Source organism: Streptomyces phaeofaciens (genome assembly GCF_014648915.1).
Lineage (GTDB): Bacteria > Actinomycetota > Actinomycetes > Streptomycetales > Streptomycetaceae > Streptomyces > Streptomyces phaeofaciens.
The window spans coordinates 342335-400005 of sequence record NZ_BMSA01000003.1; the positions used below are offsets into that span (position 1 = coordinate 342335).

46 protein-coding genes (2 of these 46 running past the window's edge) are annotated in these 57671 nt (G+C 72.5%); 23 read left to right on the top strand and 23 right to left on the bottom strand.

Features of this window, described 5'->3' with window-relative positions; all coding sequences use genetic code 11:
* Positions 1 to 325 carry the start of an MMPL family transporter gene (locus IE275_RS08440; RefSeq protein ID WP_189709314.1) on the bottom strand. It extends 1970 nt beyond the left edge of the window, so the window shows 325 of its 2295 coding nt (coding positions 1-325); the start codon lies at positions 323 to 325; the stop codon falls past the left edge of the window.
* A gap of 211 nt (positions 326 to 536) precedes the next feature.
* Between IE275_RS08440 and IE275_RS08445 the strand changes: the two genes are divergently transcribed.
* The 3 genes from IE275_RS08445 to IE275_RS08455 all read left to right on the top strand — a co-directional run bounded on the left by IE275_RS08445 (position 537) and on the right by IE275_RS08455 (position 3877).
* Positions 537 to 1223 carry a TetR family transcriptional regulator gene (locus IE275_RS08445; RefSeq protein WP_189709856.1) on the top strand — a complete coding sequence of 229 codons (687 nt, stop codon included), beginning with the start codon at positions 537 to 539 and terminating at the stop codon, positions 1221 to 1223.
* Positions 1224 to 1296: 73 nt separating this feature from the next.
* Complete coding sequence (locus IE275_RS08450; protein WP_189709316.1) at positions 1297 to 1536, top strand: heavy-metal-associated domain-containing protein; 240 nt, start codon at positions 1297 to 1299, stop codon at positions 1534 to 1536.
* Between the two features lie 91 nt (positions 1537 to 1627).
* Positions 1628 to 3877 carry a heavy metal translocating P-type ATPase gene (locus IE275_RS08455; RefSeq protein ID WP_189709318.1) on the top strand — a complete coding sequence of 750 codons (2250 nt, stop codon included), beginning with the start codon at positions 1628 to 1630 and terminating at the stop codon, positions 3875 to 3877.
* Between the two features lie 725 nt (positions 3878 to 4602).
* Here the strand turns inward: IE275_RS08455 and IE275_RS08460 are convergent.
* The 3 genes from IE275_RS08460 to IE275_RS08470 form a co-directional block, all read right to left on the bottom strand.
* Positions 4603 to 5901 (bottom strand): citrate synthase, encoded by a 1299-nt coding sequence (locus IE275_RS08460; RefSeq protein WP_020131734.1) that lies wholly within the window; start codon positions 5899 to 5901, stop codon positions 4603 to 4605.
* A 242-nt stretch (positions 5902 to 6143) separates the two neighbouring features.
* The gene (recD2, locus tag IE275_RS08465) at positions 6144 to 8396 is read right to left on the bottom strand and encodes an SF1B family DNA helicase RecD2 (RefSeq protein WP_189709320.1); all 2253 of its coding nucleotides are present in this window, start codon (positions 8394 to 8396) and stop codon (positions 6144 to 6146) included.
* Positions 8397 to 8458: 62 nt separating this feature from the next.
* Positions 8459 to 8782 (bottom strand): hypothetical protein, encoded by a 324-nt coding sequence (locus tag IE275_RS08470; RefSeq protein ID WP_189709322.1) that lies wholly within the window; start codon positions 8780 to 8782, stop codon positions 8459 to 8461.
* 208 nt (positions 8783 to 8990) lie between these two features.
* On the opposite strand from IE275_RS08470, the gene IE275_RS08475 reads away from it, so the two are divergent.
* The 6 genes from IE275_RS08475 to IE275_RS08500 all read left to right on the top strand — a co-directional run bounded on the left by IE275_RS08475 (position 8991) and on the right by IE275_RS08500 (position 16479).
* The gene (locus tag IE275_RS08475) at positions 8991 to 10043 is read left to right on the top strand and encodes a LacI family DNA-binding transcriptional regulator (protein WP_189709324.1); all 1053 of its coding nucleotides are present in this window, start codon (positions 8991 to 8993) and stop codon (positions 10041 to 10043) included.
* A complete protein-coding gene (locus IE275_RS08480; protein ID WP_189709326.1) occupies positions 10040 to 11566 on the top strand; it encodes a sugar ABC transporter ATP-binding protein in 1527 nt (508 codons plus the stop codon). Before IE275_RS08475 ends, IE275_RS08480 begins: the two co-directional genes overlap by 4 nt.
* Entirely contained in the window at positions 11556 to 13511 is a 1956-nt protein-coding gene (locus IE275_RS08485) for an ABC transporter permease/substrate-binding protein (RefSeq protein ID WP_189709328.1), read from the top strand. Before IE275_RS08480 ends, IE275_RS08485 begins: the two co-directional genes overlap by 11 nt.
* A gap of 74 nt (positions 13512 to 13585) precedes the next feature.
* Positions 13586 to 14491: a ribokinase gene (rbsK, locus tag IE275_RS08490; protein ID WP_189709330.1), complete on the top strand. Its 906-nt coding sequence runs from the start codon at positions 13586 to 13588 to the stop codon at positions 14489 to 14491.
* The gene (gene rbsD, locus IE275_RS08495; protein WP_189709332.1) at positions 14488 to 14877 is read left to right on the top strand and encodes a D-ribose pyranase; all 390 of its coding nucleotides are present in this window, start codon (positions 14488 to 14490) and stop codon (positions 14875 to 14877) included. The genes rbsK and rbsD overlap by 4 nt, the downstream gene beginning before the upstream one ends.
* Before the next feature lie 381 nt (positions 14878 to 15258).
* Positions 15259 to 16479, top strand: a complete 1221-nt coding sequence (locus tag IE275_RS08500) for an esterase/lipase family protein (protein ID WP_189709334.1) — start codon at positions 15259 to 15261, stop codon at positions 16477 to 16479.
* A 97-nt stretch (positions 16480 to 16576) separates the two neighbouring features.
* On the opposite strand, the gene IE275_RS08505 is transcribed toward IE275_RS08500, so the two are convergent.
* From IE275_RS08505 to IE275_RS08515, 3 genes are read right to left on the bottom strand one after another with little or no spacing between them, the layout of a single operon-like run.
* Positions 16577 to 17374 (bottom strand): sugar phosphate isomerase/epimerase family protein, encoded by a 798-nt coding sequence (locus tag IE275_RS08505; protein WP_189709858.1) that lies wholly within the window; start codon positions 17372 to 17374, stop codon positions 16577 to 16579.
* A gap of 32 nt (positions 17375 to 17406) precedes the next feature.
* Positions 17407 to 18561 carry a dihydrodipicolinate synthase family protein gene (locus IE275_RS08510; RefSeq protein WP_189709336.1) on the bottom strand — a complete coding sequence of 385 codons (1155 nt, stop codon included), beginning with the start codon at positions 18559 to 18561 and terminating at the stop codon, positions 17407 to 17409.
* On the bottom strand, positions 18558 to 19709 hold the full coding sequence (locus tag IE275_RS08515; RefSeq protein ID WP_189709338.1) for a Gfo/Idh/MocA family protein: 1152 nt from the start codon (positions 19707 to 19709) through the stop codon (positions 18558 to 18560). Before IE275_RS08515 ends, IE275_RS08510 begins: the two co-directional genes overlap by 4 nt.
* A gap of 285 nt (positions 19710 to 19994) precedes the next feature.
* On the opposite strand from IE275_RS08515, the gene IE275_RS08520 reads away from it, so the two are divergent.
* The 3 genes from IE275_RS08520 (at position 19995) to IE275_RS08530 (ending at position 23572) form a co-directional block, all read left to right on the top strand.
* On the top strand, positions 19995 to 21041 hold the full coding sequence (locus IE275_RS08520) for a LacI family DNA-binding transcriptional regulator (RefSeq protein ID WP_189709340.1): 1047 nt from the start codon (positions 19995 to 19997) through the stop codon (positions 21039 to 21041).
* A 270-nt stretch (positions 21042 to 21311) separates the two neighbouring features.
* On the top strand, positions 21312 to 22106 hold the full coding sequence (locus IE275_RS08525; RefSeq protein WP_189709343.1) for a sugar phosphate isomerase/epimerase family protein: 795 nt from the start codon (positions 21312 to 21314) through the stop codon (positions 22104 to 22106).
* 149 nt (positions 22107 to 22255) lie between these two features.
* The gene (locus IE275_RS08530) at positions 22256 to 23572 is read left to right on the top strand and encodes an MFS transporter (RefSeq protein ID WP_189709345.1); all 1317 of its coding nucleotides are present in this window, start codon (positions 22256 to 22258) and stop codon (positions 23570 to 23572) included.
* Here IE275_RS08530 and IE275_RS08535 read toward each other — a convergent pair.
* On the bottom strand, positions 23556 to 24152 hold the full coding sequence (locus tag IE275_RS08535) for an RBBP9/YdeN family alpha/beta hydrolase (protein ID WP_189709347.1): 597 nt from the start codon (positions 24150 to 24152) through the stop codon (positions 23556 to 23558). The two genes, IE275_RS08530 and IE275_RS08535, sit on opposite strands and share 17 nt — an antisense overlap.
* 50 nt (positions 24153 to 24202) lie before the next feature.
* Between IE275_RS08535 and IE275_RS08540 the strand changes: the two genes are divergently transcribed.
* On the top strand, positions 24203 to 25180 hold the full coding sequence (locus tag IE275_RS08540; RefSeq protein WP_189709349.1) for a LysR family transcriptional regulator: 978 nt from the start codon (positions 24203 to 24205) through the stop codon (positions 25178 to 25180).
* Positions 25181 to 25192: 12 nt separating this feature from the next.
* On the opposite strand, the gene IE275_RS08545 is transcribed toward IE275_RS08540, so the two are convergent.
* From IE275_RS08545 to IE275_RS08555, 3 genes are read right to left on the bottom strand one after another with little or no spacing between them, the layout of a single operon-like run.
* Positions 25193 to 25822: a GNAT family N-acetyltransferase gene (locus tag IE275_RS08545; RefSeq protein ID WP_189709351.1), complete on the bottom strand. Its 630-nt coding sequence runs from the start codon at positions 25820 to 25822 to the stop codon at positions 25193 to 25195.
* Complete coding sequence (gene aroA / locus IE275_RS08550) at positions 25819 to 27054, bottom strand: 3-phosphoshikimate 1-carboxyvinyltransferase (protein ID WP_189709353.1); 1236 nt, start codon at positions 27052 to 27054, stop codon at positions 25819 to 25821. Before aroA ends, IE275_RS08545 begins: the two co-directional genes overlap by 4 nt.
* Before the next feature lie 5 nt (positions 27055 to 27059).
* Positions 27060 to 28034 (bottom strand): EamA family transporter, encoded by a 975-nt coding sequence (locus tag IE275_RS08555; RefSeq protein ID WP_189709355.1) that lies wholly within the window; start codon positions 28032 to 28034, stop codon positions 27060 to 27062.
* A gap of 88 nt (positions 28035 to 28122) precedes the next feature.
* Here IE275_RS08555 and IE275_RS08560 point away from each other — a divergent pair, with 88 nt between their 5' ends.
* The 3 genes from IE275_RS08560 to IE275_RS08570 all read left to right on the top strand — a co-directional run bounded on the left by IE275_RS08560 (position 28123) and on the right by IE275_RS08570 (position 31909).
* Positions 28123 to 29058 carry a LysR family transcriptional regulator gene (locus tag IE275_RS08560; RefSeq protein ID WP_189709357.1) on the top strand — a complete coding sequence of 312 codons (936 nt, stop codon included), beginning with the start codon at positions 28123 to 28125 and terminating at the stop codon, positions 29056 to 29058.
* A 342-nt stretch (positions 29059 to 29400) separates the two neighbouring features.
* Complete coding sequence (locus IE275_RS08565; protein WP_229870157.1) at positions 29401 to 31203, top strand: glycoside hydrolase family 3 protein; 1803 nt, start codon at positions 29401 to 29403, stop codon at positions 31201 to 31203.
* A gap of 97 nt (positions 31204 to 31300) precedes the next feature.
* Entirely contained in the window at positions 31301 to 31909 is a 609-nt protein-coding gene (locus IE275_RS08570; RefSeq protein WP_189709361.1) for a hypothetical protein, read from the top strand.
* 62 nt (positions 31910 to 31971) lie between these two features.
* Here the strand turns inward: IE275_RS08570 and IE275_RS08575 are convergent, their stop codons facing one another.
* From IE275_RS08575 to IE275_RS08595, 5 genes are all read right to left on the bottom strand, one after another.
* Positions 31972 to 33384, bottom strand: a complete 1413-nt coding sequence (locus tag IE275_RS08575) for a S28 family serine protease (RefSeq protein WP_189709363.1) — start codon at positions 33382 to 33384, stop codon at positions 31972 to 31974.
* A 94-nt stretch (positions 33385 to 33478) separates the two neighbouring features.
* The gene (locus IE275_RS08580; RefSeq protein WP_189709365.1) at positions 33479 to 33871 is read right to left on the bottom strand and encodes a hypothetical protein; all 393 of its coding nucleotides are present in this window, start codon (positions 33869 to 33871) and stop codon (positions 33479 to 33481) included.
* An 81-nt stretch (positions 33872 to 33952) separates the two neighbouring features.
* Positions 33953 to 37681, bottom strand: coding sequence for an ABC transporter ATP-binding protein (locus IE275_RS08585; protein WP_189709367.1), 3729 nt, complete (start codon positions 37679 to 37681; stop codon positions 33953 to 33955).
* A gap of 65 nt (positions 37682 to 37746) precedes the next feature.
* Positions 37747 to 38802, bottom strand: coding sequence for an esterase-like activity of phytase family protein (locus IE275_RS08590; RefSeq protein WP_189709369.1), 1056 nt, complete (start codon positions 38800 to 38802; stop codon positions 37747 to 37749).
* Positions 38803 to 38922: 120 nt separating this feature from the next.
* Entirely contained in the window at positions 38923 to 39777 is an 855-nt protein-coding gene (locus tag IE275_RS08595) for a serine hydrolase (protein WP_189709371.1), read from the bottom strand.
* A gap of 157 nt (positions 39778 to 39934) precedes the next feature.
* Between IE275_RS08595 and IE275_RS08600 the strand changes: the two genes are divergently transcribed.
* Positions 39935 to 42307, top strand: a complete 2373-nt coding sequence (locus IE275_RS08600; protein WP_229870158.1) for a mannosyltransferase YkcB-related protein — start codon at positions 39935 to 39937, stop codon at positions 42305 to 42307.
* 201 nt (positions 42308 to 42508) lie between these two features.
* Entirely contained in the window at positions 42509 to 43312 is an 804-nt protein-coding gene (locus IE275_RS08605; RefSeq protein WP_189709375.1) for an endonuclease I family protein, read from the top strand.
* A 95-nt stretch (positions 43313 to 43407) separates the two neighbouring features.
* On the opposite strand, the gene IE275_RS08610 is transcribed toward IE275_RS08605, so the two are convergent.
* From IE275_RS08610 to IE275_RS08625, 4 genes are read right to left on the bottom strand one after another with little or no spacing between them, the layout of a single operon-like run.
* Positions 43408 to 44079, bottom strand: coding sequence for a hypothetical protein (locus IE275_RS08610; protein WP_189709378.1), 672 nt, complete (start codon positions 44077 to 44079; stop codon positions 43408 to 43410).
* A 24-nt stretch (positions 44080 to 44103) separates the two neighbouring features.
* Positions 44104 to 45789, bottom strand: coding sequence for a thiamine pyrophosphate-binding protein (locus IE275_RS08615; protein ID WP_189709380.1), 1686 nt, complete (start codon positions 45787 to 45789; stop codon positions 44104 to 44106).
* Positions 45786 to 46754 carry an agmatinase gene (gene speB / locus IE275_RS08620; protein WP_189709382.1) on the bottom strand — a complete coding sequence of 323 codons (969 nt, stop codon included), beginning with the start codon at positions 46752 to 46754 and terminating at the stop codon, positions 45786 to 45788. Before speB ends, IE275_RS08615 begins: the two co-directional genes overlap by 4 nt.
* 56 nt (positions 46755 to 46810) lie before the next feature.
* Positions 46811 to 48277, bottom strand: coding sequence for a sodium:solute symporter family protein (locus IE275_RS08625; protein WP_189709384.1), 1467 nt, complete (start codon positions 48275 to 48277; stop codon positions 46811 to 46813).
* Positions 48278 to 48464: 187 nt separating this feature from the next.
* Between IE275_RS08625 and IE275_RS08630 the strand changes: the two genes are divergently transcribed.
* Together IE275_RS08630 and IE275_RS08635 are read left to right on the top strand one after the other, a co-directional pair.
* A complete protein-coding gene (locus IE275_RS08630) occupies positions 48465 to 49973 on the top strand; it encodes a PucR family transcriptional regulator (RefSeq protein WP_189709386.1) in 1509 nt (502 codons plus the stop codon).
* Between the two features lie 62 nt (positions 49974 to 50035).
* Positions 50036 to 50833 carry a phosphatase gene (locus IE275_RS08635; protein ID WP_189709388.1) on the top strand — a complete coding sequence of 266 codons (798 nt, stop codon included), beginning with the start codon at positions 50036 to 50038 and terminating at the stop codon, positions 50831 to 50833.
* A 13-nt stretch (positions 50834 to 50846) separates the two neighbouring features.
* On the opposite strand, the gene IE275_RS08640 is transcribed toward IE275_RS08635, so the two are convergent.
* The 3 genes from IE275_RS08640 to IE275_RS08650 form a co-directional block, all read right to left on the bottom strand.
* A complete protein-coding gene (locus IE275_RS08640; RefSeq protein ID WP_189709390.1) occupies positions 50847 to 51728 on the bottom strand; it encodes an acyl-CoA thioesterase in 882 nt (293 codons plus the stop codon).
* Positions 51729 to 51763: 35 nt separating this feature from the next.
* Entirely contained in the window at positions 51764 to 52921 is a 1158-nt protein-coding gene (locus IE275_RS08645; RefSeq protein ID WP_189709391.1) for an acyl-CoA dehydrogenase family protein, read from the bottom strand.
* Between the two features lie 174 nt (positions 52922 to 53095).
* Complete coding sequence (locus IE275_RS08650) at positions 53096 to 53692, bottom strand: SACE_7040 family transcriptional regulator (protein WP_189709393.1); 597 nt, start codon at positions 53690 to 53692, stop codon at positions 53096 to 53098.
* Positions 53693 to 53788: 96 nt separating this feature from the next.
* Between IE275_RS08650 and IE275_RS08655 the strand changes: the two genes are divergently transcribed.
* The 3 genes in view from IE275_RS08655 to IE275_RS08665 are tightly spaced (at most 14 nt apart) and all read left to right on the top strand, a layout consistent with a single transcriptional unit that may run on beyond the window.
* The gene (locus IE275_RS08655) at positions 53789 to 55405 is read left to right on the top strand and encodes a carboxyl transferase domain-containing protein (RefSeq protein WP_189709395.1); all 1617 of its coding nucleotides are present in this window, start codon (positions 53789 to 53791) and stop codon (positions 55403 to 55405) included.
* A 14-nt stretch (positions 55406 to 55419) separates the two neighbouring features.
* Positions 55420 to 57354 carry an acetyl-CoA carboxylase biotin carboxylase subunit gene (locus tag IE275_RS08660; protein WP_189709397.1) on the top strand — a complete coding sequence of 645 codons (1935 nt, stop codon included), beginning with the start codon at positions 55420 to 55422 and terminating at the stop codon, positions 57352 to 57354.
* Positions 57351 to 57671: the 5' end (the start) of a hydroxymethylglutaryl-CoA lyase gene (locus IE275_RS08665; RefSeq protein ID WP_189709399.1), read on the top strand. The gene runs 636 nt beyond the window's last position; 321 of the gene's 957 nt are visible here — the first part of the coding sequence; its start codon is at positions 57351 to 57353; the stop codon falls past the right edge of the window. Before IE275_RS08660 ends, IE275_RS08665 begins: the two co-directional genes overlap by 4 nt.

Genomic DNA, 57671 nt, shown 5'->3' on the forward strand with positions numbered 1-57671 from the left:
CGCCCTTCTCGGCGGCGAGGCGCTTCGTCAGCCGCTTCGCCTCGACGGCGACCGCCGGGTCGTCGACCGAGGCGTCGCCCGCGCCGACGAGCAGCAGGAGATTGGGCTGCGAGGCGGGGAACTCGCGCTCCAGCGCCTTGGTCGCGTAGGTGGACTGGGCGTCGGGGTCCTCCCAGCCGCCGCTGCCCAGTTTGTCGGCGACACCGCTGCCGGCGAGCACCGCGAGCACGGTGAGCACCAGGGCGGCGAGCAGCGACAGCCGGGGGCGGGCGGTCACGAAACGGGTCCAGGCGCCCGCACGGGGTGGGCGGTTGACTTCGGTCATGGTGCGGTGTCCCCTTCACCATGGAAGCAGTCCATGGAAAACAGTCGTGAGAACCGTAAACTGGGAAACACGAGACATCGCTCGTGTTCCTGGGATCAGAATGCGAGCGACTGCTCGCGTTTGTCAATCACGGATGGAGAGCTGGGGATAACGCGTGGCCGACACGTCCGACAAGCAGGACATTCAGGGCGTCCCGGAGAAGGATCAGACCGTGCAGGAACGGGCCGCGAACGAGCCGATCGCGAAGGAGCAGGCGCCACGCCGCCGCCAGGCGCGCGGTGAGCGCCGCATCGCCCAGCTGCTCGAAGCCGCGGCCAGCGTCTTCTGCTCCACCGGCTACACCGCCGCCAGCACCAACGCCATCGCCCGCGAGGCCGGCGTCTCGCCGGGCACGCTCTATCAGTTCTTCCCGAACAAGGAAGCGATCGCGATCGAGCTGGGCGACCGGCTGATGCACGAGATGCGCGAGACGTACGGCGAGGCGCTCGCCCCCGTCGACCCCGCGACACCGCTGGAGGAGGCGGTCGGCTCGGCGATCGACCGGTTCATCGCCTTCAACTGCGACCATCCGGTGTTCTTCGCCCTCATGCACGGCCCCGACATCCCGGGCCGCATGGCCGAGGAGCACGACGCGCTCCACGCGACCCTGCTCTCCCGCATAGAGGACCTGCTCTCCTCGTTCCTGCCCGAAGCACCCCCCGCCGAGCTGAACCGCACCGCGCAGATGTGCCTCGGCATCTACAAGGCGGGCCTCGAACTGGTCCTGGGACACGAGGGCGCCGCACGCGACGCGTACGTCCGGGAAGTGAAGGACGTACTGATCCGCTACCTGGAGCCGCTGGTGGGCGACCGGCTCGGCGGACGACGCACCGGCCTCCCCGCCGGGAATACCCCCTAGGGGTATAGTGTTGGCAGAGCGGGAGCCCCTCGCGGGCCCCGTCGGCCCCACCTGCCTCCACGAGGAGAACGACATGACCGCTCCAACCGACACCCCGGGATCCGTCACCGCCGTCTACAAGGTGAGCGGCATGAGCTGCGGCCACTGCGAGGGCGCGATCTCCGGCGAGATCTCCGAGCTGCCCGGCGTCAGCTCGGTCAAGGCCGTGGCCGCCACCGGTGAGGTCACCGTCGTCTCCACCGCCGAGCTGGACGAGACGGCCGTACGCGCCGCCGTCGACGAGGCCGGCTTCGAGCTGGTCGGCCGGGCCTGAGGCAGCCGCTTCCCCATCCGAGGCATCCACCGGGCCGTACCGACCAGCTGATACTGGTTCCGTGCGGCCCGGTCCGTTTCCTGGAGTACGCATGACCAGTACCGCGACCGCCGCCGAGACCCCGATACCGACGCCCGCCGCCGAGGTGGAGCTGCTCATCGGCGGGATGACCTGCGCCTCCTGCGCGGCCCGCGTCGAGAAGAAGCTCAACCGCATGGACGGCGTCACCGCCACGGTCAACTACGCCACCGAGAAGGCGCGGGTCAGCTACCCCGCCGGCATCGAGGTCGCCGACCTGATCGCCACCGTGGAGAAGACCGGGTACACGGCCGAGGAACCCGCGCCCGAACCCGCAGCACAGGACACCGAAGCCCCCCGGGACCCCGAACTGGCGGACCTGCGCCACCGGCTCCTGGTCTCCGTCCTGCTCGCCGCGCCCGTCGTCCTGCTCGCGATGATCCCCTCCCTCCAGTTCGACAACTGGCAGTGGCTCTCGCTGACGCTCGCCGCGCCCGTCGTCGTGTGGGGCGGCGGCCCGCTGCACCGGGCCGCGTGGACGAACCTGCGGCACGGCGCCGCCACCATGGACACCCTGGTCTCCGTCGGCACCCTGGCCGCGCTCGGCTGGTCGCTGTGGGCGCTGTTCTTCGGCGACGCGGGCATGCCCGGTATGCGGCACCCCTTCGAGCTGACCGTCTCGCGCGCCGACGGCGCCTCCACGATCTATCTGGAGGTCGCCGCGGGGGTCACCGCCTTCATCCTGCTCGGCCGCTATCTGGAGGCCCGCTCCAAGCGGCGCGCCGGGGCCGCCCTGCGGGCGCTGATGGAGCTGGGCGCGAAGGACGTCGCGGTCCTGCGGGACGGGGGCGAGGTGCGGATCCCCGTCGACCGGCTGGCGGTCGGGGACCGGTTCGTCGTACGGCCCGGGGAGAAGGTCGCCACCGACGGGACGGTCGTCGAGGGCGTGTCGGCCGTGGACGCGTCGATGCTCACCGGTGAGTCCGTGCCGGTGGACGTCGGCCCCGGCGACACCGTCACCGGCGCGACCGTGAACGCCGGCGGGCGGCTCGTCGTCGAGGCGACCCGGATCGGCGCCGACACCCGGCTCGCCCGGATGGCGCGGCTCGTGGAGGACGCGCAGAACGGCAAGGCGCAGGTGCAGCGGCTGGCCGACCGGATCGCCGGGATCTTCGTCCCGGTGGTGCTGCTGATCGCGGCCGCCACCTTCGGCGGCTGGCTGGGCGCGACCGGGGACACCGTCGCCGCGTTCACCGCGGCCGTCGCGGTCCTGATCATCGCCTGCCCGTGCGCCCTGGGGCTGGCCACGCCGACCGCCCTCATGGTCGGCACCGGCCGCGGCGCCCAGCTCGGCATCCTCATCAAGGGCCCCGAGGTCCTGGAGTCCACCCGCCGGGTCGACACGGTCGTCCTGGACAAGACCGGAACCGTCACCACCGGCCGGATGACCCTCCAGGACGTGTACGCCGCCGAGGGCACCGACGAGCGGGAGCTGCTGCGGCTCGCGGGCGCCCTGGAGCACGCCTCCGAGCACCCGGTGGCCCGGGCGGTGGCCGCGGGCGCCGAGGAGCGGGTCGGGCGACTGCCGGCGGCCGAGCACTTCGAGAACGTGCCCGGACGGGGCGTACGCGGCCGCGTGGAGGGCCGCGAGGTGGCCGTGGGACGGCTCGCGGACCACACCGGCGCGCTCCCTGAGGAACTGGCCCGCGCCAAGGAGCAGGCGGAGCGGGACGGTCGTACGGCCGTCGTCGTCGGCTGGGACGGCCGGGCGCGCGGTGTGCTCGCGGTCGCCGACGCGGTCAAGGGGACCAGCGCCGAGGCCGTACGGGAGCTGCGCGCGCTGGGGCTCACGCCGGTGCTGCTGACCGGGGACAACCGGGCGGTCGCGGAGGCGGTGGCGCGCGCCGTCGGGATCGACGAGGTGGTCGCCGAGGTGCTGCCGGAGGACAAGGTCGACGTGGTGCGGCGGCTCCAGGGCGAAGGCCGGGTGGTCGCCATGGTCGGCGACGGCGTGAACGACGCGGCCGCGCTGGCCGCCGCGGATCTGGGGCTCGCGATGGGCACCGGGACGGACGCGGCGATCGAGGCGAGCGATCTGACGCTGGTACGGGGGGATCTGCGGGTGGCCGCGGACGCCATCCGGCTGTCCCGGCGGACGCTGGCGACCATCAAGGGCAACCTCGTCTGGGCGTTCGGATACAACGTGGCCGCGCTGCCGCTGGCCGCGGCCGGGCTGCTCAACCCGATGATCGCGGGAGCGGCGATGGCCTTCTCGTCGGTGTTCGTCGTGACCAACAGCCTGCGGCTGCGGGCCTTCCGCTGAGACTCCGGGCCAGACCGGACCTTTAAGTCAGACCCCCTGGAGTCCTGCGCGAGCCTCACATAAGCTCTTCACAAGGCTCGCGCATCATCCTTACGCTGGGGCCTCGATCGCCGTATCCGGGCTCTTGCGCATCTAACGGACATATGCAAGAGACACAGATCACAGTGATGTGAACGTAACCACCGAAGGGGTTCGAAGGTCTAAGTTGACGATGTCGGAACGCGTCTTGGGGGGCGCAGACCGGCATCTGGGGATGTCTTGGGGGACTTCCTCAGAGATGCGTTGCCGGGGCACGTACACCGGGAAGCTTTGAGCGGCCCTCCCAGCGTGCGTTGTCCCGGCAGATCGCACACAGCGGTAGTACGGCGGGTTCTGCTCGTTGTGCTCAACCGCGCGCACAACAATCGCTCGACAACCGCATATCGACACAGCGAATTCAGGCGCTGTCTTCATGAACGCCCGGCCGGATCCCGTGGGGGGAATCCGCACCGGGACATGGGAAGGCGCCCTGGTCGTCGGCCCGTGGGGGGACTGGCGTCAGGGCGCCTTCCGTTTGCCCCCGCTCACGAAGCGCTCGAGAAGCGCGCTCAGGAACCTTCCGGGAAGCCCTCTCCTGCGCACATGAGACAGCCCTGTCCGGAGGATCGATCCGCCCGGACAGGGCTGTGACTGGGGGCTGGCGGAGACGGGGCACCGGTCGGTCGGCACCCCCTCACCGTCAGGTGTCAGCGCTCCTCGACCGGCACGAAGTCGCGCTCGACCACGCCCGTGTAGATCTGGCGCGGGCGGCCGATGCGGGAGCCCGGCTCCTTGATCATCTCGTGCCACTGGGCGATCCAGCCCGGCAGCCGGCCGAGGGCGAAGAGGACCGTGAACATCTCGGTCGGGAAGCCCATGGCCCGGTAGATCAGGCCGGTGTAGAAGTCGACGTTCGGGTAGAGGTTGCGCGAGACGAAGTAGTCGTCGGAGAGCGCGTGCTCCTCCAGCTTCAGTGCGATGTCCAGCAGCTCGTCGGACTTGCCGAGGGCGGACAGCACGTCGTGCGCCGCGGCCTTGATGATCTTGGCGCGCGGGTCGAAGGACTTGTACACCCGGTGGCCGAAGCCCATCAGGCGGACGCCGTCCTCCTTGTTCTTCACCTTGCGGATGAAGGAGTCGACATCGCCGCCGTTGGCCTGGATGCCCTCGAGCATCTCCAGCACGGACTGGTTGGCGCCGCCGTGCAGCGGGCCCCACAGGGCGGAGATGCCGGCCGAGATCGACGCGAACATGTTCGCCTGGGACGAGCCGACCAGGCGGACCGTGGACGTCGAACAGTTCTGCTCGTGGTCCGCGTGCAGGATCAGCAGCTTGTCGAGCGCGGAGACGACGACCGGGTCGAGCTCGTACTCCTGCGCCGGCACCGAGAACGTCATGCGCAGGAAGTTCTCGACGTAGCCGAGGTCGTTGCGCGGGTAGACGAACGGGTGGCCGATCGACTTCTTGTAGGCGTACGCCGCGATCGTCGGGAGCTTGGCGAGCAGCCGGATCGTCGAGAGGTTGCGCTGCTTCTCGTCGAACGGGTTGTGGCTGTCCTGGTAGAACGTGGACAGCGCGGAGACGACCGACGACAGCATGGCCATCGGGTGGGCGTCACGCGGGAAGCCCCGGTAGAAGTTCTTGACGTCCTCGTGCAGCAGCGTGTGCTGGGTGATGTCGCTCTTGAAGACGGACAGCTCGTCCACGGTCGGCAGTTCGCCGTTGATGAGCAGGTAGGCGACCTCGAGGAAGGTCGACCGCTCGGCGAGCTGCTCGATCGGGTAGCCGCGGTACCGGAGAATGCCCTGTTCGCCGTCGAGGTAGGTGATGGCGGATTTATAGGCGGCGGTGTTGCCGTAGCCGCTGTCCAGGGTCACCAGACCGGTCTGGGCGCGGAGCTTCCCGATGTCGAAGCCCTTGTCGCCGACGGTGCTGTCGATCACCGGGTAGGTGTACTCGCCGTCGCCGAACCGCAGTACTACAGCGTTGTTGGTGTGCTCGCTCACGTCATCCCTCACCGACGTTGTGCCTCTTCTTCGAGGTTGCCCTGACTGTCTCTACCATCCCCCATTTGGCGCACGAGAGTGCACTCGGGGTCGACCATTGGGCTTATCGGCGGCACTGAGTGCCGCCAACTTTCTCATCCTGCCGCCTTCGTCACGGTTGGGGAAGTGCTCTGTGACCTTCATGACTCATTTGATCGATCATTTTTTGCGACGGGCCCGGGGAACCCGCCGGACCGGTGCGGTCAGCGGCCCGCCAGCCGGAAGTCCAGGGCCGTGCAGCGGCGGCCCGCCGAGACCGTGCGCACCGCCTGACCGATCGCCTTGCGCGAACCCACGAGGACGACCAGCCGCTTGGCACGGGTGACGGCCGTATACAGAAGGTTCCGCTGAAGCATCATCCATGCTCCCGTGGTGACGGGGATCACCACCGCGGGATATTCACTCCCCTGTGAACGGTGGATGGTCACCGCGTAGGCATGGGCGAGTTCGTCCAGTTCGTCGAACTCGTACGGCACTTCCTCGTCCTCGTCCGTCAGCACGGTGAGGCGCTGGTCGACCGGATCGAGCGAAGTGACCACGCCCACGGTGCCGTTGAAGACGCCGTTCTCGCCCTTCTCGTAGTTGTTGCGAATCTGGGTGACCTTGTCGCCGACCCGGAAGACCCGGCCGCCGAACCGCTTCTCGGGCAGGTCGGGGCGGCCGGGTGTGATGGCCTGCTGGAGCAGCCCGTTGAGGGTGCCGGCGCCGGCCGGCCCGCGGTGCATGGGGGCGAGCACCTGGATGTCCCGCCGGGGGTCGAGGCCGAACCTGGCCGGAACACGACGGGCCGCCACGTCGACGGTGAGCCGGCCGGCCTCCTCCGTGTCGTCCTCGACGAAGAGGAAGAAGTCCTTCATGCCGTCGGTGACCGGATGCTGCCCGGCGTTGATCCGGTGCGCGTTCGTCACCACGCCGGACTGCTGGGCCTGGCGGAACACGCGCGTGAGACGCACGGCGGGAACGGGACCGCCCTCCGCGAGGAGGTCGCGCAGCACCTCGCCCGCGCCGACGCTGGGGAGCTGGTCGACGTCCCCGACGAAGAGCAGGTGCGCGCCGGGCGGCACGGCCTTCACCAGCTTGTTGGCGAGCAGCAGGTCCAGCATCGACGCCTCGTCGACCACCACCAGGTCGGCGTCCAGCGGGCGGTCCCGGTCGTAGGCCGCGTCACCGCCGGGCTTCAGCTCCAGCAGGCGGTGGACGGTGGAGGCCTCGGCACCGGTCAGCTCGGCCAGGCGTTTGGCGGCGCGGCCGGTGGGCGCGGCCAGGACGACCTTGGCCTTCCTGGCGCGGGCCAGCTCCACGATCGAGCGCACGGTGAAGGACTTGCCGCAGCCGGGGCCGCCGGTGAGCACGGCGACCTTCTCGGTCAGCGCCAGCCGGACGGCGGCCTCCTGCTCGGGGGCGAGGTCGGTGCCGGTGCGCCGCTTCAGCCAGCCGAGCGCCTTGTCCCAGGCCACGTCACGGAAGGCCGGCATCCGGTCCTCCTCGGTGCGCAGCAGGCGCAGCACCTGGGCGGAGAGGGAGAGTTCGGCGCGGTGGAAGGGGACGAGGTAGATCGCGGTGACCTGCTCGCCGTGCTCCCCGGGCACCTTCTCCCGTACGACACCGGGCTCACCGGAGTCCTCGTCCGGCTCGGCCAGTTCGGCGAGGCACTCGATGACCAGGCCGGTGTCGACCTGGAGGAGTTTGACCGCGTCGGCGATCAGGCGCTCCTCGGGGAGGTAGCAGTGGCCCTGGTCGGCGGACTGGGACAGGGCGTACTGAAGGCCCGCCTTGACGCGCTCCGGGCTGTCGTGCGGGATGCCGACCGACTGGGCGATCTTGTCGGCGGTGAGGAAGCCGATGCCCCAGACGTCGGCGGCCAGCCGGTAGGGCTGGTTCTTCACGACGGAGATGGAGGCGTCGCCGTACTTCTTGTAGATGCGGACGGCGATGGAGGTGGACACCTCGACGGTCTGGAGGAAAAGCATGACCTCCTTGATCGCCTTCTGTTCCTCCCAGGCGTCGGCGATCTTCTTCGTGCGCTTCGGGCCGAGGCCGGGCACCTCGACGAGGCGCTTCGGCTCCTCCTCGATGATCTTCAGGGTGTCCACGCCGAAGTGCTGGGTGATGCGGTCGGCGAAGACCGGGCCGATGCCCTTGACCAGGCCGGATCCCAGGTAGCGGCGGATGCCCTGGACCGTGGCGGGCAGCACGGTCGTGTAGTTCTCCACGGTGAACTGCTTGCCGTACTGCGGGTGGGAGCCCCAGCGGCCCTCCATGCGCAGCGACTCGCCGACCTGGGCGCCGAGGAGCGCGCCCACGACCGTGAGGAGGTCGCCGGCGCCTCGGCCGGTGTCGACCCGGGCGACCGTGTAGCCGTTCTCCTCGTTCGCGTACGTGATGCGTTCCAGCACGCCTTCCACAGTGGCCGGTCGCCGCTCTCCCGCCGGGGAGGCCCCCGCCTGATCGGTCATGATCCGACGGTACCGCCCGGCACCGACAGGGCGGCCCGCCCCGTCGGTGCCGGGAGCCCCGGTCAGACCTGGTCGAGAATCACGCAGGTGCCGACCACATAGCCGGTGACGCCGCTCCTGGTGACCTTCACCCAGCGCTTGCTGACGATGCCGCACTTCTCGTACGAGGAGGTGCCGTAGTAGTCGGCACAGGACGCCGACGCGCTCGAACCCTTGTTGATCTGGGCGAGGGCCGTACCGCCGGTGCTCGTCGTGGATCGAATGATCACGGTCTCGAGGGCCTTCGCCGTGCAGCTCGCCGCCGCGGCGGGGGTGGCGGCCACGAACGAGGTCCCGACCAGGGCGGCCGCCCCCATGGCCGCTCCGAGTATCCGGCCTGCGCGCATATCTGTCTCCCCTGTTCATTGGCGCGGGCATGTCACCCGCCCCGGACAGGGGGCAGCCTAGATCGCCCCCGAGGTTCATCACGAATCGGTTTCAGCCATGCCGGAGTCTTGATTAACCTCCGTGTAATCGATTCCAATCCTTCCTACACGTCGATGTAATCGATTCCACGGCGTGGAGGAACCGAGTCCACAAGGAGGTGGAGCGGCGATGGCGAGCATCAAGGACGTGGCCGCCGAGGCGGGGGTCTCCGTCGCCACGGTGTCGCGCGTCCTGAACGACCATCCGTCGGTCAGCGAGGACGCACGCACGCGCGTGCTGGCCGCCGTCGAGGCGCTGGGCTATCGCCCGAACGCCGTCGCCCGGTCCCTGCGCACCGACCAGACCCGCACCCTCGGCCTGGTCATCAGCGACGTGATGAACCCTTACTTCACCGAGCTGGCCCGCTCCGTGGAGGAGGCGGCCCGTGCTCTCGGGTACAGCGTGATCATCGGCAACGCCGACGAGCGGCCCGACCTCCAGGACCACCACGTACGGACCCTGCTGGACCGCCGGATCGACGGCCTCCTCGTCTCCCCCACCGACGGCGCCTCGCCGCTGATGCTGGACGCCGCGCGCGGGGGGACCCCGATGGTGTTCGTCGACCGGTGGATCCCGGGCGTCGACGTGCCGGTGGTCCGGGCGGACGGCCAGGCCGCCGTACGCGACCTGGTGGCGCATCTGTACGGGCTAGGGCACCGGCGGCTCGCCATCATCGCGGGCCCGGCCGCCACCACCACCGGCAGCGAGCGCGTCGAGGCCTTCCGGGCCGCCCTGGCCGAGTACGGGCTCCCCCTCCCCGACGCCCATATCGGCCAGGGCGACTTCCAGGCGGAGAGCGGACGGCGGGTCACCGAGGGCTTCCTCGACCTGCCCGAGCCGCCCGAGGCCGTGTTCGCGGCCGACAACCTGATGGCCCTGGGCGCCCTGGACGCGATCCGCGCGCGCGGGCTGCGCGTTCCGGACGACATCGCGCTCGCCGCGTTCGACGACATCCCCTGGTTCGTGCACACCGATCCGCCGATCACGGCGATCGCCCAGCCGACCGGCGAGCTGGGCCGCGCCGCCGTCCGCGCGCTCGTCGACCGCATCGAGGGACGGCCCCCGCAGTCCGTCACCCTCCCCGCCCGTCTCGTCGTGCGCCGGTCGTGCGGCGAGAGCGCTCCCCCGGAGCAACCGGCCGCCTCGGAGCCGTCCCCCGCAACGAACAGGAGCCAGTCGTGAGCAACGCGGACGAGTTGCTGCGCATCGAAGGCATACGCAAGACCTTCCCCGGTGTGGTCGCGCTCGACGGCGTCGACTTCGATCTGCGCCGGGGCGAGGTGCATGTGCTGCTCGGTGAGAACGGCGCGGGCAAGAGCACCCTCATCAAGATGCTCTCCGGCGCCCACCGCCCCGACGCCGGGCGGATCCTGGCCGGCGGCGAGGAGGTGCGCATCCACGGCGCGCAGGACGCCGAGCGCCTCGGGATCGCCACCATCTACCAGGAGTTCAACCTGGTCCCCGATCTGACGGTCGCCGAGAACATCTTCCTGGGGCGCCAGCCGCGCCGCTTCGGGATGATCGACCGCAAGAGGATGGACGCGGACGCCGCCGCCCTGCTGGAGCGGGTCGGGGTGAACGTCTCGCCCCGCGCGCGGGTGCGTGAACTCGGCATCGCCCGCCTCCAGATGGTCGAGATCGCCAAGGCGCTGAGCCTGGACGCGCGCGTGCTGATCATGGACGAGCCGACCGCCGTGCTCACCTCCGAGGAGGTCGAGAAGCTCTTCGTCATCGTGCGCAGGCTGCGCGAGGACGGCGTCGGCATCGTGTTCATCACCCATCACCTGGAGGAGATCGCCGCCCTGGGCGACCGGGTCACCGTGATCCGCGACGGAAAGTCCGTCGGCCAGGTGCCCGCGTCCACCTCCGAGGACGAGCTGGTACGGCTCATGGTGGGCCGTTCCATCGAGCAGCAGTACCCGCGCGAGCGCGCCGACCGGGGCGCCGCCCTGCTGTCCGTCGAGGGGCTGACCCGGGACGGTGTCTTCCACGACGTCGGCTTCGAGGTGCACGCCGGTGAGGTCGTCGGCATCGCCGGGCTGGTCGGCGCCGGTCGTACCGAGGTCGTACGGGCCGTCTTCGGGGCGGACCCCTACGACCGGGGCACGGTGCGGGTCGAGGGCGCGAAGCTGCCCCGGCACGACGTGAACGCGGCGATGGCGGCCGGGATCGGCCTGGTGCCCGAGGACCGCAAGGGCCAGGGCCTGGTGCTCGGCCAGTCGGTCGAGGAGAACCTCGGCCTGGTGACCATGCGGGCCGCCACCCGCGGCGGGCTCGTCGACCTCGGGGGCCAGCGCGAGGCGGCCGCCCGGATCGCCGGGCAGCTCGGTGTGCGGATGGCCGGCCTCCACCAGCAGGTGCGCACCCTGTCCGGCGGCAACCAGCAGAAGGTCGTCATCGGCAAGTGGCTGCTCGCCGACACCAGGGTGCTGATCCTCGACGAGCCCACGCGCGGGATCGACGTCGGCGCCAAGGTCGAGATCTACCAGCTGATCAACGAGCTGACCGCCGCCGGGGCCGCCGTCCTGATGATCTCCAGCGATCTGCCCGAGGTGCTCGGCATGAGCGACCGGGTGCTGGTGATGGCGCAGGGACGGATCGCCGGGGAGCTGTCCGCCGACCGGGCCACGCAGGACGCGGTCATGTCCCTCGCCGTGAGCACTCCTTCCACCGAGACCGAACAGGAGGCCCCCCGTGGCCGCTGACACGCTCAAGAGCACGACGGGCGCCGGTGGCGGCGCCGCGGCGGTCCGCCGACTGCTCCTCGACAACGGCGCGCTCACCGCGCTGATCGTCCTCGTCGTCGCCATGTCGGCACTGTCGGGTGACTTCCTGACCACGGACAACCTGCTCAACGTGGGTGTCCAGGCGGCCGTGACCGCCATCCTCGCCTTCGGCGTGACCTTCGTGATCGTCTCGGCGGGCATCGACCTGTCGGTCGGTTCGGTGGCGGCACTGTCGGCCACCGTGCTGGCGTGGAGCGCGACCCAGCACGGGGTGCCGGTCGTCGTCGCGGTGGTGCTCGCGGTGGCCACCGGTGTCGCGGCCGGCCTGGTGAACGGTTTCCTCGTCGCGTACGGCAAGCTGCCGCCGTTCATCGCCACGCTCGCGATGCTGTCGGTGGCCCGCGGTCTGTCGCTGGTGATCTCCGAGGGCTCCCCGATCGCCTTCCCCGACTCCGTCTCGCACCTCGGTGACACGCTCGGCGGCTGGCTGCCGGTGCCGGTACTGGTCATGGTCGTCATGGGGCTCGTCGCCGCGTTCGTGCTCGCCCGGACATACATCGGCCGTTCGATGTACGCCATCGGCGGCAACGAGGAGGCGGCCCGCCTCTCCGGTCTGCGGGTGCGGAAGCAGAAGCTCGCGATCTACGCGCTGTCCGGGGTGTTCGCGGCCGTCGCGGGCATCGTGCTCGCCTCCCGGCTGTCCTCCGCGCAGCCGCAGGCCGCCGACGGCTACGAACTGGACGCGATCGCCGCGGTCGTCATCGGCGGCGCCTCCCTCGCGGGTGGCACGGGCAAGGCCTCGGGCACCCTGATCGGCGCGCTGATCCTGGCGGTGCTGCGCAACGGCCTCAACCTGCTGAACGTCTCGGCGTTCTGGCAGCAGGTCGTCATCGGTGTCGTCATCGCGCTGGCGGTGCTCCTCGACACCGTGCGCCGCAAGGCGGGTGCCGCTCCCGAGGCGGCCGGTGCCGGGTCCGGCGGCGGCAGGGGGAAGCAGGCGGCGACGTACGGTCTGGCGGCCGTGGTCACCGTGGCGGTCGTCGGCGCGACCTCCTTCCTGCACAACGGCTCGTCGGCCACGGCGAACCCGAAGGTCGGGCTGGCGCTGTCCACCCTCAACAACCCGTTCTTCGTGCAGATCCAGTCGGGCGCCAAGGCCGAGGCGAAGAAGCTGGGCGTGGACCTGACGGTCACCGACGCGCAGAACGACGCCTCGCAGCAGGCCAACCAGTTGCAGAACTTCACCAGTTCCGGTGTCGACTCGATCATCGTCAACCCGGTGGACTCGGACGCGGCGAGCAACTCGGTGAAGGCCGCGGGCAAGGCGGAGATCCCGGTGATCGCGGTCGACCGGGGCGTCAACAAGGCCACCGTGGACGCGCTGGTCGCCTCCGACAACGTGGCCGGCGGCGAGCTGGCCGCGAAGACGGTCGCCGAGAAGCTGGGCGGCACCGGCAAGATCGTGATCCTCCAGGGCCAGGCGGGCACCTCCGCGGCCCGGGAGCGGGCGGCGGGCTTCGCCCAGGGTCTGAAGGCCTACCCCGGCATCCAGGTGCTGGCCGAGCAGCCGGCCGACTTCGACCGCACCAAGGGCCTCGACGTGATGTCGAACCTGCTCCAGGCCCACCCGGACGTCCAGGGCGTCATCGCCGCCAACGACGAGATGGCGCTCGGCGCGATCAAGGCGCTCGGCGCGAAGGCCGGGAAGTCGGTCCAGGTGGTGGGCTTCGACGGAACTCCGGACGGTCTCACGGCCGTTGAGCGGGGGACGCTGTACGCGTCCGTGGCGCAGCAGCCCTCGCAGCTGGGGAAGATCGCCGTGGACAACGCGCTGAAGGCGCTGCGGGGCGAGAAGGTCGAGGAGACGGTGAAGGTGCCGGTGAAGGTGGTCACGAAGGAGAACGTGTCCGGGTTCAGCGGCTGACATCGGCGAACGGGCGGGCGGTCACCCCGGAGGGGGACCGCCCGCCCCACGTCACGTATCAGGGGAGTTCTTCCATGTACGACTACGACCTCCTGGTCGTAGGGTCGGCCAACGCCGACCTGGTGATCGACGTCGAGCGCAGGCCGGCCGCGGGTGAGACGGTGCTCGGTTCCGACCTGGCCGTCCACCCCGGCGGCAAGGGCGCCAACCAGGCCGTCGCGGCGGCCCGGCTCGGGGCCCGTACGGCCCTGCTGGCCCGGGTCGGCGACGACGGTCACGGCCGGCTGCTGCTCGACTCGCTGCGGGCGGCCGGGGTGGACACCGGCGGTGTGCTGGTGGGCGGTGCGCCGACCGGGGTCGCGCTGATCACGGTGGATCCGTCGGGGGACAACAGCATCGTGGTGTCGCCGGGCGCGAACGGACGGCTGACCCCGCGGGACGTCCGCGCGGCCGCCAACCTCTTCCGGATTTCCCGGGTGGTGTCCGCGCAGCTGGAGATCCCGCTGGAGACGGTCGTGGAGGTGGTGCGGAGCCTGGCGCCGGGCAGCCGCTTCGTGCTGAACCCCTCCCCGCCGCGCCCGCTGCCCGCCGAGGTCCTCGCCGCCTGCGATCCGCTGATCGTCAACGAGCACGAGGCGAAGGTGATCCTCGGTGAGGCGGCGGGCGCGGGCGACGAGCCCGTGGACTGGGCGCGGCTGCTGCTCGCGAAGGGGCCGAAGTCGGTGGTCGTGACGCTGGGTTCGGACGGCGCGCTGGTGGCGTCCGCCGAGGGCGTCGCGCGGATCGCGTCCGTGAGGGTGGACGCCGTGGACACGACGGGCGCGGGCGACTCCTTCACGGCGGCGCTCGCCTGGAAGCTGGGCGCGGGCGCGTCGCTCGCCGAGGCGGCGGCGTACGCGGCGCGGGTGGGCGCGGTGGCGGTGACCCGGCGCGGGGCGCAGGAGTCGTTCCCGACGGCGGCGGAGGTCGACGCCCTGTGAAGAAGGCCGGAATCCTCAACCGTCATCTCTCGGGCGCGCTGGCGGAGCTGGGCCATGGGGACGGGGTGCTGGTGTGCGACGCCGGGATGCCGATACCCGACGGGCCGCGGGTGGTCGATCTCGCCTTCCGGGCGGGGGTGCCGTCGTTCGCGGAGGTGGTGGAGGGTCTGCTGGAGGAGCTGGTCGTGGAGGGCGCCACGGCGGCCACCGAGGTACGGGAGGCGAACCCGCCGGCGGCGCGCCTCCTGGCGGGCCACTTCAGCGAACTCGTCCATGTCCCGCACGAGCGGCTCAAGGAGCTGTCCGCGGAGGCACGGCTGGTGGTCCGCACGGGCGAGGCACGGCCGTACGCGAATGTGCTGCTGCGGTGCGGGGTGTTCTTCTGAGCGGCGGCGTGACCGCCGGGCGGACGGCTCGGGGGGCCAGGGAGCGCTGACCCGGCGGCGAAGCCGCCGCCGGCGCGGCGCTTCACCCGATTGCCGTATGACTCGCACGCCGAACCGAAAGAACCGTCCGGAGCGCTGAAGCGCTTCGGAATGCTTCGAGGGGCCCGGTCCGTCGACCGGGCCCCTCGGCTTGCCCCCTCCAACTGTCGAAACCCCCGCGATCCCCCCAGATCCCCCTCCAGAAGTCCCGACGCCATGTACGACACCGCGGGGCCGGGAAGGGTTGCACGATGTCCGGAAGATTTTCCGACAGGCAATATGCCCGAAATATGCCACATGATGTTGTCGTCCCCCTCTCCCCCTCCCACGAGGAGCGCGACCATGTCCGAAAAGACCGAGCCCCCCGTCACGCCGTTCACCATCGGCGACCCGCTCGCCCGGCCCTCCCACCCGGTCGAGGTACCGGACTTCGACGAGGAGTGGACCGTCGACAAGGGATTCACCTGGGTCTTCTACGGTGCGGAGAACAGCACGCTCACCCAGCCGGTGATCATCGCCGACGGGTTCAACCACGGAAAGAGCAATCTCAAGGAGCTCTACGAGTTCCTCGAGGGCGAGGACTACCCCTTCATCAGCGAACTGCGGCGGCGCGGCAAGGACGTGATCCTGCTCGGCTTCGACAACCGCACCGACTCCATTCTGACCAACTCGAGGGCGGTCGAGGGAACCATCCGCGAGGCCATCGCCCGCCGCTCGGGCGACGAACGGCTGGTGGTCGGCGGCTTCAGCATGGGCGGCCTCATCACCCGCTACACGCTCGCCAGGATGGAGACCGACTTCCACGAGGACGAGCACCAGACAGCCGTGTACTTCTCGTTCGACACCCCCCACCGCGGCGCCTCCATCCCCGTGGGAGTCCAGGCGTTCGCGTACCTGCTCCCGTACGGCCTGGACCTCAAGCCCCATCCCTTCGAGCAGCAGATGAACAGTCAGGCCGCGCGGCAGATGCTGTGGCGGCACTACGACAAGAAGACCCAGAAGATCGACGTGGCCCCCGAGCGCATCGCCCTGCTCAACGAGCTGGACCGGGTCGGACAGTGGCCGCGGATCCCGCGCAAGCTGGGCGTCGCCAACGGCCGCGGCGACGGGATCGGGCTGCCCGACGTCGGGCCCGGCGAGGTCGCCCTGCGGCTCGACGTCCGCTACCCCGGCACCACCTTCTACACCCAGGCGCAGGGTGACGACGTGACGGCCGCGTACCTGTACCGGAAGTTCCCGCCGACCGAGCGGACCGTCCCGACCAGCGGCTTCCCGGAGCTGGACGGCGCGCCCGGCGGCACGCTCGCGACGTACGAGATCCTCGCGGACTCGATGGTCCAGGCCGGCGGCGAGGCGGACCTGCGGCACCCGCACGTGTGCTTCGTCCCGTCGGTCAGCGCGGTCGACATCCTGGACTTCGAGCGGCAGGAGGACCTGTACGCCAGGGTCGACGGCCTGGACCCGGCCCGCAGCGGTCTGGACGAGTTCCGCTGCTCGTCCACCACGACACCGCACACCCTGCCGACCGAGGAGCTGTGCACCTGGCTGATGGACCGCTTCTAGCCGTCCCGCGCCGACGCCACCGTCCGCCCGCGCCCACCGCGGGCGGAGGGGTGTTCCCCCGGCCGGAGACCATGGAGTCTCCGGCCGTCGTGGACCGCTATGCCGTGTGCGCGACGAACCGTTCCGCCGTCTCGGCGAGGACCTCGCGGCCGTCCCGCGCCCACAGGGCGTCGTTGAACAGTTCGACCTCGATGGCGCCGGTGTAGCCGGCCGCCTCCACGTACCCCTGCCACTCGCGCATGTCGATCGCGCCGTCGCCGATCTGGCCGCGGCCGTTGAGGACGCCCTCGGGGAGGGGGGTCGTCCAGTCGGCCAGCTGGAAGGTGTGGATACGGCCCGAGGCGCCCGCGCGGGCGATCTGCGCGGGAGCCCGGTCGTCCCACCAGATGTGATACGTGTCGACCGTGACGCCGACCTGGTGGGCCGGGAAGCGTTCCGCGAGGTCCAGGGCCTGGGTGAGGGTGGAGACCACACAGCGGTCGGAGGCGTACATCGGGTGCAGCGGCTCGATGGCCAGGCGGACGCCGTGCTGTTCGGCGTAGGGGCCCAGTTCGGCAAGGGCGTCGGCGATCCGCTCCCGCGCCCCGTGCAGGTCCTTGGAGCCCGTCGGGAGGCCGCCCGAGACCAGGACCAGGACCTCGGTGCCGAGGGTCGCCGCCTCCTCGACGGCCCGGCGGTTGTCGTCCAGGGCCTTGGCGCGTTCGGCCGCGTCGATCGCCGTGAAGAAGCCGCCCCGGCACAGGGTCGTGACCGTCAGGCCCGCGTCCCGGATCAGCTTGGCCGTCGCCTCCAGGCCGTACGTCCGGACCGGCTCGCGCCACAGGCCCACCCCGGGGACACCCAACTCCAGGCAGGCGTCGACCAGTTCCGGCATGGCGAGCTGCTTCACCGTCATCTGGTTGATGGAGAAGCGGGAGAGGGAGCCGGTCACTGGGTCACTCCGTACAGGGCGAGGAGGGTCTTCATACGGTCCTCGGCCAGCTTGGGGTCGGGGAACAGGCCCAGACCGTCGGCGAGTTCGTAGGCGCGGGCGAAGTGCGGGAGGGAGCGGGCCGACTGGAGGCCGCCGACCATCGTGAAGTGCGACTGGTGGCCGGCCAGCCAGGCCAGGAAGACCACACCCGTCTTGTAGAAGCGGGTGGGGGCCTGGAACAGGTGACGGGACAGCTCGACGGTGGGGTCGAGGAGTTCGCGGAACCCGGCCGTGTTCCCCGTGTCGAGGACCCGGACCGCCTCCGCCGCCAGCGGGCCCAGCGGGTCGAAGATGCCGAGCAGGGCGTGGCTGAAACCCTTCTCGTCGCCCGCGATCAGCTCGGGGTAGTTGAAGTCGTCGCCGGTGTAGCAGCGGACGCCCTGCGGCAGCCTGCGGCGGATGTCGATCTCCCGCCCGGCGTCCAGCAGCGAGACCTTGATGCCTTCCACCTTGTCGGGGTGGGCGGCGATGACCTCCAGGAAGGTGTCCGTCGCCGCGTCCAGGTCGGACGAGCCCCAGTAACCCTCCAGCGCCGGGTCGAACATCGGGCCGAGCCAGTGCAGGATCACCGGCTCCGAGGACTGGCGCAGGAGGTGACCGTAGACGTCGAGGTAGTCCTCGGGTCCCGACGCGGCCGCCGCCAGGGCGCGGGACGCCATCAGGATGGAGCGGGCGCCGGAGGCCTCGACGAGGGCGAGCTGCTCCTCGTAGGCCGCGCGGACCTCGGCGAGGGTCGCGGGACCGGTCAGCTGGTCGGTGCCGACGCCGCAGGCGATACGGCCGCCCACGGCACGCGCCTCCGCGGCCGACCGGCGGATCAGCTCGGCCGCGCCCGCCCAGTCCAGGCCCATGCCGCGCTGGGCGGTGTCCATGGCCTCGGCGACGCCGAGCCCGTGCGACCACAGGTGGCGGCGGAAGGCGAGGGTGGCGTCCCAGTCGACGGCGGCGGGCGCGTCGGGCGACCCGTCGGCGAACGGGTCGGCGACCACGTGCGCCGCCGAGTAGACCGTACGGGAGGTGAAGGGGGTGCCGGGGGTGATGGCGAGAGGTTCGGCGCGGGGCTCGTAGGACCTCAGGGCGCCGGTGGCGTCGGGCAGTCGGACGGTCACAGCGCGATCTCCGGGACGTCGAGGCGGCGGCCCTCGGCCGAGGACTTCAGGCCCAGCTCGGCGAGCTGGACGCCACGGGCGCCGGCGAGGAGGTCCCAGTGGTAGGGGGCGTCGGCGTAGACGTGCCTGAGGAAGAGCTCCCACTGGGCCTTGAAGCCGTTGTCGAACTCGCCGTTGTCGGGGACCTCCTGCCACTGGTCGCGGAAGACCTCGGTGGCGGGGATGTCCGGGTTCCAGACCGGCTTGGGGGTGGCGCTGCGGTGCTGGACGCGGCAGTTGCGCAGGCCGGCGACGGCCGAGCCCTCGGTGCCGTCGACCTGGAACTCCACCAGTTCGTCGCGGTTGACGCGCACGGTCCAGGAGGAGTTGATCTGGGCGATCGCGCCGCCCTCCAGCTCGAAGACGCCGTACGCGGCGTCGTCGGCCGTGGCGTCGTAGGGCTTGTCGTTCTCGTCCCAGCGCTGGGGGATGTGGGTGGCGGTGAGGGCCTGGACGGTCTTCACCCGGCCGAACAGCTCGTGCAGCACGTACTCCCAGTGCGGGAACATGTCGACGACGATGCCGCCGCCGTCCTCCGCGCGGTAGTTCCAGGAGGGCCGCTGGGCGGTCTGCCAGTCGCCCTCGAAGACCCAGTAGCCGAACTCGCCGCGGACGGACAGGATCCGGCCGAAGAAGCCGCCGTCGATCAGGCGCTTCAGCTTGAGCAGGCCGGGGAGGAACAGCTTGTCCTGGACGACACCGTGCTTGATGCCGGCGGCGGCGGCCAGCCGGGCCAGTTCCAGGGCGCCGTCGAGGCCGGTGGCGGTGGGCTTCTCGGTGTAGATGTGCTTGCCGGCGGCGATCGCCTTGCGGATCGCCTCCTCGCGGGCGGAGGTCACCTGGGCGTCGAAGTAGATGTCGACGGTGGGGTCGGCGAGGACGGCGTCGACGTCCGTGGAGATGTGCTCCAGACCGTGCCGCTCGGCCATGGCCCGCAGCGCGTGCTCGCGGCGGCCGACGAGGATCGGTTCCGGCCACAGCACGGTGCCGTCGCCGAGGTCCAGGCCGCCCTGTTCGCGCAGGGCGAGGATGGAGCGGACGAGGTGCTGGCGGTAGCCCATGCGGCCGGTTACACCGTTCATGGCGATACGCACCGTCTTGCGGGTCACGTCGGATCCCTTCGTAGGCGTTGTACGCGGTTGTGCGCGCCGCGTACGCCTCTTCCTGATCAGCGTTACAGCAAGCGCTTTCTATCCAAGAAGAAGCTAGCCTCTGACCAGCGGTCCGGACAAGACCGTGTCCATCCCGAGTTGTTCGAGGGGGCGAACAACGGGGGGTTGTGGCCTTAAGGTCTGCTCGACACGCACGGAACCGTGGCTACGGCCGGCCTGTCTACGTGGATGTACGACGACTACGACGACGTACGACGAGATGCGCGACCGGAGGAAGACGAGATGACGGTGACCCTGGCGGACGTGGCTGCCCGCGCGCAGGTCTCGCCCGCGACGGTGTCGCGCGTGCTGAACGGGAACTACCCCGTCGCCGCCACCACCCGCGAGCGGGTGCTGCGAGCGGTGGACGAACTGGACTACGTGCTGAACGGCCCGGCGAGCGCGCTGGCGGCCGCGACGTCCGATCTGGTGGGCATCCTGGTGAACGACATCGCCGACCCCTTCTTCGGGATCATGGCGAGCGCCATCCAGTCCGAGATCGGCGGGCCCGGCGGACGCGCGGGCGGGGAACGGCTGGCCGTGGTCTGCAACACGGGCGGCGACCCGGAGCGCGAACTGACCTATCTGACCCTGCTCCAGCGGCAGCGGGCGGCGGCCGTGGTGCTGACCGGCGGGGCCGTGGAGAACGAACCGCACGCGGCCGCCGTCGCGGCGAAACTGCGCAAGCTGGGCGAGGCGGGGACCCGGGTCGTGCTGTGCGGGCGGCCGCCGGCACCCGACACCCGGGCGATCGCGCTGACCTTCGACAACCGGGGCGGCGGCCGCGAACTGACCGAGCACCTCATCGGGCTCGGACACCGGCGGCTCGGCTACATCGCCGGCCCCGAGGAGCGGACCACCACCCGGCACCGGCTGGAGGGCCACCGCGCGGCGCTGGCCGCGGCCGGCATCGAGGAGGACCCGCGCTGGACCGTGCACGGACGCTACGACCGGCGGGCCGGCCACGAGGCCACCCTGGAACTGCTGCGCCGGGACCCGTCCCTGACGGCGGTCGTCGCCGCCAACGACTCCGTCGCGCTGGGCGCCTGCGCGGCGCTGCGGGAGTCCGGGCTGCGCATCCCGGAGGACGTGTCGGTGGCCGGCTTCGACGACCTGCCGTTCAGCATCGACGCGGTGCCCTCGCTGACGACGGTACGGCTGCCGCTCGCCGAGGCGGGGGCCCGGGCCGGCCGCATAGCGATGGGCCGGGAGGAGCCGCCGCCCGGCGGGATCGCGGTGGTGCGGGGCGAGTTGATGGTGCGGGGTTCCTCGGGCGTGCCGCGGGGCTGACGCCGTGCACGCGGGGACGTCCTGAGCGGGGTGACGTCCTGAGCGGGGTGACGTCCTGAGCGGGGTGACGGACGGCGGGCGGGCCCGTGGGTGCGTGGCGGGCGGCCGGGTCGCCTACGGTCGGCGCGGAGCCCGCGGTCGGCCACGAGGTCGGCGTCGTCGTCACCCGTGGCGTGCGGGAGGGCGCCGGGTGCTTCTCGCGTGGGCGTGACGGCGGGGCCCGGCCCGGCAGGACTGGCGGTCGGACCCGTGGCGAGTAGGGTCCGAAGCATGAAGCTCGCGTTCTCCACTCTCGGTGTTCCCGGGCTGCCCGTACCGGAGGTACTGGCGCTCGCGTCCGCGCACGGCTACCACGGGGTCGAGCTGCGCGCCCATCCGGAGGAGCCGGTGCATCCCGGGCTCGGGCCGGACGAACGGGCCGCCACGGCCGACGCGTTCGGGGCCGCCGGGGTGGAGGTGCTCGGGATCGCCGGATACGCGCAGGTCGCGGCGCCCGGGGACGACGCGGCCGTCGTGGAGGAGGTCCGGACGCTGATCGACCTCGCCCGGGACCTCGGCGCGCCCTACGTCCGGGTCTTCCCGGGCGCGGACGTCGGCCAGACCGACGCCGACGCGGTCGCCGCCCGGCGGCTCGGCACCGCCGCCGAGTACGCCGCCGACCACGGCGTACGCGTCCTGCTGGAGACCCACGACTCGCACCGCACGGGCGCGGACGCCATCCGGATCCTCGGCCCGGTCGGGCACCGGCAGGTCGGCGCGCTGTGGGACGTGATGCACACCTGGCTGGGCGGCGAGCAGCCGCAGGAGACCTACGCCGCCCTCTCCCCGTATCTCGGATATGTGCAGGTCAAGGACATCGCGTCGGCCCAGGACACCGCCCCGCTGACGCTGGGCGCCGGGGTGCTGCCGCTCGCCGAGTGCGTGGAGGTGCTGTCCCGGCACGGCTGGGAGGGCTGGCTGTGCTGGGAGTACGAGAAGCGGTGGTACGCCGACGCCGAGCCGCTGGCGGGGCTGCTGGGGCGCGGGCGTGAGCATCTGGCCCGGCTGCTGAACGACTCCGCCTGACGCGGTCGGGGCCGGACCGGGGGCGGGATCGGAACCCGGGTCCGAGTCCGGGCCGTGGCCGGCTTATTGACTGGCGGGTCAGCAGGGTGACGGGCTAGCCTCCGCGCCGTGATGCAGCAGCCCACGGCGTGTTCCGCCGCCGTCCCGTCATGAGCCCGCTCTCCCGGGCCCTCCTCGACATCCGCCCCGTGCGGACCTCCCCCGTCTACCGGCGGCTGCTGATCGGGCGCACGGTGTCCACGCTCGGCAGCTTCATGACCATGGTCACCGTCATGTACCAGGTGTGGGACATGACGCACAGTGCCGTGTGGAGCGGCGCGGTCGGCCTGGCGCAGGCCCTGCCGATGATCGGCGTCGGACTGTTCGCGGGTTCCTGGGTGGACCGGGCGGACCGGCGCCGCGCCTACCTGATGTCGACCACCGGGTGTGCCGTCTGCTCCCTGCTGCTCGCCGTGCAGGGTTTCACCGGGCACGTCCCGGTGGCGGGGGTACTGGCGCTGGTCGCCGCGCAGTCGGGGTTCGCGGCGCTCGGGGCCCCCGCGGCGGGGGTGTTCGTGCCCCGGCTGCTGCCCAAGGACCAGGTGGCCGCCGGTCTCGCCCTGAACCAGGTCACCGGGCAGGCGATGATGCTGCTCGGCCCGGCCGTCGCGGGCCTGGTGCTCGGCTGGTGGGGCATCGGCGTCTGCTATCTGCTGGACGCCGTCAGCTTCGGTCTCTCCTTCTACGGTGCCTACGGGCTGCCCGCCCTGCCGCCCGAGGGCGGGAAGTCCCGTCCCGGGGTGCACGGCGTCCTGGACGGGCTGCGGTTCCTGACCGGGCACCGGGTGGTGCGCGGGGCGCTGCTGACCGATCTGGCGGCCACCGTGCTGGCGATGCCGACGAGTCTGTTCCCGCTGGTCAACGCGGAGCGCTTCGGCGGCGATCCGCGCACGCTCGGCCTGTTCCTGTCGGCGCTCGCGGTGGGCGGGGTGGCGGCGACCGCCTTCTCCGGGCCGGTCACCCGGCTCGCCCGGCCCGGGCCGGTGATGCTGTGCGCGTCGGCGACCTGGGGCGTGGGCCTCGCCCTGTTCGGGCTGACGACCAGTGCCTGGGCGGGCCTGGCGATGCTGACGCTGGCCGGTGCGGCGGACTCGGTGGCCGTGCTCTCCCGCAGCACGATCGTGCAGACCCTCACCCCGGACGCCCTGCTGGGCCGGGTGACGGCGGCCGAGACGATCGTCGGTCAGGCGGGCCCGCACCTGGGCAATCTGCGCGGCGGTGTGCTGGCCGGCTGGTCGTCGGGGGCGACCGCGCTGGTCGCGGGCGGTCTGATGTGCCTGGCGGCGGTGACGGCGGTGGGGGTGACGACTCCGGAGCTGCGGGCCGGCGGCGCCGGGGCGGACGAGCCGGAGGCGCCGCGGGACGCACCGCGGGACACGCCGCTGGAGGCCGGCGGTCCCGCGGCCGGTGTCACGGCCGGACCGTGAGCCGGGTGTCCGCGTCCAGGCACCACTCCAGCACCGACGGCCAGGAGCCGTAGCCGGCCTCGAGGTCGAGATGGGCGGCGCCGGGCAGCAGTTCGGCGGTGAGGCCCAGGGGATCGCCGTAGGCCGCCCGGGCGCCCTCCGGGAGGTAGGGGTCGTCGTCGCCGGCGACCAGCCGGGTGGGGGCGGGGAACACGAGCCCGTCGAGCGGCGGCGGCGCGAACTCCGTGATCTCCGGGTACGTGAGGAGCACGGCGGCGGACGGCGGGGCCACCAGCAGGACCCGGTCGACGGCGGCCGTCCCGGGCAGCTTCCGGTCGACGGCGTGCAGCCACAGGACGGCGGAGAGGCTGTGGGCGACGACGACCCGCTCGGTGCCGTCGGCGCCGAGGCCGGCGAGGTGGCCCTCCAGGTCGGTCAGCCACCGTTCGAGGGAGGGGTCGTCCGGGTCGGGCAGCTGCGGGTAGGTGACGTCGTGGCCCAGGCCGGTCAGACGGTCGGCGAGCCAGTGCTGCCAGTGGGCCGGGGGGCGGTGGTTCTGCCAGCCGTGGAGGATGAGGAAGGCGCGCGGGGTCGTCGTCATGTTCCGATGATCGCCAGACCCCACCACGCAGGTCCAGTTAATCTTCCCGCGTGGATTCCTTAAGCCCCGCCTTCACGATCGATCTGCGCCGCCTCACCGTCCTGCGCGAACTCCAGCGCCGGGGCAGCGTCGCCCGGACGGCCGAGGCCCTGCACCTCACCCCCTCGGCGGTCTCCCAGCAACTCACCGCCCTCGCCCGCGACCTGGGCGTACCGCTCACCGAACGCGACGGCCGGGGCGTACGGCTCACCGGTCAGGCCCGGGTGCTGCTCGCGCACGCCGACGTCATCGCCGCCCAGCTGGAGCGGGCCCGCGCCGACCTCGCGGCGTACGAGGAGGGCGGCCGGGGCACGGTGACGGTCGGCTGCTTCTCCAGCGGCATCCTGGGGCTGCTGCCGGCCGCGCTGCGGGCGCTGCGCGAGCGCCTCCCCCGGGTCCGGGTGGACGTGGTGGAGGCCGAGCCGCCGGACCTGTTCACCGCGCTGGACGGCGGCCAGGTGGACGTGGCGGTCGCGGTGGACTTCGCCGCCGCTCCCCCGCACACCGACCGCCGCTACACCCGCGAGGACCTGCTCACCGACGTCCTGGACGTCGCCCTCCCGCCGGACCATCCGCTCGCCTGCCGTGCCGAGGTGCCGCTGCGCGAACTGGCCACGGACACCTGGATCGTCGGATCCGGGCTGAGCTGCTGCGGCGCGGTGACCCGCTCGGTCTGCGCGGCCGCCGGCTTCACCCCCGAGATCCGCCACGACGTGAACGACTGGGCGGCGCTGGCCGGCCTGGTCGAGGCGGGACAGGGCGTGGCCCTGGTCCCCCGCCTCGTGCGCTCCCTCTGCTCCCCGCGCGCCCTGGCCCTGCGCCCGGCCGAGGGAGAGCCGCCCTCACGCAACGTCTTCGCCGCCGTACGGGCCGGGGCGGAGGGTGATCCGGTGCTCGGGGCGGTGCGGGAGGAACTGCGCCGGGCGGCGGCCTCGGTGGGCGCGGCCGCCGCGGTCCCGCCCGGCGGGGGCGGGACGGGCACGCTCTAGGTCAGACACGGCCTAGGAGCCGGCGAGGAACCTCGCCACGCGTTCCTCCAGCCGGGTCCGACGCTCGGGCCATTCGGGTGCGGTGATCGAGAAGACCGCCGAGTCGCGGAGGCGGTCGTCCTCGCCCGGGGCCCAGGACCGGGACCAGTTGCGCAGGACCCCTTCGAAGCGGGCGCCGACGCTCTCGATGGCCGCGCGGGAGCGGCTGTTGCGGGCGTCGGTCTTCAGGTCGACGCGGGAGACGCCCCACTCCTCGAAGGCGTGCCGGAAGAGCAGCAGTTTGGCCTCCGCGTTCACGCCGGTGCCCTGGGCGGACGGAGCCAGCCAGGTGAAGCCGACCTCGACCGCGTCCAGCCGGTCCTCGGACCGCCAGCAGCGCGGCTCCCAGTACGAGGTGGCGCCGACCGCCCGTCCCGAGGCGACGCAGACCTGGGCGTAGGGCGCGAGCCGGCCCGTGGCCGCGCGGGCGTGCTGGGCGTCGATGTAGGCGCCGACCTCGTGGGCCCTGGGGACCCAGGTGTACGCGTACGACGCCCGGTCCTCCTCCGCCGCCCGCGCCAGCTCGGCCGCGTGCCGGTGCTCCAGCGGCTCCAGGCGCACCAGCGCGCCCGCCAGGACCGGCCCCTCCAAGGTGAAACTCACCCGGCGATCTCCCCCTTCAACCCTGCGAACGCCTCGTGGAATCCGGGGAAAGTCTTGCGGACGCAGCCCGGGTCGTCGAACGAGATTCCGGGGGTGCGCAGGCCGGTCACCGCGAAGGACATGACGATGCGGTGGTCGCCGTAGGTCTTGATGTCCGCGCCCCGCGGGGTGCCGGGGTGGATCTCGATCCAGTCCGGGCCCGTCGCCACCTCGACGCCCAGGCGGCGCAGGTTCTCCGCGCAGGCCTCCAGGCGGTCGCACTCCTTCACGCGCGTGTTGGCCACGTCCTCGATCCGGACGGGCCCGGAGGCGAAGGGGGCGAGGGCGGCCAGGGTCGGCATGGTGTCGGAGATGTCCCGCATGTTGACGGTGACGCCGCGCAGTTCGCCGGTGCCCGCGACCGTGGTCCGGTCCGCGCCGGTCTCCACCCGGGCGCCCATCCGCCGCAGCACCTCCACGAAGCCCAGGTCGCCCTGGAGCGCGCCTTGGCCCAGCCCCGGCACGGTCACCTCGCCGCCGGTCACCGCGGCCGCCGCAAAGAAGTAGCTCGCGGTGGAGGCGTCGGGCTCGATCGCGTACGTGGTCGCCCGGTAGCCGCCCGGCGGGACGGCATACGTGTTCCCCTCGCGGCCCACCTCGACCCCGAACGCCCGCATCATCGCGAGGGTGATCTCGACGTACGGCGCCGAGACCAGGTCGGTGACGGTGATGCGCAGGCCGGTGCGGGTCAGCGGGCCGAGCAGCAGGAGCGCGGTCAGGTACTGGGAGGACTGGCCCGCGTCCAGCACCACCGCGCCGCCCTCGACGCCCGCCGCGGCGACCGTGAGCGGATGATGGCCGTCCGCCTCCTCGTGCCGCAGGTCCACGCCCAGGTCGCGCAGCGCGCGGGTGAGCGGGAGCAGGGGGCGGCGGCGCATCTGCGGGGAGGCGTCGAAGCGGAAGGTGCCGTGCCCGGCGGCGGCCAGCGTGGGCAGGAAGCGGGCCGTGGTCGCGCCGTCCCGGCAGTACACGTCGGCCTCGGCGACCGCGGGACCCTGCGGGCGGCCGTCGACCTGCCAGGTGTCCGGGGTGCGGCCGACGCGGTAGCCGAGCCGCGCGAGGCCCTCGGCGAAACCTTCGGTGTCGTCGGAGCGCAGGGGACGCTGAAGGGTGGTGACGCCGTCGGCGGCGGCCGCCAGGAACAGGGCACGGGCGGTGATGGACTTGGAACCGGGGATGTCGACGAGGGCCATGCCCCTCATGATCCCGCGCCGGGGCGGCCGGACGTGCCCACGTCCACGGGATGGACGACGGGCGCGGCGGGCTCCGGGGACGTCCGGGCGGATGCCTGGGCCGTGCGGGCGGGTGCCGGGGACGTCCGCCCCGGTGCGAGGGACGCCAGGGCCACCCCGCCCACCAGCAGGGCCGCCGCGCACCAGCGGGCGCCGTTCACCGGCTCGTCGAGGAGGACGGCGGCCGAGGTCATGCCGAACACCGGGACCAGCAGGGAGAAGGGGGCGACCGTGGACGCGGGGTGGTGGCGCAGCAGCCACCCCCAGGCGCCGAAGCCGAAGACCGTGGTGATCCAGGCGACGTAGACGACCGTGCCCACGCCCTGCCGGTCCAGCGCGCGCAGGGCGGCCAGGTCCCGCTCCGGCCCCTCGGTGAGCAGGGACAGTGCCAGCAGGGGGAGGACGGGGACCGTGCTCACCCAGACCATGAAGTTCAGGGCGTCCGGGGGCGCCGCCCTGCGGGTGAGGACGTTCGACACGCCCCAGCAGGCCGCCGCCGCGACGACCAGCGCGAACGCGCCGAGCGGACCCGAGGCGCCCTCGTCCACGGCCGCGACCCCGATCCCGGCGAGGGCCACCACCATGCCCAGCAGCCGGACGCGGGTGGGGCGTTCGCCGAGGACGGCGAAGGCGACGGCGGCCGTGAACACCGACTGGATCTGGAGGACCAGGGAGGACAGTCCGGCCGGCATCCCCGCGTCCATCCCGACGAACAGCAGCCCGAACTTGGCCACCCCCAGCACCAGCCCCACCGCCACGATCCACTTCCACGCCACCTTCGGGCGGCCCACGAGGAACACCGCGGGCACGGCGGCCACCAGGAAGCGCAGGGCGGAGAAGAGCAGCGGCGGGAAGTGGCCGAGGCCGATCTCGACGACGGTGAAGTTGACGCCCCAGACGGCGGCGACGAGAACGGCGAGGGCGAGGTGGGCGGGACGCATGCGTCGAGGATCACGCGCCGGGACCGTGAAGCACCAGCGATGATTGCTGCACGGTCGGATGAAGCAACGCTGAACGAAGGAGCGTCCGGTGCTCGATCTGCAACGCCTGCGCGCCCTGCACGCGGTCTCCGTGCACGGCACCGTCGGCGCGGCCGCCGCCGCGCTCGGCTACACGCCCTCGGCCGTGTCCCAGCAGATCGCCAAGCTGGAGCGGGAGACCAGGACGGTCCTGCTCGAACGGGCGGGGCGGGGCGTGCGGCTCACCGCGGAGGCGCTGCAACTCGTCGACACGGCGCAGGAGTTGCTGTCCATCGTGGAGCGGGCGGAGACCGCGCTCGAGGAGCGGCGCGGGGTGCCGGCGGGGCGGCTGACGGTGGCCGCGTTCGCGTCGGCGGCGCGCGGTCTGATGCCCGCCGTGCTGGCCGAGCTGGCCCGCGCCCACCCGGCCCTGGACGCCCGCCTCAGCGAGGTCGACCCCCACCTGTCGGTCGACCTGGTCGCCCGGGGCGCCGTGGACCTCGCCGTCGCGCACGACTGGGACATCGCCCCGCTGCCGGCTCCGGCGGGCGTGGAGCAGGCGGTGATCGGGGACGACCTGTGCGATCTGCTGGTCCCCGAGGACCATCCCTTCGCGGGGCGGACGGCCCTGCGCCGGGAGGAGCTGGGCGGCGAGCGGTGGATCTGCCAGCCGCCCGGCCGGATCTGCCACGACTGGCTGGTGCGCACCCTGCGCGCGGCCGGGCACGAGCCGGACATCGTCCACCAGGCCGAGGAGAACCCGACGCTGGTCGCGCTGGTCGCGGCCGGCCTCGGCATCGCCCTGATCCCCCGCCTGGGCCGGGGGCCGCTGCCGCCGGGCGTGGTGGAGGTGCCCCTCGACCCGACGCCGGTACGGCGCCTGTACGCGCTGTGGCGCACGGGCGCGGCCCGGCGCCCGGCGATCGCGGAGACGGTACGGGTGCTGCGGGAACGGTGGCCGACGGTGACGGCCGCACCCACCCGCCCGCCCACGGTCACCACCTGAATCCCGTCGCCCGCCGGAGGCCGATCACCAGCGGCCCACCACCCGACCCCCACCGGAACGCCGTCCCACCAGCCCCCCCGCACCCCTCCCGCACCAACTTCCGGAAATCCGTCCGCACCGGGAACCCGGCCCCCGCCCCGCTCGTCCAACCCGCAAGCTGTCGGACGAGTCACCGCGGTGCGGTGTCGGCCCTCGCTGCTGGCTGCGATCGCTGACCCACCCTCTCCGCCGCACCGCGGCCGGCGGCCCCCGCCGCCATCGGCGCGCCCCCCTCCAATGCGCCGATGGCGGCACCGCACCGGGTACCGTGCGCCACCGAACCCCTCCGGAAGGAGCCCGCACGTGCCCTCCAGACGCACCGTCCTCGCCGCCACCGCGGGGGTCACCGCGGCCCTCACCGTCGGCGGTCCCGCCCTGGCGGACGACCGCCGGCTGCGCGCCCTCGTCTCCGGCCTGACCCTTCAGGAGAAGGTCGGCCAGGTCTTCGTCGCCCGGGTCTACGGCCACTCGGCGACCGCCCCCGACCGGGCCGACATCGACGCCAACCTCGCCGAGATGGGCGTCCGTACGGCCGCCGAGCTGGTCGCGCGGTACCGGGTCGGCGGGATCATCTACTTCACCTGGGCTCACAACACCCGTGACCCGCGCCAGATCGCGGACCTCTCCAACGGCATCCAGCGGGCCTCCCTGGGGCAGCCGCGCGGGCTGCCGGTGCTGATCTCGACCGACCAGGAGCACGGCATCGTCTGCCGGGTCGGCGCACCCGCGACCCTCTTCCCCGGCGCGATGGCCCTCGGCGCCGGCGGCTCCCGGGCGGACGCCCGCACGCTGGGCCGGATCGCCGGCCGCGAGCTGCGCGCGATGGGCGTCCGGCAGAACTACTCCCCGGTGGCCGACGTCAATGTGAACCCGGCCAACCCGGTCATCGGCGTGCGCTCCTTCGGCGCCGACCCGCGGGCGGCGGGCACCCTGGCGGCGGCCGAGGTGCGCGGGTACCAGGCGTCCGGGGTGGCGGCGACCGCCAAGCACTTCCCCGGGCACGGGGACACCGCCGTGGACAGCCACACCGGTTTCCCGGTCATCACCCACACCCGTGACGAGTGGGAGCGGCTGGACGCCGTACCCTTCCGGGCGGCGATCGCGGCCGGCATCGACTCGATCATGACCGGGCACCTGCTGGTCCCCTCTCTCGACGACTCCGGCGACCCGGCCACCCTCTCCCGCCCGATCGTCACCGGCGTCCTGCGCGAACAGCTCGGCTACGACGGGGTGGTGGTCACCGACGCGCTCGGCATGGCGGGCGTGCGCACCAAGTACGGCGACGACCGGGTGCCGGTGCTCGCGCTGAAGGCGGGCGTGGACCAGCTCCTCGACCCGCCCGACCTGGCCGTCGCCTGGAACGCCGTCCTGAAGGCCGTGCGGGACGGGGAACTCGCCGAGGAGCGGCTCGACTCGGCGGTGCTGCGGATCCTGCGGCTGAAGGAGCGGCTCGGGCTGCTCGACGCGCCGTACGCCGATCCCGCCGCCGTCCCCCGTGTGGTGGGCCGGCGCACGCATCGCGCGGCGGCCGACCGGATCGCGGCGGGGACCACGACCCTGCTGGTCAACGAGGGCCGGACGCTCCCCCTGTCGCCTGGGACGCAGCGACGGCTGCTGGTCGTGGGCGCCGATCCGGCCTCCCCGTCCGGCACCACGGGCCCGCCCACCGGTGTCCTGGCGGCCGCGTTCACCGCGCTGGGGTTCACGGCGACCACCCTCGCCACCGGTACGGCGCCGTCGGCCGGGACGATCGCGCGGGCGGTGACGGCGGCGGGCGGCGCCGACGCGGTGGTGGTGGCGACCTACAACGTCACCGCGGACAGCCCGCAGCGCACGCTGGTGGAACGGCTGGTGGCGACCGGCCGGCCGGTGGTGGCGGTCGCGGTGCGCAACCCGTACGACGTGGCCCAGCTGCCCCTGGTGAAGGGCTTCGTGGCCGCCTACTCCTGGACCGACGTCGAACTGCGGGCCGCCGCCCGGGTGATCGCGGGGGCCGCGGCCCCGCACGGGCGGCTGCCGGTGCCGGTGCGGCGGGCGGACGATCCGACGCAGGTGCTGTACCCGACGGGGCACGGCCTGACGTATCCGGCGTACGCCGCCCGCTGATCACACCCCCCGCACCGCGCGCAAAGCGCCGCGCCCCGGCTGGCGTGCCCCGCTCCCGCGGGTCACGCTGGTCCGGGGTGCGGGTGGGGGAATGACGATGCACGACAGACGGTGGGCGGGGTGTGCGGGGGCGCTGTTCGCGCTGTTCCTGGCGGGATGCCAGGCACCGGCGGAGGAGCGCCTTCCGGCCGGACCGTCGGGTTCCGCCCCGGTGGCGGCCGGGTCCGGCTTCGGCACGGTGTTCCTCGGGGCCGGCGAGTGCAGTTCGTTCGGGACGACCCGGTTCACCGAGGTGCCGTGCGGCGGGGAACGGGCGGCCGCCCGGGTCGTGGCGCGGCACGACGGGACGGCCGGCCAGGGCCCGCCGTGTCCGCCGGCCACCGACTTCGTGCTGCACATCGGCGCGCAGGCCGCCGGGGACGGCACCGCCGCCGTCCCGCCGGGCTACGCCTGTATGCGCAACCTCCAGCCCCCGCACCCGGGCGACCCGGGCGCGGGCGGCGGTCCGCGCACCACCGTCGGTGACTGCGTCTACGACGTGGGCGGCGGTCAGGTGCGCGAGACCGCGTGCGACGGGTCGGGGGTGCGCGCACCGCAGTACAAGGTGGTGAGGGCCGTGGCCGCGCGGGCGAAGTGCCCGGCGTCCACGGCCCTCTACGTCCAGCTCGGCGGCCCGGATCCGGTGGGATGCGCGCGTCCGGTCTGACGCTGTCTCAGTACGGTGTGCTCAGCGCGGTGTTCTCGGTGCGCCGTCGCGGTGTCACGGTGTCACGGGCGCAGTGCGGGCTCGCGCTCCACGTCCCGGACGTCCAGCTTCGCGTCGAACCTCGCGAGGGGCTTCGCCTGCGCCACGGCGGTGGCGGAGACGCCCGCCCACTCCAGGATGCGGGCGGTGGCCAGTTCCTTCTGGTCGGCGACCAGTCCGGCGACGTTCGCGCCGTGGTTCAGGCCGGGCGCCGTGAACACGTAGGAGTCCTTCGCGCCCTTGCCGAGGCGGAACCGCTCGGCGCCCCACGGGTCGTTCTGGCCGTAGACGAAGAGCATGTGCCGGGCGTTGTGCCTGACCCAGGTGTCGACGTCCCGCATCGCCCCCGGCTGGAACTTCATGGAGATGTCGCGGGGGACGAAGTTGCGCGGGGGCTGGTAGCCGTAGCGGACGTACTGCTTCTCGATGTGCGGGAAGCGGATCGTCGGCGCGCCCAGCTGGGTACCGGCCTGGTAGTAGTACGGGGTGTACGGGGTCAGGCCCTGGTCCGTGTAGAACGAGAACCCGGAGATCGTGTCCACCGAGGTCCAGATCTCGTCGTCGGTCGCGTTCTTGGCGTCCGCCGGGATCGTGGCGCAGTCGGACAGCAGGCTGTACTGCCAGAAGCCCCAGACGTAGTCGAGGACGACGGCCTCGTAGGCGCGGTCCAGGCTGCCGATGGTGTCGAAGGTGAAGCCCTCGGCCGCCGCGTACTCGGCGTACTTCTTCTCCAGCGGCTCACGGCGTACCAGCGCCTCGCGCTGCACGGCGTTCAGCCGGTCGCGGCACTCCTTGGTGCCGACCTGGGCGAAGAAGCGGTCGTAGGCCGAGTCCTCGTCGTTCACGACGTCGTTGGGGGCGACGTAGGCCACCACGCCGTCCATGTCCTTCGGGTAGAAGCGCTCGTAGTAGGTGGCAGTCATGCCGCCCTTGGAACCGCCCGTGGAGATCCAGTTCTCGGCGTAGACCGTCTTCAGGGCCTTGAAGATGCGGTGCTGGTCACTGGCCGCCTGCCAGATGTCGAGCTTGGACCAGTCCGCCGGGTCGGGGCGGGACGGGGTGAAGTAGCGGTACTCCATGGAGACCTGGTTGCCGTCCACGATCTGGGTGGGTTCGCGGCGGCCGGGGTTGGTGGAGACGCTGTAGCCGCCGGTGTAGAAGACCGTGGGGCGGCTGACGTCCTTGTGCAGCACGGTGATCCGCTGCTGGAACGTGCCCTTGGACGGGTGCCGGTGGTCGATCGGCTGGGTGTAGTTCAGGACGAAGAAGCGGTAGCCGGGGTACGGCTTCTCCTGGATCAGGCTCATGCCCGGTATCGCGAGCAGCCGGTCCTTGATGTCGGTGGCCTCCGGCTCGGCGGCTGTTGCCGCCCCCGCCGTGCTCAGCGTGCCTATCAGCACGGTGAGCGCGAGCAGCCATCTGAGCGCCTTGCGCATGCGCGTGCACCCTTCCCCTGTGAGACAGATGTGCGCCGGAAGCTATCGGAGCAACACCCTTCACACCAGAGGGGGTTGGGCCATGGCGTGGCGTTCAGCAGAGAATCCAGCCGGAACCGCCCGAGTCCCGCCCGACCCAGCCCTTCACCCATACGCAGCGATGTCCGGCATAGACCTGCACCGCCGGGGAGCTACGGGCGTGTTTGCGCCCCTTCCGCACCGCGACATGACCGCGCGCCTGCACACTGACGGTGATCTTCCGCTTCGCGCCGGGGTGCTGCGCGAAGGTACGGGCGCAGACCCGGCCGCCGGTCTTGTAGATGTGCACGAAGCCGTTGGGGAACGCCACCGTGCGCACCTTGCGCATCCCGTCGCAGGACACGGGCGCGGCCTGGGCGGTCCCCGGCGCCAGGAGGCCGAGGAGCACGGCCGCGACCACCACGGCGGGCAGCGCCGCCGCCCACCGGCGTATCGCACCTACAACCACGGTCCCCGCCCCTCCCCGCCGCACCGTCTTCACCGTACTGATGTACGGACGCACGACATATGTCGGATGGTTGCGCGGTCGTCACCGGGTCGCGCCGACGGGCTCCTCGGGCTCGCCCTCGCCGACGAAGGTCCGCCACAGGCGGGCGTACCGGCCGTCGCGGGCGAGCAGCTCGTCGTGGGTGCCGTCCTCGGCGACCCGGCCGTGGTCCATGACCACCACCCGGTCCGCGCGGGCCGCGGTGGTCAGCCGGTGGGCGACCACGAGCGTGGTACGGCGGCCCGCCAGCCGGTCGGTGGCCTGGTTGACCTGGGCCTCGGTGGCCAGGTCCAGGGCCGCGGTGGCCTCGTCGAGGAGCAGCACGTCGGGGTCGACCAGCTCGGCCCGGGCCAGCGCGATCAGCTGGCGCTGGCCGGCGGAGAGGTTGCGGCCGCGCTCGGCGACCTCGTGGAGGTAGCCGCCGTCGAGCGTCGCGATCATCTCGTGCGCGCCGACCGACCGGGCCGCCGCCTCCACCTCGGCGTCGCCGGCCTCGGGCCGGCCGTAGGCGATCGCGTCACGGACGGTGCCGGGGAAGAGGTACGCCTCCTGCGGCACCACGCCGAGCCGGTGCCGGTACGAGGTGAGGTCGAGGGCGCGCAGATCCGTGCCGTCGACCGTGACCCGGCCGCCGGTCGGGTCGTAGAACCGGGCCACCAGCTTCACCAGGGTCGACTTGCCGGCGCCGGTCTCGCCGACGAACGCGACGGTCTGGCCGGCCGGGATGCGCAGGTCGATGCCGCCCAGCGCCTCCTCGGGGTCGTCGGCGGAGCCGTACGCGAAGCGCACGTCCTCGAAGGCGATCTCGCCGCGCAGGGAGAGCACCTCCAGCGGCTCGTCCGCGGACTTCGTGGACGTCGGCTCCCGCAGCAGCTCCTGGATACGGCCGAGCGAGACGGTCGCCTGCTGGTAGCCGTCGAACACCTGGGAGAGCTGCTGGACCGGGGCGAAGAACAGGTCGATGTAGAGCAGGTAGGCCACCAGCGCGCCGGTCGTCAGGGTCGCCGCGTCCACCCGGCCGGCGCCCGCGATCAGCACGGCGGCCGCCGCGACCGACGACAGCAGCTGGACGAACGGGAAGTAGACCGATATCAGCCACTGGCCCCGGATCCGCGCCTGACGGTAGCTGTCGCTGCGCTCCGCGAACCGCGCCCCTCCGTCCCGCTCCCGGCGGAAGGCCTGCACGATCCGCAGCCCGGCCACCGACTCCTGGAGGTCGGCGTTGACCAGCGACACCCGCTCGCGGGCCAGTTCGTACGCCTTCACGCTCGCCCGGCGGAAGAAGTAGGTGGCGACGATCAGCGGCGGCAGCGTCGCGAAGACGACCAGGGCCAGCTCGACGTCGATCACCAGCAGCGCGCCCATGATGCCGAAGAAGGTGACGACCGAGACGAACGCCGTGACCAGGCCGGTCTGGAGGAAGGTCGAGAGGGCGTCGACGTCCGTCGTCATCCTCGTCATGATCCGGCCGGTCAGCTCCCGCTCGTAGTAGTCGAGCCCGAGCCGCTGGAGCTGGGCGAAGATCTTCAGCCGCAGCGTGTAGAGAACGCGTTCGCCGGTCCGGCCGGTCATCCGGGTCTCGCCCGTCTGCGCGGCCCACTGCACCAGCACGGTCAGCAGCCCGAGCAGCGAGGCCGCCCAGACGGCGCCCAGGGCCGCCCGGGTGACGCCCTGGTCGATGCCGTGCCGGATCAGCACGGGCAGCAGCAGGCCCATGCCGGCGTCCAGGGCGACCAGGCCCAGGCTGATCAGCAGCGGCGGACCGAAGCCGCGCAGCAGCCGGCGCAGGCCGTACGACTCCTCGGCGGTGACCGCGCGGGCCTCGTCGACGTCCGGGACGTCGGCCGCGGGCGGCAGCGCCTCGACCTGGGCCAGCAGCTCCGGGGTGGCGGGCATGCCGTCCGTCGCGGCGTCCCGCGGCACCCGCTCCCCCGCCCAGAGCCTGGGGGTGATGCCGCGCTCGGCGTCGAACTCGGCGTCCAGCTCGTCGCGGACGGAGGTGTCCTCGTCGGGCGCGGCCTGCGGGGCGTGCCCGGGGGAGACACCGCCCAGCTCGTCCGGGTCGGTGAGCAGCCTGCGGTACAGCGCCGAGCGCTCCTGGAGTTCCTCGTGGGTGCCGAGGTCGGCGAGCCGGCCCGCGTCGAGGACGGCGATCCGGTCGGCGAGGCCGAGGGTGGAGCGGCGATGGGCGATGAGGAGGGTGGTGCGCCCCTCCATGACCTGTTTCAGGGCCTCGTGGATCTCGTGCTCGACCTGCGCGTCCACCGCGGAGGTCGCGTCGTCCAGGACCAGCAGGCGCGGGTCGGTGAGGATCGCGCGGGCCAGGGCGACGCGCTGGCGCTGGCCGCCGGAGAGGGTCAGACCGTGCTCGCCGACCTTGGTGTCGTACCCGTCGGGCAGCTCGGCGATGAACCGGTCGGCCTGGGCGGCCCGGGCGGCGGCCTCGATCTCCTCCTGGCCGGCGTCGGGACGGCCGTACGCGATGTTGGCGCGGATCGTGTCGGAGAAGAGGAAGGAGTCCTCGGGGACCAGGCCGATCGCGGCGCGCAGCGAGTCGAGGGTGAGTTCGCGGACGTCGTGGCCGCCGATCAGGACGGCTCCCCGGGTGACGTCGTAGAAGCGGGGCAGGAGCAGGGAGACGGTGGACTTGCCGGAGCCGGAGGAGCCGACCACCGCGAGGGTCTCGCCCGGGCGGATCTCGAAGCTCAGCCCGTCCAGGACGGGGCGGCCGGCGTCGTAGCCGAAACGGACGTCGTCGAACTCGACGGTGGCGGGGGCGTCGGCCGGGAGTTCCTTGGTGCCGTCGGTCATCGACGGCTCGGTGTCGATCAGCTCCAGGACGCGCTCGGTGCCCGCCCGCGCCTGCTGGCCGACGGTGAGGACCATCGCCAGCATGCGGACCGGGCCGACCAGCTGGGCGAGGTAGGTGGAGAACGCGACGAACGTGCCGAGGGTGATGTGCCCGCCCACCGCGAGCCAGCCCCCCAGGGCCAGCATCGCGACCTGGCCGAGCGCCGGCACGGCCTGGAGGGCGGGGGTGTACCTGCTGTTCAGCCGGATGGTGCGCAGCCGTCCCGCGAAGAGCTTGCGGCCGACCTCCCGGAGCTTCCCGGTCTCCTGGTCCTCCTGCCCGAAGCCCTTCACCACGCGGACACCGCTGACGGCCCCGTCGACCACCCCCGCGACGGCCGCGGCCTGCGCCTGGGCGTACCAGGTGGCGGGGTGGAGCCTGCTGCGGCTGCGCCGGGCGATCCACCACAGGGCGGGGGCGACGGCGAGCGCGACCAGGGTGAGCGGCAGGGACAGCCAGGCCATCACCACGAGGGAGATCACGAAGAGGGCGATGTTCCCGATGGTCATCGGGAGCATGAAGAGCAGGCCCTGGATGAGCTGGAGGTCGCTGGTGGCCCGGCCGACGACCTGGCCGGTGGACAGCTCGTCCTGGCGGCGGCCGTCGAGCCGGGTGATCGTCCCGTACATCTCGGTGCGCAGGTCGTGCTGGACGTCGAGGGCGAGCCGGCCGCCGTAGTAGCGGCGGACGTAGGTGAAGGCGTAGACGAGGACGGCGGCCCCGATCAGGGTGGCGGCCCAGGGCGCCATGTCACGGGTGTGCCCGCCGATGACGTCGTCGATGATCACCTTGGTGACCAGCGGGACCAGCGCCATGACGGCCATGCCGACGAGGGAGGAGCCGAGAGCGAGGACGACGTCCTTGGGATACCGCCAGGCGTATCCCGCCAGTCGCCGTGCCCATCCCCGTGTGTCGCTCACGCCGGTGCCCTCCGCTTTCGCTGACCTGATCTACCGGAAGGCACCAACGCCGGCGGGGGGTGATTTCATCCCGCCGCAACAAACCGAGCGAGCGGTCGGACGCGTACCCGCAGGTCGTAGAAGCGGGTCGTCTGTACCGCGTTCTGGTTGTCGTCGCTGACCAGGAGGACCTTCAGCCGTCCCTTCGCGTACCCCGTGACGACCATGCCCTCGATGTTGTCCAGGAGCGGGTTCGGCTGGGGCTGCTTGGCGGTCGCTCCCTGTGACGGGCAGGTCACGAGGTCGGTGAGCAGGGTCTTCCCGACCAGGCGCACACCGCTCCCGCCGGTGAGGTTCTCGACGGCCGAGGTGTCCGTGGCGTGCCGGGGGTCGGCCAGGTAGAGGCGGACCGTGTTGCCGACGCCGGCCGTGAAGCCGCGCTCCAGGACGAGGAGGCGGCCGTCGGGGAGGGCCTGGATCTCGGGGACGCCGAGGCCGGGGTCGGTGCGGTAGGCGTACTGGGCGGCGAGCCGGAAGCGGCCCCGGTGCCGCTCCCAGGTCTGGAGGCGGACGATGCCGGCGCTGTCGCCGGAGAGCGCGTACTCCATCGACGCGAGGAGGGTGCGGCCGCCGGGCAGCAGGGTCAGGCCCTCGAAGGTCTGGTTGGCGGTGGCGCGGCCGGCGGGGGCGACGAGCAGCGGGGCCGGGACGGGGAGCCGGTCGAGGATCCGGCCGTCGGCGCCGTAGCGGCGGATCGACGGCTCGGTCTCGGAGGTGATCAGCCGGGTGCCGTCGGCGTCGACGACGAGACCCTCGCTGTCGAGCGCGGCACCGCTCTCGTCGGCGAGGGGCACGACCGAGGCCGGGGCGAGGGTGCGCGCGTCCAGACGGAAGAGGGAGGAGCGGTCGGAGAGCGCGGCGAGGGAGCCGTCCGTGTCGAGCGCGAGGGCGGAGAAGTTGCCGACGAAGGTGCCGTCGTACGTCGTCTTGTCGAGCGCGTCGGAGAAGTGGTCGAGGGAGACCGTGGGCGAACAGGCGCTGTCCGCCCGCGCGCCGGTGGCGTGGGCGGGCCCGGCGGCGGTGAGGGAGGCGGCCGCCGCCAGGCCGGCGGTCAGGGAGGCGAGTACGGTTCGCAGGCGCATGGGCGTCACCGTAGGGCGGGTCGGTGACGCGCGGTGGGCCGATGCGTGAAAGGTCGCCCGGTCCAGGACCGTTCAGGACTGTTCGGGACGGTCCCGGACGGGCCGGACGGTCCGGGCCGTTCAGGAGGCCGCGAGATCCTTGTGGATCACCTTGGCGACGCCCTGGATGGTCGTGATGCCGTAGTCCATCGTGCTGTTGCCGTGCGTGAGGACCGTGATCATGTAGTCGTGGCCGCCGCCCTTGAAGGTGCCGATGCTGTGCACCCGCCAGCCGTTCGTGGCACGCGACAGCCAGCCGTTCTTGACGTGCCAGGAGACGCCCGAGGGCCGGCCGTACGGGGTGCCCCAGCGCTGCGAGGAGACGACCTGGCCCATCAGCGTGCTGACGTAGGAGCGCGAGGCGTCGGTGAGGACCGTGTTCTTCGCGGTGATCAGCTTGAGCAGCTTCTGCTCGTCGGTGACGGTGATCTGGGTCAGGCCCCAGTAGCCGTTCGCGCCCGGCTTGGTCTGCGTCATCTTCGCGGCCGTCAGGAAGCCCTTGATCTTCGTCATGCCGAGCTGCTTCCACAGGGTGGTGGTGGAGGCGTTGTCCGACTTGGTGATCATGGCGGTGGCCAGCGACTTCTCACGGCTGGTCAGCGCGCGAGGGGTCTTCTGCGCGTCCCACAGCAGCGCGGAGAGGACGGTCGCCTTCACGACGCTCGCCGAGTCGTAGGCGGTGGAGGCGCGCAGGGTGCAGGTGGTGCCGGTGGAGCGGTCGTAGAGGCCGACCGCGATCGTGCCCTTGCGGTTGGCGAGGGCGGCGGTGATGTCCTTCTTCAGCTTGGTGGCCAGGGCCGCCTTGCTCGACGTGCAGGTGACCGTGGGTGTGGCCGCCGAGGCGGGCGCGGCGGTGGCCACGCCGGTGACGAGGAGGCCGGTGCCGAGTGCCGTGGCGGCCAGCGCTCTCCTGCTTCTGTGAGTCCGGTGAGTCATGCTCTGTTGACACACAGGTTCACCCGAAAGGTTGTACGGGTGACCGGGGGTATTGGGCAAAGCCTGGGTAACCCGTTACCGGCCGCTGTGCGTCTTCACAGGTCGCGGCCAGGCTGGGCACAGCGACCACCCACAACCGGCGTACAGCATGCCGAGGGTGACATCTGCCACCGATCCACTCCCCCACCCGGTCCCCGACCCGGTCCCCGACCCGACCGTGTCCCCCGACTGGGCCCCGCCGACGGCCTCCGCCGCGACCGCCGAGGCCCCGCCAGCGGAGGGGGCGCCGCGCTGGTCGCTCCCCGCGCTGCTCGCGATCCTGGCCCTGGCGGCCCTGCTCTACGGCTGGAACCTGTCGTCCAACGGCCTCAACAGCTTCTACAGCGCCGCCGTCTACAGCGGTACGCAGAGCTGGAAGGCGTGGTTCTTCGGTTCGCTGGACGCCGGGAACTTCCTCACCGTCGACAAGCCGCCGTTCGCGCTCATGGTCATGGGCCTGTCCTGCCGGGTCTTCGGCTTCGGCACCTGGCAGATGATGGCGCCGGAGATCGCGGCGGCGCTGGGCACGATCTGGATCCTGCACGCGTCCGTGAAGCGGGCCTTCGGCCACGCGGCCGCCGCGATCGCGGCGCTCGTGCTCGCCCTGACCCCCATCACGGTCGCCATCAACCGGGACAACAACCCGGACACCCTGCTGGTCCTGCTGATGGTGGCGGGCGCGGCCCTCGCGCTGCGCGCCACGCGCGAGGACCGGCTGCTGCCGCTCATCGGCTCCGCGGTGTGCTTCGGGCTCGCCTTCAACACCAAGATGCTCCAGGGCTACATCGCCCTGCCCGCCGTCTTCGCCGTGTACGTGTACGCGTCGCGCCCGGGCTGGCGGAAGAAGGCCGTCAACCTGGCGCTGGCCGCCGTGGCGCTGGCCGTCTCCAGCTTCTGGTGGGCCACGGCCGTGTCCCTGGTGCCCGCCGGGAGCCGCCCGTACATCGGCGGTTCGACCGACGGCAGCGCCTGGGACCTGATCATGGGCTACAACGGCCTGGGCCGGGTCCTCGGCGGCGAGGGCAACGGCGGGGGCGGGGGCGGCGGGGGCGGGGGCGGCACCTTCGCCGGGACCGCCGGCATCGGCCGGATGTTCAACGACGTCCTCGGCGGCCAGATCTCCTGGCTGATCCCCTTCGCGGGCCTCGCGCTCGTCGCCGGCCTGGTGTTGCGCGGCCGCGCCCCGCGCACCGACCTCACCCGCGCGGCGCTGGTCCTGTGGGGCGGCTGGCTGGTGCTGCACTACCTGACCTTCGCCATGGCCGAGGGCACCATGCACCCGTACTACACGACCGCGCTCGCCCCGGGCATCGCGGCGCTGTGCGGGGGCGGCGGTGTCCTGCTGTGGCGCGCCTTCCGCGGCGGTGACGCCCGCTGGTCCTGGGTGCTGCCCGCGGGCCTCGCGGTGACCGGCGTCTGGGCGGTCGTGCTGCTGCGCCGGGCCACCGGCTGGAACACCTGGCTCTGGCCGGCCGTCGGGGTGGTCATGGTCCTCGCGATCGTGGGGCTGTTCGTCCTGCGGTCCGCCGGCTCCGGCACCAGGGCCCGGCTGCTCGGCGTGTCCCTCGCCGCGGCGGTCGTGGCGGCCCTCGCGGGTCCGACGGCGTACGCCGCCTCGCCGGCCTTCGACTCCGCCACCGGCGGCATGGGCGGCACCAACCCCACCGCGGGCCCGTCCACCGGGGGCGGCATGGGCGGTCCCGGGGGCGGCGGCCGGAGCGGCGGCGGTCCCGGCGGCCAGGCGCCGGGCGGCACGCAGCAGGGCGGCCAGGCGCAGCAGGACGGGCAGGCCGGGGGCGGGTTCCCCGGGGGCGGCGGCCAGCCGCAGCCCGGCGGCGGAAACGGCGAGATGCCCGGCGGTGCCCAGCAGGGCGGCGGCGAGATGGGCGGCCCCCCACCGAACGGCACCGACGGCACCGGCGGCACCGGCGAGAGCGGTGCGGCCGGGGCACCGGGCGGCACCCAGAACGGCCCCGGCGGCGGAGGCGGCTTCGGTGGAGGGGGCGGAGGCGGCGGCATGGGCGGCGCGAGCAACGAGCTGGTCTCGTACCTGGAGAAGCACCAGGACGGCGCCACCTGGCTGATCGCGGTGTCCAACTCGCAGAGCGCCGGCCAGCTGATCCTGAGCTCCGGCAAGCCCGTCATCTCCATGTGGGGCTTCACCGGCTCCGACCGGGCGATGACCCTCGCCAGGCTCAAGGAGCTGGTGAAGAAGGGCGAACTGCACTACATCCAGCTCGGCGGTGGCGGTATGGGCGGCAACAGCAGCCTGAACCAGGAGATCACCACCTGGGTGCAGAAGAACGGGACGGCGGTGAAGGAGAGCGACTACGGCTCCACGTCGGGTACGGACGCGGACTCGGGTACGGACGCGGGTTCGGGCTCGGGTACGGACGCGGGTTCGGGCTCGGGTACGGACGCGGACGCCGGCACCTCGTCGCAGAGCAGCCAGTCGACGGTCTACCGGCTGGACGCCTCGGACGTCGGCTGAGATCCGGACGACCGGCACGGCCCCGACGGCCCCTGACCCTTCGGTCAGGGGCCGTTTCGTCCTGTCAACTCGCGTAGACAAGGGGCAATTTGCCGGTCCCCGTCACCTGATGGACATGCCAGATTCATTGCCATGGCCGCATGTGCATGTCACTCTCCCGATTGCCGCCTCCAATCAACCCGCGTAGATCGGACACCCCACATGCTGGCGACACGCATACGCCGATGGAAGTCGGTGGCGCTTGCCACCGCTGCCGTCCTGGTCGGCCTCACCGCGCCCGCGCTCACCGCGACCCCCGCCGCGGCGACCACGACGGCGTACGACTCGACGTACTACAAGAACGCGGTCGGCAAGACGGGTACGAGCCTGAAGTCCTCGCTGCACACGATCATCAGCAGCCAGACGAAGATCTCGTACTCCGCGGTCTGGAACGCGCTGAAGGTCACCGACCAGGACCCGAACAACAGCAGCAACGTGATCCTGCTGTACAGCGGTGTCTCGCGCAGCAAGTCCCTCAACGGCGGTGACGTCGGCGACTGGAACCGCGAGCACACCTGGGCCAAGTCCCACGGCGACTTCGGCGAGGTGACCGGGCCCGGCACCGACCTGCACCATCTGCGCGCCTGCGACGTCCAGGTCAACAGCACCCGCGGCAACCTCGACTTCGACAACGGCGGCAGCACGGTCACCAACGGCGGCGGCAGCCTCGTCGACTCCGACTCCTTCCAGCCGCGCGCCGCGGACCGGGGCGACGTGGCCCGCATGATCCTCTACATGGCCGTGCGCTACGAGGGTGACGACGGCTTCGCCGACCTGGAGCCCAACGAGAAGGTCGGCAACGGCAGCAACCCCTACATGGGCAAGCTCTCCGTCCTCAAGGCGTGGAACGAGGCGGACCCGCCCAGCGCCTTCGAGGAGAACCGCAACCAGGTCATCTACGACACCTACCAGCACAACCGCAACCCGTTCATCGACCACCCGGAGTGGGTCGAGGCGATCTGGTAGAAGCACGCGCCGAACCGGCCGCCCCCGTCACCGACCCCACCGGGGACGGCTTCGGCGGCCGGACCGACGGCGTGGGACCCCGCGCCCGCCGACCTCTAGCGTTCGCCCGCGGGAGCGCCGTACCAGCGCCACCGCGTGAGCCGCTCGTGACCGGGCAGCTCGCCCCGGCCGGTGGCCCACAGGAGTGTGGGCCACCGGCCGGTCTGCGTCGGGGCGTGCGGGAAGAGCCGGGCCAGCACCCGGCCGCACAGGTCCTCGTCGGGCGTCCAGCCGGCCCCGAGCCCCGCCGCCACGTCGTGCAGGTGCACCAGCGTCTCGACGACGCCCATCGCGGCGAAGCCCTCGGGGTCGGCGGCGCCGAAGACATGGTGCGCCCTGACGGTCGCCGGGGTCCTGCGCACCATGGCGCTCAGCAGGGCACCGCCGGCCTCCAGCACCTGCGCCAGCCCGGCCGGTCCGGCGGCCCGGTCCGCGAAGACGACGTTCGCCGGGCCGCCGGGCCGCTGCCGGCTCCAGACGAAGGGCACCTCGCGGTCCGACGGCGGCCGCTCCGGGCCCAGTTGGGCGGCGTAGGAGAACAGGTCGTCGGCCAGGTGCTCGACGGTCTCCCAGCAACTCCACTCCAGGGAACCGGCGTCGGCGTCCCAGTCCGCCGCCGGGCCGGCCGCGCGCAGCACGGCCGCCGCAGCCCGGACGGCGTCGGTCACATCGTCGGCGGTGACGGGAGCTACGGGGACGGGAGCGGGGGTTCGGGCTGCACCGGACATGGCACGACCCTACCGACCACGGTGTCAGCCCAGGTGTGTGGGCGCGAACATCCGCAGCAGGGCCGGGAGGACGACCACCGACGGGCCCGGGGCCGCGAAGGCCTTCGCCAGATCCGCCTCCAGGGTCTGCGGTGAGGTCCGGACGCCCGGCACACCGAAGGACTCCGCCAGGGCCACGTAGTCGGGACGGGTGAGTTCCGTCGCCGTGGCCTGGCCGAAGGCGTCCGTCATGTACTCGCGGAGGATGCCGTAGCCGCCGTCGTCCACGATGAGCCAGGTGACCGGGAGGTCGTACTGGCGGGCCGTGGCGAGTTCGGCGATCGAGTACAGCGCGCCGCCGTCGCCGGACACCGCCAGGACCGGCCGGGTCGGGTCGGCCGCCGCGGCGCCGAGGGCGGCCGGGAAGCCGTAGCCGAGGCCGCCGGCGCCCTGGGCGGAGTGCATGGTGTTGGACGACTTCGGGTCGAAGGCCGACCAGGCCCAGTAGGACAGGATCGTCATGTCCCAGAAGGACGGGGAGTCGGCCGGGAGCGCGGCGCGGACCGACGCCAGCAGGTCCTGCTCCAGGGTGAGTTCCTGGGCGGCGATGCGCTCGTGGACGCGGGCGAGCACGTCCCGTACGCGGTCGGGGGCGCTCTCGTCGTGGCGCTCCGTCACCGTCTCCAGCAGGGCCTGGAGGGCGAGGCGGGCGTCCGCGTGGATACCGAGGGCCGGGTGGTTGGACTCCAGCTTGCCGAGGTCCGCCTCGATCTGGACGACCCGGCCGCGGGGCTTGAACGTGTGGTAGTTGGAGGAGAGTTCACCGAGGCCCGAGCCGACCACCAGCAGGACGTCCGCGTCCTCCAGGAAGTCGGTCGTGTGCCGGTCCTCCAGCCAGGAGCGCAGCGACAGCGGGTGGTTCCACGGGAACGCGCCCTTGCCGCCGAAGGTCGTGACGACCGGGGCGTCGATCAGCTCCGCCAGCTGCCGCAGCTTGCCCGACGCGTCCGCCCGCACCACGCCGCCGCCCGCGATGATCGCCGGGCGCTCGGCCGTGGACAGCAGGTGCGCCGCGACCGCCGTCAGCTCGGGACGCGGCGGCAGCTCCTCGGGGAAGGCGTCGCCGACCGTCACCACCGGGATCGGCGTCTCGGCCAGCAGCACGTCCTGCGGGATCTCCACCCACACCGGGCCGTGCGGGGCCGTGAGCGCGGACTTCCACGCCTCGGTGATCGCCGACGGGATCTGGGACTGGGTGCGGACCGTGTGGACGGACTTGACGATGCCCCGGAAGGAGGCCGCCTGGTCGGGGAGTTCGTGCAGATAGCCGTGGCGGCCGCCGCCCAGGCCGGCCGTCGGGACCTGGCTGCTGATCGCCAGGACGGGGGCGCTCGCCGCGGCGGCCTCCTGGAGCGCGGCCAGGGAGGTCAGCGCGCCCGGGCCGGTCGACAGCAGCAGCGGGGCCGCCTCGCCGGTGACGCGGCCGTAGGCGTCCGCCGCGAACCCCGCGTTGTTCTCCACCCGCAGGCCGATGTACCGCAGTGCGGAGCGGCGCAGGGCGTCGAACATGCCGAGGGCGTGCTGGCCGGGCAGGCCGAAGACGGTGGTGGCGCCGAGCCCGGCCAGGGTCTCCACGACCAGGTCCCCGCCGTTGCGGCCGGGGGGCGGATCGAGCGCGGCCTCCGTCTGTGCGGCCGTCGGGCGGAGTACCAGGTCGTGGTCGTGGGTCACTTCGCGCGAGCCTCTGCAATCTGGCGGGACATGATCGTGGTCAGTTCGTACGCCGTGTGGGACGCGGCCACCGACGTGATCTCCGCGTGATCGTACGCGGGGGCCACCTCGACGACATCGGCCGAGACCAGGTTGCACGAGGCCAGGCCGCGCAGGATCTCGAGGAGTTCGCGGGAGGTCATGCCGCCCGCCTCCGGGGTGCCGGTGCCGGGTGCGTGGGCCGGGTCCAGACAGTCGATGTCGATGGAGATGTAGAGCGGGCGGTCACCGATGCGCTGGCGCAGCTGGTCGGCGACCTCGTCGGCACCGCGCCGGTAGATGTCCGCCGAGGTGACGATGCCGAAGCCCATCTTCTCGTCGTCGGTGAGGTCCTGCTTGCCGTAGAGCGGGCCTCGGGTGCCGACGTGGGAGAGGGCCTCGGTGTCGAGGATGCCTTCCTCGACGGCGCGGCGGAACGGGGTGCCGTGGGTGTACTCCGCGCCGAAGTAGGTGTCCCAGGTGTCGAGGTGGGCGTCGAAGTGGAGCAGGGCCACCGGGCCGTGCTTCTTCGCCACCGAGCGCAGCAGCGGCAGCGCGATGGTGTGGTCGCCGCCGAGGGTCATCAGCCGGGCGCCGGTGCCGAGCAGGTCGTCGGCGGCCGCCTCGATCGTCTCGACGGCCTCGTGGATGTTGAACGGGTTCACGGCGATGTCGCCGCCGTCCGCGACCTGGGCGAGGGCGAAGGGCGAGGCGTCCTGCGCCGGGTTGTAGGGGCGCAGCAGCCGGGACGCCTCGCGGATCGCGTTGCCGCCGAAGCGGGCGCCCGGCCGGTACGAGACGCCCGAGTCGAACGGCACCCCCACCACGGCGACGTCGGCACGGCCGACCTCGTCGAGCCGGGGCAGCCGGGCGAAGGTCGCGGGACCCGCGTACCGCGGGACGCGGGAGGAGTCGACAGGGCCGCGGGGCGTCTCGTTGCTGCTCATGGTCAAATGCCTTCTTTCTTACGCTTCATCGCGTATGTACTACTTCTCGTACGACTCTACTGGGGAGCCGGGACGGGGGTGGACACGGTGTCCGGAGCCTCCTGGCCCGCGAGGCGGGCCCGCCAGGCGGCCAGGACGGCGGGGGCGGTCGGCGGGGTCGCCAGGGAGACGGCGAGGTAGGCGGCCAGGGAGGCCGGCAGGCCGTAGTAGACGGGCTCGTTGGCGAGGATGCCGTGGGTCGCCATCAGGACGATCACCGCGACTCCGCCGACGGCGACCGAGGCGAGGGCGCCCTGGACGGTGCCGCGCTTCCACAGCAGTCCGCCGAGGATGGGCACGAGCAGTCCGCCGACCAGGAGGTTGTAGGCGACCGTGAGGGCCTCGACGACGTTGTTGAGCGCGATCGCGGTGACGATCACGGCGACGCCCATGAGGAGGATGAAGAGGCGGTTGCCCTTCACCTCGTCGTGCTCGGTGTCGCCGGCGGGGCGGACCATGCCGCGCAGCCGCGACCAGATGTCGTTGTTGGCGACCGTCGCGCAGGCGATCAGCGCGCCGGAGGAGGTCGACATGACGGCGGCGAGCGCGGCGGCCAGCACCAGGCCCCGCACACCGACGGGGAGTTCGTCCTTGACGATCGTCGCGAAGGCGTCGTCCGCGGAGGCCAGGTTCGGGTAGAGGACCTTGGCCGCCGTACCGATGACCGCTCCGGCGAGGGCGTACACGAGACAGTACGTACCCGCGACCGTGCCGCCCCACTTCGCCGTGCGGTCGCCGCGGGCGGTGAACACGCGCTGCCAGATGTCCTGGCCGATGAGCATGCCGAAGGTGTAGATCAGCACATAGGTGAAGATCGTCTCGCCGCCGATGCCCAGCGGGTCGAAGTACTCCGTCGGCAGTTTCGCCTTCATCTCGGCGAAGCCGCCGGCCCGGACGACCGCGATCGGCAGGAGCAGGAGCAGCACGCCGATCGTCTTCACCACGAACTGCACCATGTCGGTGAGGGTGATCGACCACATGCCGCCGAGCGTCGAGTAGGCGACGACGATCGAGCCGCCGAGGACGATCGCGACCGTGCGGTTCATGTCGAAGAGGACGTCGAAGATCGTGGCGTAGGCGATGGTGGAGGTGACGGCGAGCATGAGGGTGTACGCCCACATGACCAGGCCGGAGATGACCCCCGCCCGGCCGCCGTAGCGCAGGTCCAGCATCTCGGAGACGGTGTAGACCTTCAGCCGGGCGATCCGGGCCGAGAAGAAGACGGAGAGGGCGAGGAGCCCGAGGCCGATGGTGAAGACCATCCAGGCGCCGGACAGGCCGTACTGGTAGCCCAGGCCCACACCGCCGATGGTGGAGGCGCCGCCGAGGACGATCGCCGCCATGGTGCCTGAGTACATCGCGGGCCCGAGGCGGCGCCCGGCCACCAGGAACTCGCTCTTGGACCTGGCGCGGCGCATGCCCCACCAGCCCATGGCCAGCATGCCGGCCAGATAGACGGCGATCACTGCGTAGTCGACGGCCATGTGGGGCCTCCTTCGCTCACTCTCGGTGGCGTGTCGTGCGGGGATGGGGGGTGTGGCGGCGGCTCGACGCGGGGACATCCGCCCGTACCCGCGGCCGCCGGTTGCCTCGACCCTAGGTGGCCGGAAAGTGGCTGCGAAGTGTACGTTTCATCCATCCGGGGGCCCTGGAGTGGAAGGAACGCACACCATGCCGGAGCAGCCCGCCGCGCCGCCGACCCCGTCGGTGCCGCTCGCCGCCCTGCTGGCCCGCGAGGACCTCGCGCTGCGGCAGATCGCCGGGCCCGCCGACCCCGGCGCGGTGCTGCACGGCGCGCACACCTCGGAGATGGCCGACCCGTACCCGTATCTGCTGGGCGGCGAGCTGCTGCTGACGGCGGGCGTGCACATCCCGGAGGCGGCCGGGTCGGGGACATACTTCGACGACTACGTCTCACGGATCGTCGCGGCGGGCGGCGCGGCCCTCGGGTTCGGGGTGGCGCCGGTGCACGACACCGTGCCGCGGGCGCTGGTCGCCGCCTGCGAGTCCTTCGGGCTGCCGCTCCTCGAAGTGCCGCCGCAGACCACGTTCGCGGCCGTCGGCCGTGCGGTCTGGCAGCTGATGGAGCGCGCCCGCACCGCGGAACTCCGCCGGGTCACCGAGGCCCAGCAGAGCCTCGCCGCCGCCGCCTCCCGCCCCGACCCGGTCCCCAACGTGCTGCGCCAGCTCGCCCAGCGCCTGGGCGGCCGGGCGGTGCTGTACGGCCCGGAGGGCGCCCGGATCGCGGCGGCCGGGCGGATGCCGGCCGAGGCACCGGCCGGCGACGACCCGCTCGCCTCCCTCGCCCGGCTCCTCGCCGGCCGCGGCTCCGCCAGCGCCAGTGACACCACACCGTCCGGTGTGCATCTCGCCGCCTACGCGCTGGGGGCCGGGCAGGGGTTCGTGCTCGGGGTGGCGGTGGGGCGGCGGGAGCCCGGGGACCACACGATCGCCTCCGTGGCCGCCGTGCTGCTCTCGCTGCTCACCGGTGAGCAGCAGAGCGGGTCGGGCGCGGCCCGGTCCTGCGCGCTCGTGCGGCTGCTGCTGGGCGGTGCGCCGGAGGACGTGGCGCCGCTGCTGGGCGGTGACCGGTGGTTCGTGGTGCACGCGCGTCCGGAGGCACGCACCGTCCCGCTCCCGGCCTCGCCCGAGCGGGGGGACCCCCCGCTCCCGCTGGCCGCCTCCGCGCTCGGCGCGGCGCTCGGCTCGCCGCTCTTCGACCTCACGGGGGAGGTCGTACGGGTGCTGGTGCCGGCGGACCGGGAGCCGGGTCCGCAGCCCGGCTGGACGCTCGGGGTCAGCGCCGCCGTGGCCCCGGGTTCGTGGCCGGCCGCCGACGCCCAGGCGGCGCGGGCGCTGGCCCGGGCCCGGGCGACCCGTGGCGCGCTCGTGCGGTACGGCGCCCGCGCGGCCCTCGCCGATCTGGTCCCGCCGGACGAGGCCGAGGCGCACGCCCGCACCCTCCTCGCCCCCCTGGAGGACAAGCCGGCGCTCACCGAGACGCTGCGCACCTGGCTGTCCCTGCACGGGAGCTGGGACCGTACGGCGGTGGCGCTGGCCGTGCACCGCAACACCGTGCGGCAGCGGATCGCCCGCTGCGCGGCCCTGCTCGGGACGGACCCGGACGACCCGGACGTCCGGATGGAGCTGTGGTTCGCGCTGCGCCGCCTCGACCAGTGACGCACGTCCCAGCGCTCAAAACGGCGGCGACGGCCGACGTGCGCTGCCCCACAATGGAGACCATGCCGATACCCGGGACTCCCAGCCGCGCCGAGCTTGTCGACCACCTCGTGAAGACCCGTATCGCCGGGGACGTCGCGACCCCGCGCGAGAACAACCTCTCCCACTACCGCCAGCTCGCGAACGGCAACCGCAACTACTGGTTCGGCCTGGAATTCGGCGACCGCTGGACCGACGAGCAGGACGTGCTGGCCGTGATGGCGGAGCGGGTCGGGGTGAACGACGACGCCGAATTCCGCTACGGCCAGGACACCATCGATCCCGAGCTGACGGTCGACGGCCTGGAGCGGATGGCGGCCCGGCTGCGCAAGGCGGCCGAGGACCGGCAGCGGGTGCTGCTGGCCACCGGGCACCCCGGCGGCCTGCTCGACGTGCACCGTGCGACGGCCGCCGCCCTGCGTTCGGCCGGCTGCGAGATCGTCGTCATCCCGGAGGGGCTCCAGACGGAGGAGGGGTACGTCTGGCAGCTCGCGGACGTGGCGGTCCTGGAGCACGGCGCCTCGCTCTGGCACACCCACTCCGGTGAGCCGATGAAGGCGATCCTCACCGCGCTGGAGCGCGAGGGCCGCCCGCTGCCCGACCTGGTCGTCGCCGACCACGGCTGGGCGGGATACGCCGGGCAGCACGGCGTCGACTCCGTCGGTTACGCCGACAGCAACGACCCGGCGCTCTTCCTCGCCGAGTCCGAGGGGACCCTCCAGGTGACGGTCCCGCTCGACGACCATGTGAAGAGCCCGCGCCACTACGACCCGATGACGGCGTATCTGCTGGCGCAGGCGGGGCTGGAGCCGAGGCCGTGACCGGCCGCGCCCCTCAGCCCGTGCGAGGGGCGCGGACCACGCCCTCCTGGATCACCGAGACGGCCAGCCGGCCGTCCTGCGTGTAGATGCGGGCCTGGCCGAGGCCGCGGCCGCCGTGGGCGGTGGGGGACTCCTGGTCGTACAGCAGCCATTCGTCGGCGCGGAACGGCCGGTGGAACCACATCGCGTGGTCCAGGGACGCGCCGACCACGTCCCCGACCGCCCAGCCGCCCCGGCCGTGCGCGAGGAGCACCGAGTCGAGCAGGGTCATGTCGGAGACGTACGTGGCGAGGACGACGTGCAGGAGCGGTTCGTCGACGGCGCCGTCCAGCTTGCCGTTGGTGCGGAACCAGACCTGGGAGTGCGGCTCGCGCGGGGCGCCGAAGTCGCCGTACGGGGGCTCGTCGACATAGCGCAGGTCGACGGCCTCCCGGGCCTCCAGGAACCGCTCGACGGTCTCCGGGGGGATGTGGTCGTAGCCGCGCAGCCGCTCCGCGGAGGTGGGGAGCGTCTCGGGGTCCGGGGCCGTCGGCATGGGGGTCTGGTGCTCGAAGCCCTCCTCGTACCGCTGGAACGAGGCGGACAGCGCGAAGATCGGCTGTCCGTGCTGGACCGCGACGACCCGGCGCGCGGTGAAGGAGCGGCCGTCGTTCATCCGGTCGACGGTGTAGACGATCGGCGCCCCGGGGTCGCCGATGCGCAGGAAGTACGCGTGCAGCGAGTGGGCGTGCCGGTCCTCGGGAACCGTGCGCCCGGCGGCGACCAGCGCCTGCGCGGCGACCTGCCCGCCGAAGACCCGGGGGACGACGGCGGAGCGGGACTGGCCGCGGAAGATGTTCTCCTCGATCTGCTCCAGGTCGAGCAGATCGAGGAGATCCTGAAGTGCCTCGTTCATGGCACCTTTTCTACTGGCCGGTAATTTCTGGAGCCTTACAGGCCCATGTCCTTCGCGATGATCGACTTCATGATCTCGCTGGTACCGCCGTAGATCCGGTTGACGCGGTTGTCCGCGTACAGGCGGGCGATCGGGTACTCGTTCATGAAGCCGTAGCCGCCGTGCAGCTGGAGGCAGCGGTCGATCACCCGGTGGGCGACCTCGGTGCAGAACAGCTTGGCGGAGGCGGCCTCGGCCGGGGTCAGCTCACCGGCGTCGAGGGCCTCGGTGGCGCGGTCGGCGACGGCCTCGGCCGCGTCCACCTCGGCCTGGCAGGCGGCCAGCTCGAACTTGGTGTTCTGGAAGGACGCGACGGTCTGGCCGAAGACGACACGGTCCTGCACGTACTGCTTGGCGAACCGGACGGCGGCCTTGGCCTGCGCGTAGGCGCCGAAGGCGATGCCCCAGCGCTCGGAGGCGAGGTTGTGGCCGAGGTAGTAGAAGCCCTTGTTCTCCTCACCGAGGAGGTCCTCGACGGGCACCTTGACGTCGACGAAGGCCAGCTCGGCGGTGTCGGACGTCTTCAGGCCGAGCTTGTCGAGCTTGCGGCCGACGGAGTAGCCCTCGGCCTTGGTGTCCACCACGAAGAGGGAGATGCCGTGGCGGCGGTCCTCCTTGGTGGGCGCGGAGGTACGGGCGCAGACGATCATGCGGTCGGCGTGCACGCCACCGGTGATGAAGGTCTTGGAGCCGTTGAGGACGTAGTGCGTGCCGTCCTCGGAGAGCTTGGCGGTGGTCTTCATGCCCGCGAGGTCGGAACCGGTGCCCGGCTCGGTCATCGCGATCGCCCACATCTCCTCACCGGAGACGAACTTGGGCAGGTAGCGCTTCTTCTGCTCGTCGGTGGCGAGCAGCTTCAGGTACGGCAGGCCGAGCAGCACGTGCACGCCGGAGCCGCCGAAGTTGACACCCGCGCGCGCGGTCTCCTCGTAGAGGACGGCCTCGAACTTGTAGGAGTCGATGCCCGCGCCGCCGTACTCCTCGTCGACACGGATGCCGAAGACGCCCAGCTCGGCGAGCTTGTAGTAGAAGTCGCGCGGCGCCTGGCCGGCGGCGAACCACTCGTCGTAGACCGGGACGACCTCGGCCTCGATGAAGGCCCGGAGAGTCTCCCGGAACGCCTCGTGGTCCTCGTTGAACACCGTACGGCGCACTCTCCGCCACCTCCACGTACCGCGTAGTGCACAGCGTGCACTCTGTCATGTCTAAGCGCTTGCTCAGAGCACAACCGTACCGGCGAGTACGAGCAGGCGTCCAGGGTGGAAGGGGGGTAACGCTCGTCACCCTCCCGGCCGCCCCGGCGGATCCCTCCCGGCCGCCCCGGCCCCTCAGGCGCCCGCGGCCGCCCCGAAGGCGCCCCGGGCCATCCGGTGCAGCAGTTCCGCCGTGGCCGTGCGGCCGGGCAGGGAGCCGGGGCGGCCGAGGTGGGGGGTGGAGTTCAGCAGGCCGAAGACCGAGTGGACGGCCGAGCGGGCCGCCGGTTCCGCGAGGCCCGGGTACACCGCGCGCAGCACCTCCACCCACAGCTCCACGTACTGCCGCTGGAGCTGGCGGACGAGCTTGCGGTCGCTGTCGCGGAGGCGGTCCAGCTCGCGGTCGTGCAGGGTGATCAGGGGGCGGTCGTCGATCGCGAAGTCGATGTGGCCCTCGATGAGCGAGTCGAGGACCGACTCGGCGGGGGCCCCGTCGGCCTCCTCCCGGCGGCGCCGCGCGCCCGTCAGCAGCTGGCCGCTGATCCCCACCAGCAGCTCGGCGAGCATCGCGTCCTTGCCCGGGAAGTGCCGGTACAGCCCGGGGCCGCTGATCCCCACGGCGGCGCCTATCTCGTCGACCCCGACGCCGTGGAAACCGCGTTCGGCGAAGAGCCGCGCGGCCTCTTTGAGGATCTGCTCGCGCCGGGTGGAGGCGTCGGTTCTGGTGGCCATGCCAGCAATTCTAGACAGGGAGGTTAGCGGTCGTTAACCTGAAGGAAATGGTTAACGCTCATTAACAGGCGATCACTGGGTGAGGGGAACCGCAGGATGGAGCAGGCACCGGAGCTGACGAGCGCGGCGGATCCCGCGTCGGAGGCCTGGCGGGCCAATGAACAGGCCCACCTCGCACTCGTCGAGGAGCTGCACGGCAAGCTGGCCGCGGCCCGGCTCGGCGGCGGCGAGCGGGCGCGGGCCCGGCACACCGCGCGCGGCAAGCTGCTGCCGCGCGACCGCGTCGACACCCTCCTCGACCCGGGCTCGCCCTTCCTGGAGCTGGCGCCGCTCGCCGCCGACGGGATGTACGACGGCCAGGCACCGGCGGCCGGGGTCATCGCCGGCATCGGCAGGGTGAGCGGGCGCGCGTGCGTGATCGTGGCGAACGACGCGACCGTCAAGGGCGGCACGTACTACCCGATGACGGTGAAGAAGCACCTGCGGGCCCAGGAGGTGGCCCTGGAGAACCGCCTGCCCTGCCTCTACCTGGTGGACTCGGGCGGCGCCTTCCTGCCCATGCAGGACGAGGTCTTCCCCGACCGCGAGCACTTCGGGCGGATCTTCTACAACCAGGCCCGGATGTCCGGCGCCGGGATCCCGCAGATCGCGGCGGTCCTCGGCTCCTGCACGGCCGGCGGGGCGTACGTCCCGGCGATGAGCGACGAGGCCGTGATCGTCCGCGGGCAGGGCACGATCTTCCTCGGCGGCCCCCCGCTGGTGAAGGCCGCCACCGGTGAGGTCGTCACCGCCGAGGAGCTGGGCGGCGGCGAGGTGCACTCCCGGATCTCCGGGGTCACCGACCACCTCGCCGAGGACGACGCGCACGCGCTGCGGATCGTCCGGAACATCGTCGCCACGCTCCCCGCGCGCGGGCAGCTGCCCTGGGAGGTCACCGCGGCCGTCGAGCCCAAGGTGGACCCCGCCGGGCTGTACGGCGCCGTGCCGGTCGACTCCCGCACCCCCTACGACGTGCGGGAGATCATCGCGCGCGTGGTCGACGGCTCCCGCTTCGCGGAGTTCAAGGCCGAGTTCGGGCAGACCCTCGTCACCGGCTTCGCCCGGATCCACGGGCACCCGGTCGGGATCGTCGCCAACAACGGCATCCTGTTCTCCGAGTCCGCCCAGAAGGGCGCCCACTTCATCGAGCTGTGCGACCAGCGCGGCATCCCGCTGGTGTTCCTCCAGAACATCTCCGGCTTCATGGTCGGCAGGGACTACGAGGCCGGCGGCATCGCCAAGCACGGCGCGAAGATGGTCACGGCGGTCGCCTGCACCCGCGTGCCGAAGCTGACCGTCGTGGTCGGCGGGTCGTACGGCGCGGGGAACTACTCCATGTGCGGCCGGGCCTACTCGCCGCGCTTCCTGTGGATGTGGCCGGGCGCCAAGATCTCCGTGATGGGCGGCGAACAGGCCGCCTCCGTCCTCGCCACGGTCAAGCGGGACCAGCTGGACGCGCAGGGCCAGAGCTGGCCCGCCGCGGACGAGGACGCCTTCAAGGACCCGATCCGGGCCCAGTACGAGCGCCAGGGCAACGCCTACTACGCGACCGCCCGGCTCTGGGACGACGGGGTCATCGAGCCGCTGGAGACCCGGCAGGTACTGGGCCTCGCGCTGACCGCCTGTGCCAACGCGCCCCTGGGAGACCCCCAGTTCGGCGTCTTCCGGATGTAAGGGACCTTCAGACGATGTTCGACACCGTGCTCGTCGCCAACCGGGGCGAGATCGCCGTCCGCGTCATCCGGACGCTGCGCTCGATGGGCGTGCGCTCGGTCGCCGTGTTCTCCGACGCCGACGCCGACGCCCGGCACGTCCTGGAGGCCGACACCGCCGTCCGGATCGGGCCGGCGCCCGCCGCCGAGAGCTATCTGTCGGTGGAGCGGCTGCTGGAGGCGGCCGCCCGCACCGGCGCCCGGGCCGTCCACCCCGGGTACGGCTTCCTGGCCGAGAACGCGGGCTTCGCGCGCGCCTGCGCCGACGCGGGGCTGGTCTTCATCGGGCCGCCCGCGCAGGCGATCTCCCTCATGGGCGACAAGATCCGCGCCAAGGAGACCGTACGGGCCGCCGGGGTGCCGGTGGTGCCCGGTTCGACCGGCAGCGGCCTCACGGACGCCCAGCTCGTGGCCGCCGCGCGCGAGATCGGCGTCCCCGTGCTGCTGAAGCCGTCCGCCGGCGGCGGCGGCAAGGGCATGCGGCTGGTGCGGGACACGTCCGCGCTGGCCGACGAGATCGCCGCCGCCCGCCGTGAGGCCCGCGCCTCCTTCGGCGACGACACGCTCCTGGTCGAGCGGTGGATCGACCGGCCCCGCCACATCGAGATCCAGGTCCTGGCCGACGCCCACGGCAACGTGGTGCACCTGGGCGAGCGCGAGTGCTCCCTCCAGCGGCGCCACCAGAAGGTCGTCGAGGAGGCGCCGAGCGTCCTGCTCGACGAGCGCACCCGCGCCGCGATGGGCGAGGCGGCCGTGCAGGCGGCCCGCTCCTGCGGGTACCGGGGCGCGGGCACGGTCGAGTTCATCGTCCCCGGCGGCGACCCGTCCTCCTACTACTTCATGGAGATGAACACCCGCCTCCAGGTGGAGCATCCGGTGACCGAGCTGGTGACCGGGCTCGACCTGGTCGAGTGGCAGCTGCGGGTGGCGGCCGGCGAGCCCCTGTCCTTCGGACAGGGGGACGTCCGGCTCACCGGCCACGCCATCGAGGCCCGGATCTGCGCGGAGGACCCCGCGCGCGGGTTCCTGCCCTCCGGCGGCACCGTCCTCGCCCTGCGCGAACCCCAGGGCGACGGGGTGCGCACCGACTCCGGGCTCAGCGAGGGCACCGAGGTGGGCAGCCTGTACGACCCGATGCTGTCCAAGGTGATCGCCTACGGCCCCGACCGCGCGACCGCCCTCAGGAAGCTCCGCTCCGCCCTCGCGGAGACGGTCACGCTGGGCGTGCAGACCAACGCCGGGTTCCTGCGGCGGCTGCTCGCGCACCCGGCCGTCGTCGCGGGCGAGCTGGACACGGGGCTGGTCGAGCGGGTGGTCGACGACCTGGTGCCGGCCGAGGTGCCGGAGGAGGTGTACGAGGCGGCGGCGGCCGTCCGGCTGGAGGCGCTGCGGCCGGCGGGCGGCGGCTGGACCGACCCGTTCTCGGTGCCGAGCGGCTGGCGGCTCGGGGGCACCCCCCGGCCCGTCGGCTTCCCCCTGCGGGCGCTCCAGGAGCCGGTGGAGCACACCCCGCGGGGCACCCACACCGTCACCGGCGACCGGGTGTCCGTGACCCTCGACGGCGTCCGCCACACCTTCCACCGCGCCGCCGACTGGCTCGGCCGGGACGGCGACGCGTGGCATGTGCGCGACCACGACCCGGTGGCCGCCTCCCTGACGGGCGCCGCGTACGCCGGCGCGGACTCGCTCACCGCCCCCATGCCGGGCACGGTGACGGTCGTGAAGGTCGCCGTCGGCGACGAGGTGGCCGCGGGCCAGAGCCTGCTGGTGGTCGAGGCGATGAAGATGGAGCACGTCATCTCCGCCCCGCACGCCGGCACGGTCGCCGAGCTGGACGTCACACCGGGCTCGACGGTCGCCATGGACCAGGTGCTGGCCGTCGTCACCCCCCATGAGGAGGCTGCGGAATGACCGTTCAGGGACTCCCCATGGCCGTCCCGGCCGAGGGCCTGCCCGCGCGGGTGCGGATCCACGAGGTCGGCGCCCGCGACGGCCTCCAGAACGAGAAGGCGACCGTGCCGACGGCCGTCAAGGCCGAGTTCGTCCGGCGGCTGGCCGACGCGGGTCTGACGACGATCGAGGCGACCAGCTTCGTGCACCCCAAGTGGGTACCCCAGCTGGCCGACGCCGAGGAACTGTTCCCGCTGGTGTCCGGCCTCCCGGTGGCGCTCCCGGTGCTGGTGCCCAACCAGCGGGGCCTGGACCGCGCCCTCGCGCTCGGCGCCCGC

Excerpts from the sequence above, each read along its gene's own strand:
- IE275_RS08535 (WP_189709347.1), bottom strand. The coding sequence starts at position 24,152 with ATGACGACGACCCCGCGCGCCTTCCTCATCCTCCACGGCTGGCAGAAC.
- IE275_RS08500 (WP_189709334.1), top strand. The coding sequence starts at position 15,259 with ATGTCCGAAAAGACCGAGCCCCCCGTCACGCCGTTCACCATCGGCGAC.
- rbsK (WP_189709330.1), top strand. The coding sequence starts at position 13,586 with ATGTACGACTACGACCTCCTGGTCGTAGGGTCGGCCAACGCCGACCTG.
- IE275_RS08530 (WP_189709345.1), top strand. The coding sequence starts at position 22,256 with ATGAGCCCGCTCTCCCGGGCCCTCCTCGACATCCGCCCCGTGCGGACC.
- IE275_RS08605 (WP_189709375.1), top strand. The coding sequence starts at position 42,509 with ATGCTGGCGACACGCATACGCCGATGGAAGTCGGTGGCGCTTGCCACC.
- IE275_RS08525 (WP_189709343.1), top strand. The coding sequence starts at position 21,312 with ATGAAGCTCGCGTTCTCCACTCTCGGTGTTCCCGGGCTGCCCGTACCG.
- IE275_RS08520 (WP_189709340.1), top strand. The coding sequence starts at position 19,995 with ATGACGGTGACCCTGGCGGACGTGGCTGCCCGCGCGCAGGTCTCGCCC.
- IE275_RS08640 (WP_189709390.1), bottom strand. The coding sequence starts at position 51,728 with ATGAACGAGGCACTTCAGGATCTCCTCGATCTGCTCGACCTGGAGCAG.
- IE275_RS08630 (WP_189709386.1), top strand. The coding sequence starts at position 48,465 with ATGCCGGAGCAGCCCGCCGCGCCGCCGACCCCGTCGGTGCCGCTCGCC.
- IE275_RS08555 (WP_189709355.1), bottom strand. The coding sequence starts at position 28,034 with ATGCGTCCCGCCCACCTCGCCCTCGCCGTTCTCGTCGCCGCCGTCTGG.
- IE275_RS08660 (WP_189709397.1), top strand. The coding sequence starts at position 55,420 with ATGTTCGACACCGTGCTCGTCGCCAACCGGGGCGAGATCGCCGTCCGC.
- aroA (WP_189709353.1), bottom strand. The coding sequence starts at position 27,054 with ATGGCCCTCGTCGACATCCCCGGTTCCAAGTCCATCACCGCCCGTGCC.
- IE275_RS08635 (WP_189709388.1), top strand. The coding sequence starts at position 50,036 with ATGCCGATACCCGGGACTCCCAGCCGCGCCGAGCTTGTCGACCACCTC.
- IE275_RS08595 (WP_189709371.1), bottom strand. The coding sequence starts at position 39,777 with ATGACTCACCGGACTCACAGAAGCAGGAGAGCGCTGGCCGCCACGGCA.
- IE275_RS08575 (WP_189709363.1), bottom strand. The coding sequence starts at position 33,384 with ATGCGCAAGGCGCTCAGATGGCTGCTCGCGCTCACCGTGCTGATAGGC.
- IE275_RS08570 (WP_189709361.1), top strand. The coding sequence starts at position 31,301 with ATGCACGACAGACGGTGGGCGGGGTGTGCGGGGGCGCTGTTCGCGCTG.
- IE275_RS08475 (WP_189709324.1), top strand. The coding sequence starts at position 8,991 with ATGGCGAGCATCAAGGACGTGGCCGCCGAGGCGGGGGTCTCCGTCGCC.
- IE275_RS08505 (WP_189709858.1), bottom strand. The coding sequence starts at position 17,374 with ATGACGGTGAAGCAGCTCGCCATGCCGGAACTGGTCGACGCCTGCCTG.
- IE275_RS08655 (WP_189709395.1), top strand. The coding sequence starts at position 53,789 with ATGGAGCAGGCACCGGAGCTGACGAGCGCGGCGGATCCCGCGTCGGAG.
- IE275_RS08610 (WP_189709378.1), bottom strand. The coding sequence starts at position 44,079 with ATGTCCGGTGCAGCCCGAACCCCCGCTCCCGTCCCCGTAGCTCCCGTC.
- IE275_RS08625 (WP_189709384.1), bottom strand. The coding sequence starts at position 48,277 with ATGGCCGTCGACTACGCAGTGATCGCCGTCTATCTGGCCGGCATGCTG.
- IE275_RS08470 (WP_189709322.1), bottom strand. The coding sequence starts at position 8,782 with ATGCGCGCAGGCCGGATACTCGGAGCGGCCATGGGGGCGGCCGCCCTG.
- IE275_RS08450 (WP_189709316.1), top strand. The coding sequence starts at position 1,297 with ATGACCGCTCCAACCGACACCCCGGGATCCGTCACCGCCGTCTACAAG.
- IE275_RS08455 (WP_189709318.1), top strand. The coding sequence starts at position 1,628 with ATGACCAGTACCGCGACCGCCGCCGAGACCCCGATACCGACGCCCGCC.
- IE275_RS08590 (WP_189709369.1), bottom strand. The coding sequence starts at position 38,802 with ATGCGCCTGCGAACCGTACTCGCCTCCCTGACCGCCGGCCTGGCGGCG.
- speB (WP_189709382.1), bottom strand. The coding sequence starts at position 46,754 with ATGAGCAGCAACGAGACGCCCCGCGGCCCTGTCGACTCCTCCCGCGTC.
- IE275_RS08650 (WP_189709393.1), bottom strand. The coding sequence starts at position 53,692 with ATGGCCACCAGAACCGACGCCTCCACCCGGCGCGAGCAGATCCTCAAA.
- recD2 (WP_189709320.1), bottom strand. The coding sequence starts at position 8,396 with ATGACCGATCAGGCGGGGGCCTCCCCGGCGGGAGAGCGGCGACCGGCC.